This is a genomic window from Pseudoxanthomonas sp. (genome assembly GCF_051953815.1).
Lineage (GTDB): Bacteria > Pseudomonadota > Gammaproteobacteria > Xanthomonadales > Xanthomonadaceae > Pseudoxanthomonas_A.
In genome coordinates, this window is record NZ_JBQCIJ010000064.1 from 55,095 (window position 1) to 98,614 (window position 43,520).

Here is a 43,520-nt window from a genome sequence, read left to right on the forward strand (position 1 = left end):
GCCGACCCGCCAGGCGCCACGCAGCACCGGGGCGCCGCCGATGCGCGCGGCGAGGCCGCCGGAGATCAGCAGACCGACCAGGGTGACCGCGGTGGTCACGGCGGCGACCCGGTCCACCGGCGCGAGGATCGAGGCCACGATCGGCAGCGCCGCGCCCACGGTGAAGGCGGCCGCCGAGGCCAGCGCCGCCTGCAACGGACGCGCGCGCAGTTCCTCGGTGAGACCGAGTTCGTCGCGCGCGTGCGCGGCGAGGGCGTCGTGGGCGGTGAGTTGTTCGGCGACCTGGCGCGCCAGGGCCGGTTCGAGGCCGCGTTGCACGTAGATCTGGGTGAGCTCGGCGAGTTCCAGGCCCGGCTCGGCGCGCAGTTCGCGCTTCTCGATCGCCAGATCGGCGGCTTCGGTATCGGCCTGTGACTGGACTGACACATATTCGCCGGCGGCCATCGACATCGCGCCGGCGACCACGCCGGCCACGCCGGTCATCAGGATGGTCTCGGCACTCGCGCCGCTGGCGGCCACGCCGACCACGATGCCGGCCACCGAGACGATGCCGTCGTTGGCGCCCAGCACCGCCGCGCGCAGCCAGCCGACCCGGTTGCTGCGGTGGAGTTCGGGATGGCGGCCGGCGGGAAGTGGGCGATGACGTGGCATGGCGGCAGGGTAGCGTTCGCGCCACGCGGGGTCGAGCCCGGGGCGGCCAGCACAGGCGCGGAACACTGCGATGTGGGCGGTGGCGATGATGCCTGGACGGGCGGCACGCTATATTGCCGCCCTTGTGGCGCCCGCGCCGCAGCCCCACATCGTCGTTCCCCTGCCGTGCGAGCCCGCCTTTGTCCAGCCCCAGCCACGTCGCCGATACGCTCGTCACCGATCGCACGCAGCTCGTGCAGTACATCGCGGGCGGAGAGAAGCCGCTGGCCGACTGGCGCATCGGCACCGAGCACGAGAAGTTCGGTTTCCGCCTGGACGATCTGCGTCCGCCGGAGTTCGATGGCGAGCGCGGCATCGAAGCGCTGCTGAAGGGACTGATCCGTTTCGGCTGGGAAGCGGTCGAGGAAAAAGGCCGGGTGATCGCGCTGACCCGCGATGGCGCCTCGGTGACGCTGGAACCGGCCGGACAACTGGAGCTTTCCGGCGCCGCGCTGGAAACCATCCACCAGACCTGCGTCGAAGTCGGCACCCATCTCAAGGAAGTCAAGGAAGTCGCCGACGAACTGCGGCTGGGTTTCCTGGGCATGGGCTTCCAGCCCAAGTGGCGCCGCGACGAGATGCCGTGGATGCCCAAGGGCCGCTACAAGATCATGAAGTCGTACATGCCCAAGGTCGGCTCGCTCGGCCTGGACATGATGACGCGCACCTGCACCGTCCAGGTCAACCTGGACTACGCCAGCGAAGCGGACATGGTGAAGAAGTTCCGCGTGTCGCTGGCCCTGCAGCCCATCGCCACCGCGCTGTTCGCCGATTCTCCGTTCACCGAAGGCAAGCCGAACGGTTACCAGAGCTATCGCTCGCACATCTGGACCGACACCGATCCGGATCGCACCGGCATGCTCGACTTCGTGTTCGAGGAGGGTTTCGGCTACGAGCGCTACGTCGACTACCTACTCGACGTGCCGATGTATTTCAGCTACCGCGACGGCATCTATCACGACGCCAGCGGGCAGAGCTTCCGCGACTTCCTCAAGGGCGAGTTGCCGGTGCTGCCGGGCGAACTTCCGACGTTGCGCGACTGGTCGGATCACATGACCACCGCATTCCCGGAAGTACGGCTGAAGAAGTTCCTGGAAATGCGCGGCGCCGACGGCGGTCCGTGGAATCGCCTGTGCGCGCTGCCGGCGTTCTGGGTCGGCCTGCTGTACGACGACACGGCGCTGGACGCGGCCTGGGACCTGGTCAAGGACTTCAGCCTGGAAGAGCGCCACGCCCTCCGCGATGGCGTGCCGAAGCACGCGTTGAAATTGCCGTTCCGCGGCGGCACGGTGCGCGATGTCGCCGCCGAGGCGCTGAAGATCGCGGTGGCCGGCCTGCGCCGCCGCGCGCGCCTGAACAGCAAGGGCGTCGATGAAAGCGGCTTTCTCGACGCACTGATCGAAATCGTCGAATCCAACGAGACCCCGGCCGAGCGCAAGCTCACGCTGTTCGCCACGGAATGGAACGGCAGCGTCGATCCGGTGTTCCGCGAGTTCGCCTACTGAGGCGCCGCCGGCCTGCCGGATCCGCCGGCGACATCGAATCGACGCGGCTCAGCGGTCGGCGGTCCGCTCGAACACGATGTTTTCCGCGACCGGACCGGACAGCAGGAAGCCGGTCACGCGGCCGCTGCCGTCGCGCTGGAACGCGATCTTCTGCAGGAACCACGCCGAACTGCGGAACAGATCGCGCTGGTAGGGCCGCAGCGTGGCGGTCGGCCAGCGCGGGTGATGGAGGTGCAGTTGGCCGTCCTCGCCCGTCAGCACATAGTCCGTGTCCAGTTCATCGCTGTGGTAGCGTCCGGCGAATTCGTCGGCGCGCACGCCGGCGGGATCGAAGTCCGCCAGTTTTACCCGCTGCGCATCGATGCGGCCGTATTGGCCGATGACGAAATGCAGCCGCGCAGGCGGGCCCGCGCCTTCGTCCGGAAATTCCAGCACCTGGTTGAACTTCCCGCTCAGCAGGAAGCGCCGCGCCGACAACGCGGGCAGCGCCTCCGGCTTGGCGTCGTCGAGGGTGGACAGCAGCAGGCGGCGGCCATCGCTGCCGATGCGGAAGAAGTAGCCGGGAAACAGTTCGTAGTCCCCCGCGTACGACGCCAGCTGCCGGCGGTCGGGCCGGCTGTCGTCCCGGGGCGGTGCGCGGTAGGCGGGACGACGGGACAGGTAGCGCTCGGCGATGCCGTAGGCGATTTCGGAAGTGTCGACGTCGTTGGCGTTGGCCACCACCGCCACGCTGAAGCGCTCGCCGGGAATGCGCAGCAGGAAACTGCGATAACCCGCGTCGCGGCCGCCGTGGCTCCAGGTGTCCAGCCCCCGCCAGGCGTGGCGCTCCTGGCCGAGCGCGTAGAAGTTGATCGTGCCGTGGGCCAGCCGGCCCTGCTCCTGCATGCGCGCGAACAGCGCGGCGTTGCCGACGGTGTGGGTCTCGAAGTTCAGCGCCCAGCGGCTGAGATCCGCGGCGGTGGTGAGCAGGCCGGTCGAGCCGGTGGTGGTGGCGCTGAGCACCGCGCGGACGTAGCCGCTTCCGGAGGATTGCCAGGACGGCACCCGGTGCGGAACGCGATCGCCGAGGTCGTCCGCGAAGCGGGTGTCGCGCATGCCCAGTGGCCGGAAGATGCGTTCGTCGCAGAATGCCCGCAGTGTCTTCCCGGACACCCGCCGCACCACTTCGCCGAGCAGGGCGTAGTCGGTGTTGTTGTACTGATACGCCGCGCCGGGCGCGAAGTTGCCGCCGCGCTGGCGCAGCACCATCCGCAGGACCTGATCGTCGGTGAGCAGATCCTCGTCGCGCCAGCCGGCGGCGGGCATGAGGGTGCCGAAGTCGCGCACGCCGGCGGTGTGGTTCAGCAGTTGCCGCAGCGTCATCGGCGGCCAGCGCGCGGCTTCGGGCAGGTAGTCGGAAAGCGGGGCGTCGATGGACAGCTTGCCGTCCTGTTCCAGCAGCAGGATCGCGAAGGCGGTGAACTGCTTGGATACCGAGGCGATCTGGAAGACCGACGCCGGCGTGATGGGCGTGCCCTGCTCCAGGTCGGCGGCGCCGGCTTCCTCGTGCTGCACGACCTGTCCGTCCAGCGTGATCGAGACCGCCGCGCCGGGCATGCCGGGACGATCCCACGGCGCCAGCAATGCCCGCACCGCGGCGGCGGGGGACGATGGCTCCGGCGCGGATTGCGCCTGCGCGGCGGGCCAGGCCAGTCCCAGCGCGAGCAGCACCGGCAGCGGAAAAAGAGGTCGCATCGAACGCTCCTGCCAATGGGGGGAGCCGCACGATGCGGGTGTCCGGACGCTGGAATCGACCGACTTCGCCAAGTCGGTCGGCGATTGTCCGCCTAGGCGAGGGGACTGGCGTCTTCCTGTCGTCGATAGGCGCTGGGGGTGGTGCCCTGGTGGCGGTGGAAGGCGGTATTGAAGGAGGACTTGGTGTTGAAACCGGAGCGGTGGGCGATTTCCAGCACGGTCAGATCGCCCAGGGCCGGGTCGCGCAGCAGGGCGGCCGCCTTCCGCACCCGGTAGCGGTTCACGAAGTCGAAGAAGTGCATGCCCAACGCCTGGTTGATGAGCTGCGAAAGCTCGCGTTGGCCCCAACCCAGCCGGCGGGACAGGCCGCGGATGGTCAGGGACGGATCGAGGAAGGGTTCGTGTTCGCTCATGAACGCGGCGAGCCGGGCGAGCGCGGCCGGGTCGTGCGCCAGCGGCGCTTCCTCGGGGACCGGACCCGGCGCCTGGGCCGCGACGACCGGCGTGGTGGCGGGTGGTGTCGCGTCTTCCGGCGACGGCGTGTCAGCCTCGGTGAGGACGCCCAGGAACAGGTGCTGGCGGGTCAGCGCGGTCAGGGTCAGGGCCGTGGTGATGAGCGCGGCGATCGCCGCCACCAGCGGATCCAGTGTCCGGTAGAGCGTGGCCTGCCCGCTCCACCAGGCCAGCGATTTCAGCAGCACGAAGGTGCTGGCGAACAGCGAGACCGACAACAGCGTGACCAGCCAACCGAAGGTGGCGCTGTCGGGATTGGAGCAATGGTCGCGATAGGCGCGCCGATAGACCAGCAGCACGCGCGCCATCAGCGCCATGTAGGCGTAGTACTGCAGGTGGAGCAGCGTGCTTTCAACACGCCGGAAAGCCGTGAAGGCGGCGCCACCCGCCGCCTGCGTCGCGGCGTGCGCGATCAATGCCGCCAGGGTGGCGAGCACGCCCGCCAGCAGATGGCCTCGGGGTCGTCGCGCGGGGAAACACAGGGCGACCACGTAAGCGTGCAAAAACGGCATCTGCAGGAATGCCAGCGGTGTCCGCCAACGCAGCAGGGCCGGCAGCGGGTCGGGCAGCAGCGGGGATGCCCAGCCGATCACATCCACCGCGGTCAGCAGCAGGAAACCGGCCAGATAGCGGTTGGCCCGCGCCAGCGGCCCCGGAGTGAACCACAGAAACGCCGCCATCAGCGCGCACAGGCAGGTGGTCAACAGGCCAAGCGCGGGAAGGAACGGCGACTCCATCGGGGCGTGGGAACGGTGCGGAAACGGACGCGCATAGACAAGCACGGCAGACCCCGCGGATGGAAGCGGCGACCGTCATGGGCGCGTCATCCGCCGCCTCATCCGGCACCGCAGGGAACCCGCTTCATTCGCGCCAGCGCAGCGCGTCGGCGGCCGATTCGGCGGCGCGGTAGTCGGCCGAGTCCGCGCCGTGCGCCAGGAACGCGCGCAGCAGGCGGGTGGCATGCCCCTGCCGGTTCATCGCCTCGAACACATGGGTGTCGTCGGCGATGAACAGGTATCCCCGCGGGTAGAGGGCGGACAGCGCGATCGACGCACGGTAGTCGGCGGTGTGATCGTGCCGGCCCGCGAGCACGAATACCTCGGCATCGAGACGATGCAGGGGGGCGGGATCGAACGCGACGGGCGCGATGAGGCCCTGCTCTTCCAGCCGTTGCAGGGGACGCACCTGGTCGCGGAAAGTCTCCTCCCCCGGGTGGATGCCGTCGTCCGGCGGCCGCGCACGCGCGATGAACGGCGCCTCGAACTCGTACAGCCGGACCAGGATCGCCACGCCTTCCGGCGCGGCCATCATCCGCGCGACCTCGTCCACCTGGTAGGCCTTGCCGGCCGCTTCGATGACGGCGGTGTCACCGGCGGCCATCGCGCGGATCAGCCGGGCGCGTTCCTCGTCGCGCCGTGCCAGCGGCACGAAGAAATTCTGCCGCTGCAGGATCCGCAGCCATCGCGCGCGTTCGCCGGGCGCCCGCGCCAGGGCCTGCCGGAGCAGCCCCTGCGATGCCGGATCGTAGGCGCCGATCTCGTCCCAGAAATGATCCGCGCGCAGGCCCAGTCCGGCGGCGATGTACGGGTTGAGCGGCGCCTGGGTCCAGGCGCGTTCCACATGCTCGCCGTGGAGCGCCAGGTACTGATGGATCAGGAATGCGCCGCCGGAGCGTCCATACAGCAACACCTTGCCGTGTTCGCCGAGCAACTGCCGCCGCACGGCTTCGATGTCCTCCACCCATTGCGCGCTGTTGAAGACACGCCAGGCGGCGCGCCAGTCCGTGCGCCCGTCGGCATCCCGGCTGGCGTGGAGGAACGCGGGGGTCGTGGCCCGTCCCGGGATCCCCACGACGTTGAAACCGTCGCCGAACAGCGACGCCTGCAAGGCCGGCATCGCGTCGGCGCGCACGTAGAACTGCTGGGCGTCGGCGATGACGAACACGGTCGGCTTGGCGGCGTCGAACGCCGCGCCCAGTTCATAGCGCAGGGATGCGGAAGGCCCCGTGGGCGCCTGGTGATCCAGCGGCACCGTCACTTCGCCGCCAATGGAGATGGCAGGTGAATCCTGCGCGCGGGACACGCCGAACGGTGTGGACGACAGGCAGGCGATGATCGCGATGCAGGACAGCACGCGGTGCATGGCGATTGAAGCGGTGGTGCGGGATGGCATGGGCGGGCCTTTCATCGTCGCGGGCCACGGCGGCGCTTCCTGACGATCAAGGATGCGGTGACGGGAGAAATCGTCGCGTGGAGGGTGGGTTCGACCGCGGCAGAAGTCCGACGAGGCTAAATCGCGTCCGCGGACGACGGCCACGCCCACCAACCGAGATGAGGCTGTGCGCAGGATTGAACGGAAAAGCATAGTTGAGACATGGTGTCGAGGCATAGTGTGAACCGTTGTCGCGAAATCTGCAGCAACTATGCTTCCGGAAATCACCAAAGTTTGTACGGCGAGCGGAAACCTGGTCAATTGAATCGTCGGCACAAACCAAAAGAAACGGCCTCGATAGGGCCTACTATAGGCGTACGCTGAATTGGCGGAGATCGCTTTGAGTAGCTACAAACAAGTGCTCCTATACGAGCTCGCTCGCGATCTCATTCATGGGAAAATAGCTCAACTTTCCTGTGAAATTGGGGAAGAGGAGCGTCAACCATTGCCCAATTTTGATCGCATCCTTGACCTGGAGGAACAATCTCTAGTGCTCTCGCGCGAGATGGACGAAGTGGAACCATCGAATGAAGTAGGCGTCCTTGCTTTAATTCACAGAAATTTTGGGGCTGAGTGTGTCGAACGACTTCTCAGTGGCCTTGACGAATTCGATTCGGACTCAGGGTAACTACTACTTCATATTAGCCGTCGAGCCCACCCAAGAGTCGTTACAGCTAGGCCCAGAGATGGCCATCAGACGCCGTCGACCTACTTGGGACGTTCTCATTCACTCCGACCAGAGTGTTTCAGACAGCAGCGACGACTAGAGTCGTTTTCATCGCGAGCAGGGCTATGGATGCTTCCGACCCATAGCGGACGCTGATGCGCTCGCCGCGACGTGGACTGACAACCCGAGGAGCAATGCCTGAAGAGGCGTCTTACCCCCAGAGGCAATCTCAGGGTCGGTGCCGTGGAAAGGCTTGAAGCCTCCTTAAGCCAAGCTAGACTCATGATCCTGCGAGACTTTGAGGGCCCTGATGAGTGCATTGCCTCCGCATCTTGAGCTCAACCGAAACGCTGCTCTTGCCGCCTTAGGTGACATCAAACCGGCTGGTCCACCTCAGGGAGACGACGAGGCGCATGCGCTCATGATGGCGTCGCGAACCCAGGGGGGACGCGACCTGCCGCCTTACTACCTAGTCTATTTTCTGCTCGTCGATCTTCTTGGATTCGCGAATCTCGGCCAATGGGAAAAGGTCGCGTGGATCGTGCCGATTCGATACTCGGGCCAGTTGTACTCGATAGAGCATCGAAAGATGGGGTTCGGGATATTTGCTCCAACTTATAACAAGGATCTGCGAAACATCGGGCGAGCAATCGCTAGTGGTACACCGAGCAACGAAGCCGAGCAGCACGCCGCAGAGATTTGTGAGCTCATTAAGAAGGCGGTTGCGAAGGCGGAACCTTACTTTGAGTGGATAGCCGAACAAGCGGTCGGCGGCAGCAAACTCAACGTCACCAACAACAGTGATTGGCTGTTCGAGCGATATGAGTATCTTCGCGATGAGCACAAGCGACTCGAAGGCGAACTTGAATGGAGGAAGGACGAACGCAATATCACGGAGTTTCCGGACGGTGGCTTCGTGTCCGCTTGGCCGGCCTACGCAATCCGGCGACAGGCCGAGTGGACAGGTCAAGCGGCAATTGATGCCTTCTTTAGCTGGACAGAGCATGCTTTTATCCACATCGCCATTCTGAAAGGAGTCTTGAGAACCGGTGATGAAGTCGCGGCACTAGCCGAAGGGGATTGGAAAGCCAAGTTCAAGGCCGCCCTTCCTATCGACGATGTAGCTATGAAGAGGCGCTATGAGGTGCTCTTGGACTTGCGCGCTCAGATTCGCAACTACATGGCTCACGGCGCTTTCGGAAAACGCGGTCAAGCGTTCCGGTTTCACTCGGGCGCGGGTGCAGTACCGGTGCTACTTACCCGGCGTCAGCAACACCGCTACACGCTGTCGGGAAACCCGAGCTTCGGAGAGAAAGCCGCTTTGAACGAGATTGACGATTTCATTCGCTACCTGTACACGACTGACGTCGCTATCGCTTTGGAGCACGTGCAAAGTGGCTTAGCAAGCATTCTCACGTATGCCGCGGATGGCACTTACGGCAGGGCGATGAACACCATGGAAAACATGAAGGAGTTCATCGAGTACATGAGCCATGAAGTGGACAGATCGGCCAACATGGATTGGTAGTTTCAGCGGCGTTTCGGTCGCTTGTGTCCCGTTGAAGAGAATCAAATTCAAGCTGACTTCCGATAGGGGGCCTTACGCCCAAATTTTACGGTGCCAGGCACCGGATCCGGTTTCGCTGGCCGAAGCGACTATGGAATCCGCGCACGACACGGTGTCTGCTCTTGGCCGATAGCTTCCCTTGGGGTATGTCCACCTATGACCCGTAGCGGACTCCAGGGCTGGCTACCTGTTGATCTCAAGTGGCGCCAGCCCTGCTCTCGCGAACGCTGTCATGCATGGCTGTGAAAGCGTTGTGTTGATGGGAGCCCGTGTCGTCTGCATTCAACCCGAAGCAGATAGCACTACACGTGAGATTCACTTCCAGCTTCAAGGGTGGCGAAGTCCAAGGTTAGATAGGTCGCCCGCACGGCTGCTGCGTAAGCCGTCGCGGCCAGCAGGGTCATAAGGAAAAGTATGGCGCCAAGCAGCGAATTAGATAGGCCATCCTTTACGACCTCCGCACTAAGATTGGGAGCAAGTACGTGGCTTGCGAAGTACCAGAAAAGAGCGGCCCACACTAAGCCGGCCACATAGTTGAATCGAGTTAAGCGCTCGAAGGCCTGGCTCCTGAACAACGCAACGCCTTCTTTCAATGACTTCAGGCGTTCGCTGGAAAGCCGCATCTCGGCGATTGTCTGGCTTAACTCACGCACGCGATCCGGGCCGACGCCTTTCATCGACACCCGACTTGGCATGGCGAAGTAGGTCAGGCAGACGCCAAGAAGGAAGGCGGGAAGGAAGAAGCTCTGGTCCGTTGCATTGCTGAATACGGAAAGGTAGCCATAGGCCAGGCCGACCATCACCGCAAAGACACATAGACGCTTAAATACGATCTCTACGCCCGAGATCCAAAAGAATGGACCACCGACCATTTGGGTCCAGACAATCGCAAGACGGCCCTGCGGTAGCTTCGGCACGAGACTGCCGATCTGCAGTCTCTCGGCCATGGCTACGATTTCCCGAACGCACTCAAAGTTCGAAAGCGTTTGACCTCTAACCACGTCTCTCATGCGGGCCTCTCCATGTGAAGTGTCTCTTCCTCGTGGACGCGCCTGCGCTGACCGCCCGAAGGGTGCGTTGCAGGCGCCTAGCTAGTCGCTCAACTTACGAAACCAATTGCGTAGCCGACGCAGGATGCCATCGCCGCGTTGAGTGACAAGGTGGGGCTCTACAAGCACCTGGGGCTCAATCGGTGCTTCTTCAGCAGGCTGGACAGCCTCCTTGTCTTGATAGAACTTCGACTTTGCTTGTCGATCACGATCCCACTCGGCATCGATGCGTTCCTTCGACCAGCTACCCGCCTCGATCACTTTTCCTCGGCGTATGAAGTAGTGTGACCTGCAGTGCAGATACCAGTTTCCTATAGAAGGACTGAGAGACACGCTTTCGCCATCGAAGCTCATGGACCAGTCCGTTGGCGTGAATGGGGTCACGACTTCTTCACCGCATCCACAGCAGCAAAGGTGTGAGGCGGTGGCATATTGCATCGAGATATACAGGATCCCGGGCTCAAGATCGGGGGGGATGAACTGTGAGAACTCTGGTCTTAGTTCGTTGACTTTGATCACAGGAAATCACTGTTGGTTAGCTGGTTGCCGTCGGTAGTGAACGTGGTGTGGTGCTCTCGCTCTAGGTCGCGATAGAAACCTCGAAGCTTCTTCCATCGATGCACCGCGAGGGCGGCATTCAGCATGTTCAGGTCTGCGACTTGGATGTTTGATGCGTAGATGTCCTGCTCTGCACCTGCAAACGACACCCGCCCCTGGTGGACGTGGTCGCGCATCTCGGGAGTGCTGGTGGTCACCCGGAGGATACCTGCCAAGGATCCGTTGTCGACATCCAGCCCCATTCCGACATCAATGAAAAACAATCCCTTCTGCTCCAGATAGCCGATAACTGCCGCTTTCTCGGGGCCTGCGTCCATGCTAAGGAACGCGAACGTAATGCCATCGAGCAAGTGCAAGTTGTCGGCCGTTATCTTGACCGAGTAGGGCACGATGTTGCGATGCATCCGGGAGTAGATGCCGGTTAGGTAGTCCACTTTTTTTGGGATATCACGCAGCTCTTCGATGCTGGGTGCGCCGGGTGATCGAAAGGCATTGTGCTGTTTGAACTCGTCGGGATCGAAGACACGGATCTCTTTTACCGGAGTCTTCGCAACGAGATCGAGGATGTACGCGCCGCTACCACCAGTTCCAATAATGCCGATCACTTCCGGTTTCAAACGTGCACTCAGATTAACGATTCCCGCCAGGGAAGATGCGTTGTCCACATAGTGGAAGACGCTCTCCTCCTCATCCTCGATGATGCGATGCACGCGAGGGGTGCGTTCGCTGTCCAAGGCATGTGCCGGCGCACTGATGATGGCCGCGTAGGTACTCATCTTCTCGTAGTGGCTCGGGTAGCCCTCATCGGGTTTGCACGAGAACTTGTGATTGGTGCTTAGACCCTCGTCGATGTAGGTCGGCACTGATTGATGACGGATGGCTTCGATCGGCCTGCCATCTTCGCCAATGGGATAGTCCCCTTCGAACATGACGACATGCGTGTCGGGCGGGCCGGCTTGGTCACCGTTTAGTGTGAGGGCAGACACGAGCTTCCCGTAGGAAATCTGATTCGCAGCTGACAGATATGGCACATCGTGCAAGATCAGGAATCCATTCCTGATCTCGACGGCGTAACCATCATCACGCAAGCGCTGCAGGTCGGGACTACGACTGAACACAGCGCGTGACATTGAAGATGCTCCCGGTGGGTTTGACGTCTACGCCTTGGCCCGCGCTCAACTCTCCTGCGTGGGGTACAGAAGCAGCGTTGCGATAGGTCATCGTGAAGCGCACATTCGGGGCTTGCGGGCCGGGAAAGGCCAGTGCCACCACCTGTTCGAAGGTGACGCGCTTGTCACCGACCACGTACGGCTGACCCTTGATGATGATCTCGTAGGTCGTTGGCGGCTTACGAGCGATGAGGAAACGCTCGACACCACGCTCAGACAGGTCGATGTGCTCGTCAGGTTCAATCAGACGGTCGGTTCCGCCGGGGACATCGAGGAAAACGGCTTGATCATCCTCGGCGTTCGCCAGGTCATACAACACTTGGCCATGGATGGAAGCGTGGCCCCAGACAATCTGGCTGCCGTTGAGGACCAGTCGGTAGAGCGGATCGGCGGGAAAGACGATGAAGCGTTCGGCGCCCTTGCCCCGGACATCAAACGGCTCGTCGAGACGGACATCCTCGAAGTCGCCGCTCTGCAGGATCGCGAACAGGCTCAGGTCGGTGGAAGCCGGCAGGCCTGCTGCGGTCAGGATCTGGCGACCCAGAGGAACCGGATCACTGATCACTGCGGGTTCGAAGTTAAGGCTATCCTGGGCCACCAAGATGCGATAACCGGTTGCGGGACGGAGCGGGCGATCCTCACGGATGGCCGAGCCGATGTCTTCACAATCAATCAAATCTTCGTTCATGGGGGTTACTCCCGCCTGAGAACCGCTCAGGCCCGACGCCGGAACTGCCCGACGACGGCGTTAGATTTACCTATACGACCCGTTAGGTCAACTCTTGATCTAACGGAATGTGCGCTTTAGTATGTACAGCCCCCTGCGCCGCCCCGGAGCCTCTATGAGTGACGTCCCGCAGACCTTTGCAGCTCGCTTGAAGCAGCTACGAATGAAGAAGGGGGAGTCACTTCAACAGGCGGCAGATGCGGTTGGGATTAGCAAACCGCACTTTTGGCAACTTGAGCAGGGTGAGGGTGGCAATCCCACTCGTGAATTACTCGAGCGCTTAGCCAGACACTATCAACGCACAGTGTCTTATTTGATAGGCGAACTTCCTGAAAAGGAAGGTGAGATTGGTGCGCTTTTCAGAGATCTGGGCGAGCTGTCTGATCCGCAGCGGGAGCAAGTCATGGCCCTCATTCAAGTGATGAAGAAGACTGGCTAGGAATACGCATGGAAAAGCTTGACCGCATGGAGTTAGCGGACATTGGCCATCCTCGCCTCATGGCCGAAGCAGTGATCAAGCAAATACCAGCTATTGCGTATCCACTTCCTATAGAGGAAGTCGCATTGGCGTTGAACATCGTGCGAATCGAGGATATCGATACCGATGCGTTTGAGGGCGCGCTGTTAGCAGACGACACAAAATCAAGCTGTGCGATTCTGCTTAAAGCAGGGGTTATCGAGACACGCCGTCGATTCACGATCGGTCACGAGCTCGGACATGCATTGATGCCATTGCATTTCCCAAGTGCTGGAAGGTTCCAATGCACGAAGTCGGACATGCGAGGAAATGATTCCTCTGGACTTAAAGGGCGCCCGTTGTGGGAAGCACAAGCGAACGAGTTTTCGTCCGAGCTGCTTATGCCTCGGAGCGAATTTAAAAGGCGACTTCGTGCCAAGCGAGGGGCTTCTATTGAAGCGCTTGTCGAGCTCTCTGATGAGTTTGGTGTCAGCAGGACCGCAGCGGGTAGGAGGCTGATCAACCTATCCGATGATCCAACGTCGATGATCATCGCGCGCCACGGAAAGATTGAACAGGTGTATAGGGGCGCCGACTTTCCCTTCTTGTCGGTGGCTAGAGGCCGCGCGCTGCCACGAGGCGCGACCGCCCTAGCTATCGCGAATGCGCAAGATGCGGACGTATCTGAGGCTGACGAGGCCGATCCGCATGACTGGATGGCCCGTCCACCCAAAGATGTGGAGCTGTTTGAGCAGACACTTTTTCAGGCAAAAGGATGGACGCTAACGCTGTTGATGGCAGACGTTCCTGATGAAGACGATTGATGCTGCAAATGCGTAGCCTGGCGACTTAGATTCCGGGCGCGAGATTGAAGCTCTTAGCAGGAACGAGGTCGTTAGAGTGATCGCCAGTAGTCAACAAGAGAATCCGTTGCATCCAATAGATTGTTGGGGTGGTTACGGTGTTCTATAGGGTGCGAATGACAGCTTCGCTGCTGGTAATTCTGCTTGGTCTTGCGCTAGGGGTACACCAACTCTTCCAACAGCAGTGGATTGCCGGTGCAGCGTACTTATCGTCTGCTTCTTTAACTGCCGGGCTACTGCTTCTCGGGACCCGATTTATCAAGGAAAGCTGGATAGGCGCCACACTAGCGCTGGCGACGACGTCTTTCGGATTCTACGGATTCTTCGTGGAAAACCGGGGCTTGGACCCAAAGCTGGATCTTGCAAGGTATGAAGCTGGGTTGGCGCTCTTCCAGGCGGGAAATTCGTGCCCTAGCGCCGTGCAAAGGGACCTATTTCAGCGGGCAGCTATGGCCTGTTCCCTTCAGTCAAGTAAGGACAAGCTGGCTGCCATCGCTGATGGAGCTAAGGAGGCCTATCTTCCTCCGCAGCTCGACTTCACGGACAAGGTGCTAGCTACGGCAGCCGGTGATAGAGCGGACCCATGTGGCCGCCTTTTCGCTCAGGCATACGAAGAGTGTCCTGCTGCGTTCTCTTCGATGAGCCATGAGGCGGTCGGCAGATTGCTGTCGGACCAATAGATCCTACGGCGTGGGTTGTCCGATTGGTTCATCCCATGAGGGTAGGTTCCGTGGGTTCAAGCGGACCGCATATCATCGCCAACTTCATCCACGGGCCGGTTGTACGTCGGCTTGTTAGTCGGACCCAGCCACCCTAGGATCGGATGGCATTAAGCGGAAGGCCCCCATGCGGTAGGCTTTGGATATGTCGTATAACCGGACGCAAAGGTCCGGATATGAGGTAGTTGGCCCTATGAACATTGCGGAAGAGCCTGCCCAATTTCGTGAGCTCTGCGAGAAAGTTGGTCTCGCACTACTGATGGGGCAGAAGGTTCAATATGCGCTTGCGCACTACTATGGAACCTACCAAGCAGTTCGTAACGGTTGGTCTTTCGAGCAGGCTACGAATAGCGTTCAAGAACATCTATCGCGGGCCATGGGCAATGTTGTTGGCGCTATAGAGCGGGATGCCCCAATGGACGCGGAGCTGTTTGGCAAGGTCCGTGCCTTCAAAGACCGTCGTAATTGGCTTGCCCATGACTTCGACGAGGAGGCCACGCCGTTCTTGTCCCGAGGGCAAAGAATCCCTGAGTACATCGGGAAGATGGAGGACATCTCCATTGCAGCCCGCGCTCTCATGCAGGAGCTCGATGCAGTAGGTGCCCGGCTTGTGCCGGCAGCGGGCTAACAGTGTGTTCAAGCTCGGTCATGAAGCGCGCGACGGATCGACTCGGATGCACCTTGAGCAACGGCCAGCGGGTCACTAAGGTGAGGGGATAGCAATAAAGTTCCCGCCCATCATGAGCGAAGCAGAAGACCACAACGACGACCATTACGGCCCCGGCTATCAAGGCTGGGACGAGCTCGACTTCAGCGTCATCACGTCGCGCCTGCGCCAGCTACCGCTCTTTGACGACGACATGTGGCTTGGCATGCAGGCCATGAACGTCGGCCTGGTAGATATGGTCGTGACCCAGCATGAACTCGAACTGCTAGCTGAGTACATGGAGATCGAAAGGACACCGATGCAGTCGGCATTGACAGTTTCGGCGCTGTCTCAGATGTGGGTGTACGGTCTTTATGAAGTGCTGCGCCTTTGGCGAGACCGTCGATATCAGCTTAAGAAGCTCTACGACAACGGCGGTATCGATCTAAAGCTTGCTAGCATGCCATCAGAGGACGAGGTGAATCTCGCTGCACATTTCCGCCGCAAGCAGCTAGAGCAATATAAGATCGACGCAGATTATCGGAATTTGATCGATCGCGCATGGGAGCGATTGGAGCCTATTTTCCGGATGGTCGAACTCTTCCGGATGAATCTCGCGAAACACAGCGTGCCCGGAACGGGAACTGCGATTCCGCGTGCTCCTGGCTACGGCCGGATTAATATGATGTGCGGCTCAATGATCTACGAGTTGCTCGACAAAGAAGGTTTCACCCATTTCTTGAATCGGCGGGATATCGCAGACCAACTACGCAAAGCGCTCGCAGACGTTTGATGCCTGATCGCAGCGTCAAAGAGTCGCCAGCCACAAGGCGCGGGCCCGCTGGACGCGTCGTGCTGTCTTTGCGAAAAGGATTTTCGACAGTAGAAGTTCTTTTCTATGTGCTCGATACCTTTAGAAAAGGTGTAGCGTTAGCGGCATGAATTCAGTACCTGACAGCTACGTCGACTCGATGCCCACAGATCCTGACCTTCTCGTGGAGCTTGGGCGCGTTGCATGGGCTGCAGCACGGCTTCATGCTGGGGTTCGCGACTCAATTGACAGGCACGCTGGAGCACCGTCGATGGCGCCCTTCGAGAGAACGCTTGGGCAGGCCATTGCTGACCTTGAGAGACAAGCGAGCAGCAGTGGTCGTACGGATCAAGTGGATTGGGTTCGAAATTATGGAAGGCCTGCAAACCGTCTTCGAAATGAGGTTATTCACGCAGTGACATTCACCGCGGTTGATGGAAAGCAAGCTATAGGGAAGGTGGAGCAAACTGAGGCGACCAGGTTCTTGGCGCCTGAGTTGAGAGCTGTAACGCTCGCATTGATTGAAGCAAGCATGAGGTTGCCGGTTTGAGTGATATTCCGCCGTTAACGCGTCCTCATAGCTCCGCTCGGCACTAAGGCATGCGCTTTGTCCATGATGCGTAAAGTGACCGAGCGTGCGCGCGTTCGTTGCCCGAAGGCATCACTTGGTTGGTTCAGCTAAAGTCGAGATAGACGCGGCCAAAGCAGCGTCGCCTGCTCAGCCGGGCAGGCCTGGACCGAGTAGTGAACAAGCGGATCAATGGAACGGTCTCTGTAAGCTTCGCCAGAGCGAATTAGTTCACGCACGTTGTGTCGATCGATCCTCACCGGGACACAAGGGTGTGGAAGCAGCGATAGGATGCGCATCGTGAGAACAATAAGCGTGCGCGCATGCGGCCTAATCGCAGTGTGAAGACACGCGCCGGCGATGGAGCGAACTAGGTATCGCGCGGTGATCCATTGCGTAGTGGTATCGCCTTGAAGAAGCGACAGTCGAAACTGCGTTAGCAGTGCCAAGTATCCATACAGATCTCCTCTGCGAAGTAGCGTATCCGGCGCTCGGTCGGGGAAGAAGATCACATGTCCGTCGCTGGCGGCGGGCAGCTCGATCCTCCGAATGGGCAAGAAACATGCGGGATCAAGCTCGTATGTCTCGATTAGTGCTCGTAACCGTGAGTGCCTCACGGTTCTTACTTCGAGCAGCTGGAATGGCCATCTGCAAGCCGCATGAAACACTGGGTGGCACTCAGAGATACGCTGCTCACGAGCTTGAGAAAGCGCGCCGCCCTTCAGGACAGCTTCCTGGTCGAAGCGGCACTGAGGTGCATCACGAGGCAGCTGCGCAATCATTGTCCGCAGTATCCGTTCTCGAAATATATCGACCCTGGACTTGGGTGGACGACCGCGCCTAACCGGGGGTGTCCATGCACGCTTCGAATTCACCGTATTCATCGAATAAATGCACCTGAACAGGTGAATTTATTCTGCGTGCGGCAGCGAAAGCTTTGCAACTAGGCTGGAACCGACGGCAGGAAAAGCGAAAAGCGTGACGCTCACGACTGCTGGCGTGGCACGAATCCACACCCAAGCCACCACCGTGGTTAAACCAGCTACCGGAACAGAAAGCCCAGCGAAAACAGGAGGATAGAATGAATACGAGCTGAGATTCCCCGTCGGCGGGGAAAAAGAAAGCCCGCACGGGGCCAACCGAGCGGGCTCTCTGATTTCGTACACATTCGCTAAGCCCGAAATCTCCCCCTTATTGAACGCCCTGTCAAGCGCTTCTGGCGCTTGGCACGGGCTCCCTATGCCCTAAGCCGGCTAGGCCGGCGGGAGGTGTGTTGTGGACAAGATGGAGATTGGTGGACCAGATGAGCAGACGCGCCGTGGCATCTACGCCGCTGCAGGGCTTACGCATGAGAACGTCCGAAGCGTGGAGAAAGCAATCAAGGGGGCGGGCCAGAAGCGTGTAGGCACCGGCGCGTTGACCAACGTCGTAACCAGGTTTGACTCCTTAAAGAACAGCAGTCCGAGAACGGTCGAAAGCCACACGTGTGAGCTCCCGTGTGCGTATGAACTCGAGCTAGACCCAGAGGTCGTCGGCTACTACGCACAGGTGCCGTGTATAGAAATAACTAGGAAGAGGTCTGACGGACGGTTACACGTAAGCTCAGCGCACATCGACTTCCTGGTGCTCAGAAAGTCATCAGTCGAGCTAGTTGAGTGCAAGCAGGAAGAATGGCTTCGTAAGAAGATCGGCGAGGAGCATCCCGATTGGTCCGAAGTAGAGGGAGGATGGACGTGCAAGCCCTACGAAGAGTGGGCGAAAGCACGAGGTATCGCGTTCAAAGTCTGGGTGGGGCCGAAGCATCCAGCCATCTATCTGCAGAACTTGACAGCAATCTACGATGCCAAACGCTTGACTTGTACCGACTACGAGATGCGAGCTTGTGAGGCGGCAGCCCGTCTCATTGAGAAGCGGCCCCAAAGTATTTCTGAGCTCCAAAACACATTGGCTGGCTTCACCAGCAGGGTTGCGCTCCTGATGTTGGCGCAGGCCTATGCATTCGGGCCGTGCAGGTCAGTGTCCATTGGTCAGCAATCGAAATTCTATCTCTTTCCAACGCAATGCCAAGCCGAGGTATACGCAACCGCAGTCGCCGCCGAAGTATCGGACCGGATCAAACCGCTTGGCGAACTTGGAGATGAAACTCTGACTGCGTCAAAGACTGATCTGGAGAAAGCTAGGCTCCGCTTGGAGAGGGTTGATCGGTACCTCAATGGGCTGGATCTTGTGCCGACCAAGCTTGTGAAGCGGCTTGCGAAGGTAGTTCGGCAGGCGAGGAGCGCGGGCAAGTCAGCCCTCGCTGCATGCCTAACCAAGTTTCACGCCTCTGGCAACAAGACATCGAGGCTGTCCGACCAGTACGTTGTGCTCAGGGTGAAGATTGTCGAAGAGTATTGGAACAGAGGGCGGGTCAGTTGCCAAAGAGACGCTTGCCACATCTACGCCACCGAGTGTGAGCGACTTGGCATCCCGGTTGCCGGCCTCACGGCGCTAAAGAAAGCAATAAGGGAGCAGAGCCCTCAGCGGCATGCGCTTGCGTCTGGGGGCGTGCGGGCATACCAGCGCGTCCGAATGAACACGGACCCTAGATACACGTCCGCGCCACCGCTGGGCTACGGTGAGATCGCCCATATCGATTCCACGCCGATCGGACTGGGATCACGAAACTTCGTATGAGATGTTGGCATGGCATTTTCATCTTGTGCTTCGCTGTCCATTACATGACTGCATTCTTCTTGGGAAATGCCAGAAGTGCGGCCGGTCGCAAGGTAGAAGGACTTCGTATGCGTCAAGACGACATTGTGTTAACTGCGGAGCGTCGCTAGGCGGGAAAGGAGAATGGGCAAGGTTGTCGTCAGAGCAAGCCTGGGTGCATTCGCAAATGCTCGACATCTTGGAGTTTTGTGGCGATCCGGACTCAAAGAGATTGGACGTCTCGTCATTCACGACGCTCGCCTCGACAGTCCTGACGGGAATTCTGCTGACTGATGATGCCTCTGAGAAAGCGAGGCAAGTTGTTTCCACGGTAGCGGCTTCAAGCAATGCACCTTCGCTCGACTTTGAGCTCCTACTTAATCTGTGCGCCCTGCAGGGTGTCGGGTTGCGCGAAGCTCTTCATGATCCGCTAGGAGGTTCATCTAGGCCTTTCCCGTCGATGTGGGAGACCTTTCAGCCTATTGATCTAAGGATAGAGAGTAGGAAGGTTCGCTCGCAGGTGTTCGAAACCCTCCTCACCGAACTAATAGAGACCCCTAATAGTCGGCCGTTGCCCTCTCTGTGGCTTCTAGCCCAGGAGCTTGGGTTGAGCGAGCATACCGAAGCGCGCTATCGAACGGCGAACTGGCGACGCTATGGTCTTTCCTGCCTTGCGAGGTCTGGGAACAAGGAAGTACAGCAGCGTGTCGATGCGGCTTTTGCAAAGGTCTCGAGGTTGGCTGGCCTGGGCGGGCGTTTGACGGCCGACTCGATGACGCGCCAAAGGTCTGCACACCAAGCCATTGAAGATAGGAAGCTCAGTGGGGAACTGAAGCTCGCGATCGTGGACTCCTACTGGAAGATTAGGGAGCGATGCCGTGCAATGTTGGAGGTAGATACCCCTCCTGCCCGCGGGAAACCCTAGTGCGGCATGCTGTCCAAACGGGATCCTAAAGCTTGCAGGCCCATGCTAAGGCGCTGAGCCTGTCTGGTCGTGTTCAAAGCTGGTATCACGGCTTCGACCCAAACCGGCCATCCGAGACTTGTTGATACTGAGCGGAAAAGCCTGAGTTGAGTCACTCAAGGCATGTGCCACAGGACCATTGCGAGACCACGCCACCAGGTCAACTTTAGCCAGCAGAATCTTCTTTCTTCAGTTCATCAAACTTGGCCGTCATTGTCGGATTTCCGCGTATCAGCTTCTTGACGGTGAGGTCCTCGGCCTTGTCGTTGGCTAAACGCAGATTATTGGCTGACTTGTAGAGCGCATCCTTCGTCTTCTCCAGATCTCTAATAGCTTCGTCGATGCGCTTGATGGCGTCCTCGAAGCCGTCCGAGGCGAGACGCCAGTTGCGGCCGAACGCGGTCTTGAAGTCGTCCAACTGGGTCTCGAAACGCGTAATGTCCACGTTCTGCGCTTTTACCAGAGCCAGCTCGGACTTGTAATGCAAGGAGTTCATAGCCGCATTGCGTAAGAGAGTGATCATAGGAATAAAAAACTGCGGTCGCACCACGTACATCTTGGGGTAGCGGTGTGAGACATCGACGATCCCACTGTTGTAGAGCTCGCTATCGGGTTCTAGCAGCGAGACCAGAACCGCGTATTCACAGCCCGTCTCTATGCGATCCTTGTCCAGTTCCTTGAAGAAGTCCTCATTCTTTCTCTTTGTGGCTGTCTGGTCATTCTCGTTCTTCATCTCGAACATGATGGAGACGATCTCGGTCTGCGCATCGTCAATATCGCGAAAAATGAAGTCGCCTTTGCTGCCGCTGCTTGCATCGTTGTCCTTCTCGAAATAGGCGCGCGGGAATGCGCTGGCGCGAACTCGATTGAACTCGATATCGCAATGCTGCTCCAGCGTCTCGCCCAGCATCTTGGTGGATAGCCTAGCCTTCATGTCGCGCAAACGATCAATCGCTTCGTCGCGATCCTTTAGTTGGGTTTCATACTTGTCCTTAAGCGATTTCTCGGCTAACTCCTTCTCTAGCGCGGCGCGTTCTAGTTGGCTTTTGAACGTGTCGCGCTCTTGCTGCACCTTACCCACGGCCTCGGCAATCGCCAATTGATGGCTGACAGACGTCGCATCCAATTGAGATTGCAAAGCTTGTAATGCCAGTTCTTTGCCTGTGGCGACTTTTTGCAGCTCGCCTTCCAGCCGAGCCTGCGCGAGATCGGCTTGGGCCTTTTGTTCAAGCCGGATCTGGCGTAGCTGCTGCGTCAGCTCGTCACGCTCTTTTTCGAGTCCGCTCAGAGCCTGCGCCACGGCGAGCTGACTGGCCATGGCTGCAGCCTCCAGCTGGCTCTTTAGGCGTTGGATTTCAGCATCTTTGTGGGCGGCGCTGCTTATGAGTTGTCCAGACATCCTGGACTGTTCAAGTGCGACAGCATTGCGCTTCTCTTGCTCGGCTAGTTGAAGCCGCTCGTGCAGCTTTTTTCAAGCTCCTCGCGCTGCTTGTCAAACTCACTGTCACGGACTTGCTTTTGAATGTCCGCGTAACCAGCTTCATCGATCTTGAATGCCTTCTTACAGTGAGGGCAAATGATCTCGTGCATGGAGTCTTGGGCCTTGAAGAGCGTTGAAGTCCCGAGGTGTTACCAAGCCAAACTGAGGCAGCGGTCGAGGATTATTTGACACGGCATCCGGCCGGCAAAGGGACATCTGGGGCTGCGGACGCAATGACAAGGTGCGCATCTACATCCATGTCGCCAAGGAGATTGATGCGCAGCTCTCTTAGCCAATGCGGGAGTACGGGTAGGAATTCTTGATCTGATAAGCCAAAAACTGCCCTTTTGAGCCTGCCTGCATGAACTGTTCGAAGATCGCTTGCGTCACGTTGTAGTACTGGTAGATGGCACCATTGGTGAACTCCACTTCCAGCGTCTGGGACGGTTCGTCGTACCCAACTGCGGCAATATTGGACGACGCTACTGGCTCCCGGTTCACTATTCACCTCCGTCTGATTTTGGTGTGTCTTCGACCGGAAGCCGGACGATGCCAAGGTCTCGTGTAACTGCGAATGTCCTTTGAGCGCGCCAGGATGCCACGACTCGGTCATACCCTTCTGCGATCCGCTTGGTGGCCCAAGCTTCGGAGACCTTGGGATCGGAACTCTTAGGACGATGCTCAGGTGCGGGCAACGTGACACGGCATCGTACTGGAAGTCTGGCGGCCTCTCCGGCAACAATTGCCTCCCCAGTCCTAAGTACCGGCAGCAACTCCACCAGTCCGCCGAGGTTGTCGGGCAGTGCACCTTTCACACGGGCGCGATCTTCTGGGTTCGACAGACGCAAGGCCAAGATTGTGCCGCACTGCGACAAGATCGTCTCATCGACCTCGGCGGGACGCTGTGAAACCACCATCGCGCCAATCCCGTACTTGCGCCCCTCCTTTGCAATGCGCTTCACTACATCAGCAGCCGATCCATCTGCCTTAGTGCCGGATAGGTAGCGGTGCGCCTCTTCCATCACGACCAGCAGCGGGCGATGTATTCCGCCTTCGGTCTTTTCACGACTCCAATAGAGTGCTTCGTAGACGATCCGTAAGATTGAGCCGACAAGAGTTGTCAAGACGGAACTTGGTACTCCAGAAAGGTCCAGGATAGTAACCGGCCTCTCGTGTCCCACCCAATCATCAAGAAGCTTGTCCAAGTCGAGCTGAACAGTTCCATCCAGCGCAGGTTCCCAAGGACCTGGATGAAGGATGAAATCGAATCTATGGTCGAGAAGCCGAGACCGCATCAAATTCAACTGTCGGCGAATACCTCTTGCCTGCGAATTCAAGAATGGACCCGCAGAGCCCAATGCCGCAGGCGTGTACTTAGGAGGCGTCAGGGACACGGGGTCGCCTGCCTGTTCCAGTGCTGGCTGGTCTCGCTGTGGTCCGTTGAGGGTCCGAACCTCGAAGTCGACGAGATCGTACCAGCATTGCTTGAGGCTGAACGGTACGGGGCTATCTACGGTGAGCGACTGTGGATCCAGTCCGGGAAAGTTTGACGCCGCCAGCACCGAAGCTTTCATTTCCTGAATCTTGTCGGAGAACGCAATCTCTTGATTCTCGTTCAGGCCTCCTGCGACGAAGTCGAGAAGGTCTTTGGCTTGGAGCGCCCAGTAGGGTACGAACAGTGGATGTTCACCTGGTTGTGGTGTGGCGCTGTACACGCGGGAAAAATCCGCCAGAGCGTGGGTGTACTCGCCGTGCACATCGAGGAGAAGGATCCTTGACGCTGGTGCGCCCCCCGCCTCATTTGGCCGAACAATTGACCGCAAAAGGCTGGCGACCGTTGTCGATTTCCCGGAGCCCGTTGATCCCAAAATAGCGGAGTGCCGAGTGACCAATGCGTCAAGTGAGAGTTTGACCGCGATGCTTTCGGAGCTGGATAGCGTACCTATCGCGATCTGATCCAAGCCCTGGCTTCCATAGATGCGCTTGAGGTCTGTTTCGCTAACGATGTGCACCGCGTCGTTGATCGACGGCAGTTGGCTTAGGCCGCGTTCGAAACTCTGGCCTAGGGCCTCTCCAGCGAGCTCCACTGTCATCCAGCGTCCACCGTTGCCTCCTTTAGAATCTGCCGATGCACCAACCGCGCTCACAATGCCGAATAGGTCTTGGTATCCCTGCGGTATCCGCACGAACCCTCCCACTTGGGCTACCCGATACATGTGCCCTTCAATCATGGCAATGCCTGAAGCAAGGGACTCAGCAAGTGACACCGTTACGGTAGGACCCGAAACCGATGTCACCAAGCCGAGAAAGGTTGGATCCTTAGCACTCACGCTTTAGCCTCCCCCGCATTCACTACAGCAACTGCGATCGCTGCGGGAGTCCCTACTCCGAGCGCCGTGGTCGCCGTGTCGGGTACCGTAGTCTGTGAACTCATATCGGTTGCTTGTGCGAGAGCGCAGAAGCGGGTAAGAAACGCAAAGTCACCCAACAAGAACTGACTCGGTTCTCCTTGCTTCCGTGGCCCCCAAAAGGTCGCACGGATGTCTTCCCAGTTCTTTGGAGGGTCCCCAAGTCGCCATGTTCCTTTGACACCACCGATCACAGCGCCGTCGGACGCATACACAGAAAGGTTGGGGCGTTCGTATGCCAGCTTGCAGGCCGCTTCTTCAGATGCCAGTGGCATGTACTGAAAAGCCATTACCGAGGCGTTTGCATTCATGGCAAGCGCTTCATCTAATACGGCGCAGATGTGTGCGTCACGAAACGAGAAACCTGAGGTGAGCAAGATGCTGTCTGGCGTCAGAAGAAACTGGCGCAACCGCTCGAACAGGGCCGAGTAGGGTTGTTTCTGGGTCAACTCGTACTTCAAATGGTCGGGATAGACGAGTTGCGATGCAGCCCGTCCGCGTCCGCGAACCACGGAGTCGCCTTCTAGTGCCCAGCCTAAAGATCCGTGCAATTTCCAAAGGCGAGACCACCTTGGCGGCAAGTCGTCGCTGGCGACGCTAACGGGGTCGAAGAAGGGTAGGTTCCCTCCGGTGAAGCCATCGAAGTAAGAGGCCCGGGATCGCTCGAAGGCTTCTTCGAACAGCAAATCGTAGTTGGTGGTGAAGATTTCGAGCGCATGCGCCCGAAGCGTCCCGCTTACCCAGGAGACCAACTCTGTATAGGCATTTCGCCCCTTTGGCAGGGCGGCACCCACCACTTCGCCAATCTTCTTGCACATTTCTGCGCCTAGCGCTTTGTAGCCCGCGGAGTTCAGTTCATGAACCTTTGCAGACCCAAGGGCCTGTTGCAGAAGTCGAATGCGCGTAAGGATAGATTCAATGTTTGCGCTAGCACCGAGCTCCGCTCGAATGGCCTCAGCGGCAACTTTCTGCTGTCCGGCCAATGCTCCAATAGCCTGAGCGGTAAGCGCTTCAACACCCGGCATCAATGGGTGTCCGCCCTCTGAGACAAGTACCCCCGCCTCATTGACTCGAAGCGACATTGGTGCACCAGCGCCCACCAGTAGGCCAATGCGCTTCCGGCCTTGAGACAGGATCTGCCGAAGATCCGACATGAAGCGATCAGGGTTGTGGAAAGTGTTCAAGCGAGTTCCCTCTCTGAATCCCCTAGTAGCACTATTCTGCACCCGATCTACTGGATAGGGTCAGGCTAACAAGCCGACCTGTAACCATACCTCCAGAGGCCGGGATTAGGGTGCGTTGTCTGGGTTTGCCCGCCCTGGGGAGCCACGTCAATTGCCCAGCTGCCGCCACCCGGCATGCCCTATAAACCGACCGACCGAGGACCATAGGTTGGTCCCCCTGAATTGACCATAGTTAGGCCCCTCGGTCGCAACTATGGTCTTCCGTCCAGGATCCGGACCCGCGGTTTCAATGAACGCGCCAGCTCGGATACCATACCCCAGTATTGGATAGGAGGCGCCATGCCCCACACCGAGATCGAGAAGAAGCGGGTGCTGGCCCGGGTGCGACGCGTCCGCGGGCAGACCGAGGCGCTGGAGCGGGCGCTGGAGGCCGGCGTCGACTGCGGCGCGGTGCTCCAGCAGATCGCCGCCATCCGTGGCGCGGTCAACGGCCTGATGTCAGAAGTGATGGAAGCCCATATCCGCGAGGAGTTCGGCCAGCCGGCCCAGTCCGACGCACAGCGCCAGGCCCGGGTTCGCGAGATGGCCGGGCTCGTGCGTTCCTATCTGAAATAGCCGCCCTCGCGGCACCCCTTGTCGCGGCCGCTTTCGCGCCGCCTTGTCGTCATCCCAGGAATCACGCAGGAGAACCCCCATGAAAAGCCGTGCCGCCGTCGCCTTCGCTCCCGGCAAGCCACTGGAAATCGTCGAGATCGACGTCGCTCCGCCGCAGAAGGGCGAAGTGCTGATCAGGATCACCCACACCGGCGTCTGCCACACCGATGCGTTCACCCTCAGCGGCGACGATCCGGAAGGCCTGTTCCCGGTGGTGCTGGGCCATGAAGGCGCCGGCATCGTGGTGGAAGTGGGCGAGGGCGTGACCAGCGTCAAGCCGGGCGATCACGTGATTCCGCTGTACACCGCCGAGTGCGGAGAATGCCTGTTCTGCAAGAGCGGCAAGACCAACCTGTGCGTGTCCGTGCGCGCCACCCAGGGCAAGGGCGTGATGCCCGACGGCACCAGCCGCTTCAGCTACAACGGCGAGCCGATCCATCACTACATGGGCTGCTCGACCTTCAGCGAGTACACCGTGGTGGCCGAGGTGTCGCTGGCGAAGATCAATCCGGAGGCGAACCCGGAGCACGTCTGCCTGCTCGGCTGCGGCGTCACCACCGGGATAGGCGCGGTGCACAACACCGCCAAGGTGCAGCCCGGCGATTCGGTCGCGGTGTTCGGACTCGGCGGCATCGGTCTGGCCGTGATCCAGGGCGCCCGCCAGGCCAAGGCCGGGCGCATCATCGCGATCGACACCAACCCGTCCAAGTTCGAGCTGGCGCGCGGGTTTGGCGCCACCGACTGCGTCAATCCGAAGGATTTCGACAAGCCGATCCAGCAGGTGATCGTCGAGATGACCGGCTGGGGCGTCGATCATTCCTTTGAATGCATCGGCAACGTCAACGTGATGCGCGCCGCGCTGGAATGCGCACACCGCGGCTGGGGCCAGTCGGTGATCATCGGCGTGGCCGGCGCCGGACAGGAGATCTCCACCCGCCCGTTCCAGTTGGTGACGGGCCGCAAGTGGATGGGCACCGCTTTTGGCGGCGTGAAGGGACGCAGCCAGCTGCCGGGCATGGTGGAGGACGCGATGAAGGGCGACATCGAACTCGCGCCGTTCGTCACCCATACCATGGCACTGGACAGGATCAACGAAGCATTCGATTTGATGCACGAAGGCAAGTCGATTCGTTCGGTGGTCCACTACTGACCGTGCCGGGATCACCACACATGCAACGCATCGAACAACACGCCTGCTTCGGCGGAACGCAGGAAGTCTGGACCCATCGTTCGACCGTACTGGACTGCGACATGCGGTTCGCCGTGTACCTGCCGCCGCAGGCGGATACGCAGAAGCTGCCGGTGCTGTACTGGCTGAGCGGCCTGACCTGCAACGAGCAGAACTTCATCACCAAGGCCGGCGCGCAGCGGTACGCGGCGGAGCACGGGGTGATCCTCGTGGCGCCGGACACCAGTCCGCGCGGGGACGATGTGGCCGATGCGGAAGGTTACGACCTGGGCAAAGGCGCGGGTTTCTACCTCAATGCCACGCAGTCGCCGTGGTCGTCGCACTACCGCATGCACGACTACGTGGCCGATGAACTGCCCGCGTTGATCGAAGCGCATTTCCCCGCCAACGGCGCGCGCGCCGTCAGCGGTCATTCGATGGGCGGACATGGCGCCCTCGTCGTGGCGTTGAGGAATCCCGGCCGCTACCGCAGCGTGTCGGCGTTCTCGCCGATCGTCGCGCCGGCGCGGGTACCGTGGGGCGAGAAGGCATTCACCGCCTACCTGGGGGAAGACCGCGAGGCGTGGAAGGCGTGGGACGCGAGCGAACTGATCGCCACCGCCGCCGAGCGCCTGCCGCTGCTGATCGATCAGGGCGAGGCGGACGAGTTCCTGGAGAGCCAGCTGAAACCGCAGTGGCTGCGCGAGGCATGCGAGCGGACCGGTCATCCGCTTAGCCTGCGCATGCGGCCGGGTTACGACCACAGCTATTACTTCATCGCCAGCTTCATCGGCGAGCACATCGCCCATCATGCGGCGGCATTGCGGGGGTGAGCCTCGTGGGCGGGCGGGCAGGCCCGCCTTGCCCCGGACCCCGGCCGCGATCAGGCGGCGGAGACGTCGCGCAGTTCCCAGGCGCTGCCGGACAGCAGGCGCAGGCGGTGCTTCAGGACCTGGCCGGGAATCGAAGTGGTCGCCACCAGCACGATCCTCAGATCGTCCTGCTGGCCGGAAACGCGGGCGCCGGGGTCGGTCAATCCCAGCCCGGGATCGACGTCGTCCGGATCGTCCTGCTGCGACCGCCAGCGCTGGAACAGGCCATCACTCTGCAGGGCGGCCTGCAGCTGCGCGGCGAATTCCTCGGCGCCATGGGCGGTGAAACTGAGTGCGGGATCGCCGCCGCGGGCGCGGTCGGGATCCGGCAGGCTGATGTAGTAACGCACGGCCATACAAGCCTCTCGTCCTTGGGTGGCTAAGGTTAGCGATCCCGAGCGTTAGCTGTCCGTTACGGCGGGCCGCGCTGGCTTAAGCCGGCTTGAACACATGCGGCTCGGAGGCGAATCCCACCACCATCGCGCCCTTGCCGACGTTGACCATGCCGGTCAGGCTCATCACGCTCTCGAACACCTCGACGTTGTGGTTGGCGCAGACGTCGCGCAGGCGCTGGTAGCCGGGCAACGCGCGCATCTCGGACAGTTCGCCGCCATAGCCCAGGCAGACGGTCGGGGTCATCAGGCCGTCCATCACCCGGTGGCTGGTGAAGCGGAACAACTGTTCCACCGCATTCTCGAAGCCCTTGATCTTGGCGACCGGCTCGGTGTTGCCGGCATGGCCGTGCAGGACCGGCTTGATGTCCAGGGCGCTGCCGAGCGCGGCGCTGAGCAGGCCGACGCTGCGATCGCCCTTGGTCCGCGCGCGGGCGCGCAGGTAATAGAGATCGCGGGGAATCATGTAGCCATGGGTGTGGTTGGCCAGTTCCTCCAGGCGTACCCGGATCTGCTGCACGCTGGCGCCGGCCGCGCGCATGCGCACCGCCTCCACCGCGGTGACGCCCTGGGCGGCGAACAGGTTCTGGGTGTCGATCACCCGCAGCGCGAACGGCGAGTTGAACCCGGCGGCCTGGCGCACCGCCTTGTAGTCGTTGAGGATGGCGAAGCTGGCCTGCATCGCGTTGTCGTGGATCGGACTGCGGGTGCGGGTGATGGTCAGGCAGAACACGTGGTCGTAGTCCATCACCAGCTTGCCCAGGAACAGATCCCGGATCTGGGCGACCGAGAACGGCGTGGTCTCGGCCTCGTGGCCGCGCGTGGCCACGTGCGCGTGGAGGAAGCTCAGGGTGGCTTCCTCGTCGCGGTGATCGGTCAATACCGCATCGCCGATGCGCACGGTGATGGGCAGCAGGATGATGTTGTTGTTCTGGAGAAAATCCTGTGGCAGATCACAGGCGGAGTCGACGACGATTCCAATGCGCATCTTTGCCCCTCCCGGCAGCGGTCGCATTTGTCTGTTGACGCACGCTATCGCAAGCCGTCGGCGGCGTCGCGTCCCGCGAGCGGGATTGTGCGAGGGATCACTATATAGCGCGCCTGGTCACGATAGAAACGGGATTACGGACAGGGATTCCGGGCGACTTATGACTAAATATTAGTGTGATGAGCATCACAAAGTAGCCGCATTTCCTCTTGTGGCGCGAGGAATCCGGCCCCCACACTTCCGCCCGCAGGAAGGGAGTGGCATGAAACTGGGGTGGTGGTGGATTCTGCTGGGGATGGTGCTGACGCAATCGGTGATGGCGCAGGAGAGCGGCATCGCGCGCGTCGATCGGATCCTGCCCGTGGTCGCCGCGCAGCAAGCGGACCAGACCGCCGGCCTGTTTTCCGAACGGGAATTTGAAAGCCGCGCCGACGCCGACGCATCCGCGCGTGCGCTGCCGGTGCTCGGCAACGGTGAATGGCGACTGCAACCCAAGGGTGGGATGGAATCGCCCCTGCTGGTGGTCTATCACCCCTACAGCGCGCGGGTCACCGTGTTGACCCGGCCCGGCGGCGTCCCGGTGAGCCATCGCCTGTTCGATCCGGATCTGGATCCGCGCTATTCGCGGCATGCCCTGGTGTTTCCGTTGCCGGGCGACGAGCCGATCTACGTGAAGGTGGAAGACGCGCGTTATCCGCTGCACGTGCGGGTCGAGTCGCGCGCCGAACACGCCGCCTCCGATCTCCACCACACCCGGATGCTGATGATGGCGATGGGCGTGGCGCTGGGCGTTTCGCTGAGCGTGCTGCTGTTCTGGCTGGTGCTGCGCGACCGGGTCTACCTGCTCTACGCCGGCAGCATGCTGGCGCAGATGCTGTACGTGCTGTGCTCCTACGGCGAGGCCTATGCCCTGCCGGGCGTGCGCGTGCTCGCGCATTTCGGCGCGACCGGCATCTGGTACATCGCCACCCTGGCGACGATGCTGACCACCACCCTGATGATCGAATACGCGGACCTGCGCCAGCAGACCCCGCGACTGACCCGCTGGCTGCGCTGGTCGGGCATCCGCCTGCCGGCGGTAGCGCTGCTGTTCCTGTCGCTGCCATGGCCGGCGCGCAAGGAATGGTTTCCCGATATCGGCAACGTGCTGTTCCTGCTGACCCATGCGCTGAGCCTGCTCAGCCTCGCGCTGGCGTGGCGCAAGGGCAGCCGCCACGCCGCCTATTTCCTTGCCGCGTGGGTGCCGCTGATGGTGTTCGGCACCTGGCGCGCGGTGCAGATCAGCGTGGGCATGCCGGTGCGGGACTGGCTCGACTACGGTTACCCCTTCGTCCTGGGCTATGCCTCGGTGGTGATGGCGCTGGGCCTGGCCGACCGCATGCTGACCTTCCGCCGTGAACGCGACACCGCCAAGGAACACGCCGAGCGCGATGCGCTCACCGGCGTGCTCAATCGCGGCGGCATCGAGTACCGATTGGACTGGGCCATCCTCGAACGGCGGCGCGAGCATATTCCGTTGTCGTTGCTGTTCATCGATCTGGACGTGTTCAAGCAGATCAACGACCGCCACGGCCACGCCTTCGGCGATCACTGCCTGCGCGCGGTCACCCGGGTGATCAGCGAGGAGTTCCAGTACGGCGATCAGTTGGGCCGGCTGGGCGGCGAGGAATTCGTGCTGGTGCTGACCGGCGTGGACGGGCCGGCCGCGACCGCCCTGGCCGAGCGGGTGCGCGTGAAAATCGAGCGGCGCTGCATGCGCGTGGACGAGATCGACGTCGGCCTGACGGTCAGCATCGGCGTGGCCGAATGCACCGCCGAGGACACCGTCGCCAGCCTGATCAAGCGCGCCGACGAGGCGATGTACCGCGCCAAGCGCGCGGGCGGCAACCAGGTGGTGGTCGATGACGGCGGAGCCACCGCCGCGCCGGTCGCGGTGGGCACGCGCTGGGTCGCCGATACCGACACCTGAGCCGGCGCCGGCCCGGTTCCGGCGCTCAGTGCCAGAAGCCCAGGATCACGCCGTACAGGGCGAACTGCAGGGTGTGGTAGCCGCCATCGATCAGCCACAGCTTCAGCGAGCGGCCGGCGAACAGGTAGTTGATGCCGAAGCTGGCGGCGACCCAGCACAGGCCGGTGAGCGCGCCGGTGGCCATCGCCTTCGCCGGCGCCGGCGAGGGGCCCAGAAAGTACGCGAAGGCCGCCGCCGCGATCAGGCTCAACACGAAGGCGCCGCCGAAGATCCGCGCCGGATGGCCGTTGGACGCGTTCGGATCCACTCCCGCCTCGCGGCACCAGGCCTGCTTGAACAGGGGGCCGTACCAGAGACCTCCCAGCAGGAAAGCCGATGCCGCGGCAGCCAGCACCGCCAGAAAATTGATCTGCTCCATTCGCCGCTCCCCCGGGCTGGATGACGCGCCAGTGTAGGCGCGTCCCGGGTGCGGGGACAGGCCCGGCCGGCGGTTCGCCGACCGGGAGGGTGCTCAACGGCTGTAGGCGCGCGGCAAGGCGCCGCTGTCGCGCAGGTAGCGATCCCGCAGTTCGGTCTGGCGCGAGCGCATCGGCATCGACTTGCCGCCCAGCCAGATCCGCTCGGCGGTGTTGATCACGTCCAGCGGATCGCCGCTCCACAACACCAGATCGGCGAGTTTGCCCGGCGCGATGCTGCCCAGTCTGTCGTCCACGCCCAGCGCCTGCGCCGGCACCCGGGTCAGGCCCGCCAGGCCCTGTTCCCAGGGCAGGCCGTTGGCGACCGCGTTGCCGGCGTGCTGGCGGATCTTGCGCGCGTTGTGCGAGGCGTCGCCGGACTGGGTGAAACCGACGCTGACGCCGGCTGCATCCAGGCGTTTCGCGTTTTCCAGCGTGGCGCCCACCTGATCGAAATCCGACGGCAGCGCGGCCAGCCCGTCGACGAACACCGGCACCCGCGCCTGCGCCAGTTCCGTGGCCACCTTCCAGGCTTCGGCGCCGCCGCTGATCGCGATGCGCACGTTTTCCTTCTTCGCCCAGCGCAGCAGCTGGCGGATGTCCGCGGCGCGATGCACGCCGACCACCAGGCGACCGTTGCCCGCCAGGTACTTCGCCAGGGTGGCGCGGCCGGCCGGCGTCAACAACGCGTGCGGCGAATCGGCGGGAATCCGGCCGCGGGCTTCGGCGACCAGCTGATCCAGCAGCATCCACTGGGCCGCGCGCGAGTTGCCGCTGAGGCCGGAAGCGCCGCCGCCCAGGCGGATGAACAATGCGCGCGGCCCGATCGGATCCGCGCCGCCATCCAGGCGCATCACCCCGCCTTGTCCGGCGATGAAGGATGCGCCGGTGCCGGCGCCCAGCAAGGTGAAGCCCAGGCCTTCCACCCGCGCCACCGGCACCAGCACCGAAGCCGGGTTGTAGGCTAGGGTGACGTCGAATTCGGGGCGCATCGGCTGCAGGTTGCTCAGCGACACCGAACTGTCGTCGGTGGCCTGCTCGCCGGAGACTTCCTCCACGCCGATCTCGGTGATGCCGGCGAAGAAGGCCGGCGTGAGCGGCTTGCCGGCGGCATCGACCACGTCCACGCCCGCGGGCGCGGCCAGGCCGCTGCCGACCGCCTGGATCACCCCGTTGCGGATCAGCACGTCGGCGTTCTTCAGCGTGCCCTGCGTGGCGGCGGTGTGCACGGTGGCGTTGCGGATCAGCACGTCCTGCGCGAAGGCCGGCGCCGCCGCGACGGCGGCGGCCAGCAGGCACAGGCGGCCCAGCAGACGGCGGCTCATCGCGACACCTCCTGGCCGAGCAGGAAGTCCGAGACCGGCTGGCGGCTCCGGTCGTGGCGGTCATACACGCGCGCGCCGTCGATGTAGACCTGTTCGGCCTGCGCGTAGACGCTGAAGGGATTCTGGTTCCAGATCACCACATCGCCCATCTTGCCGGTCTCCAGGGTGCCGGTCTGCGCGGCCACGCCCAGCGCCCTGGCCGGGTTGGCGGTGAGCCAGCGGATCGCGTGCTCGGGTGTGATGTCGCCCATGCCGGCGCGGCGCGCGCTGGCGATCACCTTCGCCGCCTCCTGGTTGAGGCGCTGGATGCCCTCGTCGGAATCCGAATGCACGATCGCGCAGCTGTTGGCGGGACGATCCACCAGCGCGATGTTTTCCTGGATGCCGTCGAAGGCCTCCATCTTGAAGCCCCACCAGTCGGCCCACAGCGCGCCGCACACGCCCTCGGCGGCGAGCCGATCGGCCAGCTTGTAGGCTTCCACGCCGTGGTGGAAAGCGGCGACCTTGAAACCGAACTCCTTGGCGAGATCGAGCATGGTGGCCATCTCGTCGGCGCGATAGCAGTGGATGTGCACCAGGATGTCGCCATGGATGGCGCCGGCCAGCGTGTCCAGCTTCAGATCGCGCTTGCCGCCGCTGTCGCCGCTGCTGTCCTGGCCCTCGCCCGAACCGCGCTGCCACCAGCGCTTCTTCTTCGGTTCGGAGTCCTTCGGCGCGTTCTTCTTCAGGTATTCGGCCGCGTCGATGAAGGCGGCGCGGTAGCCGGCGACGTTGCCCATGCGGGTCATCGGCGGCACGCCCTTGCCGCCATACACGCGCTTGGGATTCTCGCCACAGGCCATCTTCAGGCCCCACGGCGCGCCCGGGAACTTCATGCCCTGGTAGGTGGTGGCGGAAACATTCTTGAGGGTGACGCCGCGGCCGCCGACCAGGTTGGCCGAACCCGGCAGCACCTGCAGGGTGGTGACGCCGCCGGCCAGCGCGGTGTGGAAGCCGGGATCCTGCGGCCACACCGAATGTTCGGCCCAGACATTGGCGGTGACCGAACCGGTCATCTCGTTGCCGTCCTGGTGCGCGCGCGCGCCGGGGCTGGGATAGACGCCCAGATGCGAATGCACGTCGATGATGCCGGGGGTGACCCACTTGCCGCGCGCGTCCACCCGGGTGGCGTCGGCCGGCGCCTGCAGGCCGCGGCCGACCGCCGCGATGCGGCCGTCCTGGACCAGCACGTCGGCGTCGTCCAGCCGTTCGCCGGTGCCGGTCAGCACGGTGGCATGTTCGATCAGCACCGGGCCGGAAGCGATCGGGCGGTAGGTGCTGGGATAGGGATCCTGGATGAAACGCGAGGCCGGCGTCGCCGCCTGGGCCGTGGTGCAGAGCAAAGCCAGGCCGAGCCCGGCCATCAAGGTCAGTCGCATGGATTTTCCCCCGGAAGGTGGCTGGACCCTAACCGCCCCGTGCCGGCTTGCCAAGTGCAGGAGGCCGTGCGTGCGAGAATGACCTGATAACAACGAGAAAAGAGGACGCCCATGAAAGACAAGAACGAGATCGTCGACAACTGGTTGCCGCGCTACACCGGCGTGCCGCTGGACCAGTTCGGGGAACACATCCTGCTGACCAATTTCGGCGGCTACCTCAACACGTTCTCGCAGCTGACCGGCGCGCCCATCGTCGGCCTGGACCGGCCGATGGCCAGCGCCACCGCCGACGGCATCACCATGATCAATTTCGGCATGGGCAGTCCCAACGCGGCGACGATGATGGATCTGCTCTCCGCGATCATGCCCAAGGCGGTGCTGTTCCTGGGCAAATGCGGGGGGCTGAAGAAGAAGAACCAGCTGGGCGACCTGGTGTTGCCGATCGCCGCCATCCGCGGCGAGGGCACCAGCAACGACTACCTGCCGCCGGAAGTCCCGGCGCTGCCGGCGTTCGCGTTGCAGCGCGCGGTGTCCACGATGATCCGCGACCTTGGCCACGACTATTGGACCGGCACGGTCTACACCACCAACCGGCGCGTGTGGGAACACGACGACGCGTTCAAGGAACGCCTGCGGGTGATGCGCTGCATGGCCATCGACATGGAGACCGCCACCGTGTTCGCCGCCGGTTTCGCCAACCGCATTCCGTGCGGCGCGCTGTTGCTGGTCTCGGATCAGCCGATGATCCCGGAAGGGGTCAAGACCGAAGCGTCCGACGCCAAGGTCAGTTCCGCGTTCGTACAGAACCACATCAACGTCGGCATCGAGGCGCTCAAGCTGATCCGCCGCAACGGCAAGTCGGTCCGGCACCTGAGATTCGACGAATGAGCGGCGACAACGGCTCGTTCGACATCGGCATCCGGCGCGCCGGGCCGGGCGACGAGCACGCCCTGGCCGCGGTCGGCGCGGCCAGTTTCCTGGAAACCTTCGCCGGCGTGCTGGAGGGTGCGGACATCCTGCGCCACTGCCACGAGCAGCACGCGGCGGCGTTGTACGCGCGATGGCTGGCCGATCCCGCCTACCGGATCTGGTTGGCGGAAGTCTCCCCCGGCGCCGCGCCGGTGGGCTACCTGGTGCTGTCGCCGGCGAACTTGCCGGTGTCCGATCCGCGCGCTGAGGATCGCGAGGTCAAGCGCATCTACCTGCTGCATCGCTTCCAGGGCCACGGCATCGGCGCGGCGCTGATGCGCGCGGCCATCGACGAGGCGGCCGCGCAGGGCGCGCCCCGCCTGTTGCTGGGCGTCTACGCGCACAACCACGCGGCGATCGCGTTCTATCGCAAGGCCGGCTACGAAACGGTGGGCCAGCGCCGCTTCCAGGTCGGTGGGCGCGAATACGACGATCAGGTGCTGGCGTTGTCCCTGCCGGCCTAGGCGCCGGCGCCATGGACGGAACGCTGCGTGCAGAGGCCGATGCGCCGTCGCCACGCCGCAGCGGTTAGCCTTGCGACCGGACAGGCATGGAGATTCCGACATGAGCGACGCACGCCGCGTGATCGAGTTCTGGCAGGACGCGGGCTACGAGAAATGGTTCGCGCGCGATCCGGTATTCGACGACCGTTTCCACGATGCGTTCCGCGAGCTGCATTTCCTGGCCGCGCGCCGCGAGCGGGAAGACTGGCTGGCCGATGCGCAGGGCGCGCTGGCGCTGATCCTGTTGCTGGATCAGTTCCCGCGCAACTGCTTCCGGGGCAGCGCGCATTCCTACGCCACCGACGGATTGGCGCGGCACTACGCCGCGCGCGCGGTCGACGCGGGCTTCGACCGGCAGGTGGACCCGGCGCTGCGGATCTTCTTCTACATGCCGTTCGAGCATTCGGAGGCGCTGGCCGATCAGCAACGCTCGCTGGATCTGTTCAACGCCACCGGCGACGCCAACTACATCCGCTACGCGCAGCTGCATTACGACATCATCGCCCGCTTCGGACGCTTCCCGCACCGCAATCCGGCGCTGGGACGCGATTCCACCGATGAGGAACGGGCCTATCTGGCCGAGGGCGGTTTCAGCGGCTAGGGTCGACGGTTGCCGGAAAAAGAAGCGGTTTGTTCGTACCCAGGCCTGCCCCCGTTCGCCCCCGGATCACGTCCAGGGCAGGCTCTTCGGGCACCTTCCCCGCATACGGGGAAGGGAGCTCGGCGGAATCCGGATCGGGGGCGTCGGTCGACACTCGCGGAAAAAAGAAACGGCGCCGCAAGGCGCCGTTTCCCGTTTCGATCGCGGAGCGGATCAGTACTTGCTGAGCGTGCCATCGACTTCGTCGGCCCAGGCGTTGATGCCGCCGGTGACGTTGTGGACGCGGGTGAAGCCGAGCGCGCGGAATTCCTCGGCGGCCTGCTGGCTGCGGCCGCCGCTGCGGCACAGGAACGCCAGCGCGGTGTCCTTCGGCAGCGCCTCCAGATCGGCGCGACCGTTGCCGTCGAAGGTCTTGAACGGCACGGCGACCGAAGCGATGGCGCGCTCGTCGGCCGGGCGCACGTCCACCAGCAGCACTTCGCCGGCGCGGACCTTGGCGTCGGCCTCCATCGGCGACAGCGCCTGCACCGGCTTGGGCGCGTTCGGGTTGTCGATCGCCAGGCCCTTGCCGCGGATGTCGTCCACCCAGTCGATGGTGATGCCGTCGGCGCGGCGCGCGCTGCCCAGATCGAACTGCACGCGCACGCCGTTGGATTCCGCGGCGATGGCGTTGGCGTCGAACTGCGCCAGCTGGAAGTTGGGCTGGAACTGGGCGTTGATCGACAGCGCCAGCGCGGCGCCCGGGCCGGCGTCGGCGACCGCGTTCCGCAGCATCTCGGCGGCGGCCGGGGTGATGGTGATCGCGGGCGGGGTGCGATCCGGCGCGTCCAGGCCGAGCAGGCTGGCCAGCTCGCCGGAGTTGGTCATCTGTTCGATGATGTCGCTGCCGCCGACCAGTTCGCCGTCGATGTACAGCTGCGGGATGGTCGGCCAGTCGCCGTAGACCTTGATGCCTTCGCGGATTTCCTGATCGGCCAGCACGTTGACGTGCGCGTAGTCCACGCCGAGCGCGCCGAGCGCGCCGACCGCCTTGGCCGAGAAACCGCACTGCGGCATATTGGGCTGGCCCTTCATGAACAGCACCACGCGGTTGGACTGCAGGAGGGATTCGATACGGGCGCGCAGGGCGGGGTCGAGGGACATGGACGGCTACCGGGGGACGGAAAGGGAATTCTACGCCCCGTGGCATCATGGGGCATGACCCGCGCAAGAACACTGCATCGCGTCCCGCGCCGGCCCGGATGGATATTGGGCCTGTTGGCGTTGTCGCAAGTGGCGGTCGCGGTGCTGTGGTGGCGCCTGGGCTGGACCTGGGGCCTGCCGCTGATGGTGCTGACCCACCTGGTCCTGGTCGCGGCGACCCTGTACCCGCGCGCGGGGCTGTTCTGCCCGGCGCTGTCGCGCCTGCCCACCGACCGGCGCGAAGTCTGGCTGACCATCGACGACGGACCGTCCGCCGATACCCGGCCGATGCTGGATCTGCTGGAGCGCCACGGCGCCCTCGCGACCTTTTTCCTGGTCGGGGAGCGTGCGGTGGCGCGGCCGGAACTGACGCAGGAAATCCTCCGTCGCGGACACGGCATCGGCAACCACAGCGCCAGCCATCCGGATACCCGCTTCTGGCGGCTGGGGCCGCGCGCGATGGAAGACGAAATTGGCCGCAACCAGTCGTTGCTGACGGTGATCTCCGGGCAGACGCCGCGCTGGTTCCGCTCGGTGGTCGGGATGACCAATCCCTTCGTGGGCCTCTCGCTCAAGCGCCACCAGCTGGCGCGGGTGGCCTGGAGCGCGCGCGGCTTCGACGGGGTGGACTGCGAGCCCGGCCAGGTCCTGGCCCGCCTGCGCCGCGACATCCGGCCGGGCGCGATCGTGCTGCTGCATGAGGGCGCCGCGCACGGGCACAACGTCGAGATCCTCGCGCGCCTGCTCGATTGGCTGGCCGAAGAGGGTTACACCACGGTGCTGCCCGCGTCCAAGTAGGAATCTGTTGAGGCGGGCGCCGGATCGCGCGGCGCCGCCGGAAGCTCAGGCGTGGGCGAGCAGGCGGTGCGCGACCGGCAGCGCCAGACGCGTCCATTCGGTATACAGGGAGGCGGAGGGATGCAGGCCGTCGTTGGCCAGCATTGCCGCTTCCGCGCCGCGCGCGCGACTGACCGCGGTGATATCCACGAACGCGACGCCGCGCTGGGCGCAGGCCTGCCGCGCGGTGTCGTTGTAGGCATCCAGTTCGCGCGCGATGCGGGCGCCGTCGCGGCCTTCCTTCACGGCGAACGGCGTCACTCCCCAATCGGGGATCGACAGCACCATCACCCGCTCCGGCCGATTGCCGGCAAACCCGATCGCACGCCACAGCAATGCCGAGAACTGCACGCGGTACTCGTCCACGTCGCGGCCACGATACTGGTTGTTGACGCCGATCAGCAGGCTGACGAAGTCATGCGTGCCGAGTGGTTCCCGGGCGGTGATGACCGCGTCCAGCTCGTCGGTCGTCCAGCCGGTGGCGGCGATGATGCGGGGATCCGCCAGCGGAACGCCTTCGTTGCGCAGCGCCTGCGCAAGCTGCACCGGCCAGCGCCCGGACTCGGGCACGGCTTCGCCGATGGTGTAGGAATCGCCCAGCGCCAGATAGCTCAACTCGGGCAGCAGGGCGGTGGTGTGGGTCGTGGCCATGCTGTCACTCTTCAGCGTGAACGGAGCCATTCGAGAACGTCATCCAGCGCGTCATCTTGGACTTCCAGAATCAGGTCCGCAACGCGCTGGCTTCCACTGGCGGCCGCGATCAACGCCAACGCGGCCGCGCGCGTATCCGGTTCATCGCCGTTCCGGAGGTACGCGAGCGCGGAGTGGGTCAGATGATCCAGCGCGGTCCGATACAGGGGAGCAAGCTCGCCGGGCACCACCAGGCCCTGGTTCTCGCGGGCGATCTCGATGCATGCCGGAAGCGCGAAAAAACTGCATGTGGCCCGTTCCGGCGCGCTGGCCAGTATCGGCGACATCATCACCACCGCGGCAAAGGACGCGGAATACACGTCGCCTTGATGGCAAAGCGCACTCCACAGGCCAAACCAGGGCTCGCGCTCTGCCTCCGCCTCGGCCGGAAAATTCTCGAGTTGCTGAATCAGCGCCGGAATCCCGGCCGCATCGCCATAGGCGTGACGCAGCCGGCTCCAGTCGATTTCGACCATTAGCGACTCAGGCCGCGGCCGGCCGGCGTCCCTTGAGCGGCACCACCTTGGTGGCGGCCTCGGCGCGGCGATCCAGGGTGCGGCCGATGCGGGTGAACACTTCGCGCATCACCGCGGGCTCGGGCAGGAAGGTCACCCGGAAGTGGTTGCGGAAAGGCACGTTGAAGCTCGAGCCCGGCACCACCAGCACGCCTTCGGTTTCCAGCAGCTCCAGGGCGAAGGCGTGATCGTCGAAGCCCTTGGCGGCATCGCCGATCACGGCCGGGAACGCATACAGCGCCGCATCCGGACGCACCAGTTCCAGGTGCTCGCTGGCCTCGCAGGCCTCGATGATCGCGCGGCGGGTCTCGTACAGGCGTCCGCCCGGCGAGCATAGTTCGGTGATGGTGTCCGGGCCGTTGACCGCGGCTTCCACCGCGTACTGGCCGGGCACGTTGGCGCACAGGCGCAGCGCGCTCAGCAGATCCATCGCCTGCAGGTACTCGCGCACCCGCTCGGTGCTGCCGGACACGACCGCCCAGCCCACCCGCCAGCCGCAGGCGCGGTGCACCTTGCTCAGGCCGCTGAAGGTGATGCAGGGATGATCGCCGGCCAGCGGCGCGACCGGCTCGAAGCGCGCGCCGTCGTAGAGCACCTGGTCGTAGATCTCGTCGACCATCAGCAGCAGCTTGTGCTTGGCGGCGATGGCGACGATCCGCTCCAGCAGTTCGCGTGGATAGATGGCGCCGGTCGGATTGTTGGGGTTGATCAGCACGATGGCGCGCGTGCGCGAGGACACCAGCTGTTCGATCTCGCCGGGATCCGGCAGGAAGTCGTTTTCCGGCGTGCAGCGGTAGTAGACCGGGCGACCGTCGTTGAGGATGGTGGCGGCCGACCACAGCGGATAGTCGGGCGAGGGCACCAGCACTTCGTCGCCGGGATTGAGCAGCGCGCGCAGCGAGACGTCGATCAACTCGCTGACGCCGTTGCCCATGAACACGCGATCAGCGCTGGCATGCGGGGTACCGCGACGGGCATAGGCGGCGGCGACGGCTTCGCGCGCGGCCGGCAGGCCCTGCTGGTGGGTGTACGGATCGGTGTGGTCGATGTCGCCGACGATCGACTTCTGCAGATGCGCCGGGGCGCGGAAACCGAAGGCGCCCGGGTTGCCGATGTTCAGCTTGATCAGCTTGCGTCCCTGGCCCTCCAGCTCACGAGCTCGCCGAGCCAGCTCGCCACGGATTTCGTAACGGACTTCGGAGAGGCGCTCGCGCACGGGCAGCTGGAAGGAGGACGGGGCAGACATGGCAATGGTTTTGGGGAGTCGGACGGCCAGCTTAACGGAAATTTATGCAGGCGCGCGCCGCCCGGTTTAACAGGCGTCTAGAATCCCGCCATGCCCGCAAATTCCGTACATCCCCCCCTCGACTTCGCCCCCTTGCGCGTCATCGGCTGGCCCTGGCCGGGGACGCCGGATGATCCGGCCTGGGCCGCCCTGCTGGCGGCCCATCCGGCGGCGCGGCCGGCACGGGTCACCGAGCAGCACCGTTCGGGCTATGTGGTCGCCGACGGCCCGGACGCCGCCATCAAGGCCGAGTCCCTGCCGGAGTGGCAGCGCCGGCCCGGGTTCCGCAAGGCCGGCTCGCCGGCCCACGAGCGCCCGGCGGTCGGGGACTGGGTGCTGCTGGAAGGCAGGAAGCGCATCGTCGCGCTGCTGCCGCGGCATACCGGCATCAAGCGCGGGGCCGCCGGCGAGCACTACCAGCAGCAGGTCATCGCGGCCAACATCGACACCGTGTTCATCGTTTCGGGCCTGGACGCGGACTTCAACCCGCGCCGGATCGAACGCTACCTGCTGCTGGTCGGCAGCGGCGGGGCGCAGCCGGTGGTGGTGCTGACCAAGGCCGACCGGCACGAGCACGCGGGCGACGCCATCGAGGCGTTGGCCGACGTGACCGCGCAGGACGTGCCGGTATTCGCGCTCAACGCCAAGGATGCCGACAGCGTCGCGGTGCTGGCGCCGTGGCTGCAGCCGGGACGCACGGTGGTGCTGGTCGGATCGTCGGGCGCCGGCAAGTCCACCCTCACCAACACCCTGCTGGGCGATGACCGGATGAAGACCGGCGAAGTGCGCGAGAACGATTCGCGCGGCCGCCACACCACCACCCATCGTGCGCTGATGCCGCTGCCTTCCGGCGCCTGCCTGATCGACACCCCCGGCATGCGCGAGCTCAAGCCGACCGGCGAGGAGGATCTGGTCGAAGGCGGTTTCGCCGACATCGAGGCCCTGGCCGAGCAATGCCGCTTCCGCGACTGTTCGCACCAGCGCGAGCCCGGCTGCGCCGTGCGCGCGGCGATCGAGCGCGGCGAGCTGGACGAGGAGCGTTTCCTCAACTACCTCAAGCTGCGCGACGAGGTGGCCAACGCCGCCGGCAAGCTGGCCACCCGGCTGGCGCAGAAGGCGGAGGCGCGCGTGCAGGGCAAGGCGCTCAACAAGCGCCTGGACGAGAAATACGGGCGGCATTGATGCAGGATCATCTCTTCTGCAGGAGCGGCGTGAGTCGCGAGTTCTTGGTGGGGACCTTGAAGACGTCCGCCCTGGTCGCCTTCGCGACTGACGTCGCTCCTACAGGGGAGGCATGCGCGGGAAATATGCGCGGGGCATCGGCATGGACGCGATGAATCTCTCCCCCGACATCACCCATCACGCCGCTCTGGACGCCCGTCTGGTCAAGGCGGTGCGCGGCATCAAGCTGCTGAGTCTGGCGAGCTGGCCGGCCGCGTTGCAGGCGCCCTTCCTGGAAGGCATGGAACGCGGCAATCCGCGCCTGCCGAAAGTGGAGTATCCGAAACTGGATTTCAGCGAGGCGCGCCGCGAACTGGAGGCGATCGCCCAGGCCGCCGACGACGCGCATCCGCTGGGACGTTACCTGCGCGAGTCGGTGGCCAGCTGGTCGACCGCCGCGCGACTGCTGGAATGCCTGGGAACGCCGGCGGTGACCACGCATTCGATCACCCTGTTCGGCACGCCCGAGGCGCCCCTGCCCGGCAACGGACCGACCACCCGCGACGCGGCCCGCCACTTCATCGCCATCGCCCAGGATCTGGATCGCGAACTGCTGGCGCCGGAGGAGCAGATTCCGGTCTCGGCCACCGCGTTGCAGTTGCAGCTGCAGGGCGACCTGGACGATTTCTTCGACGCCCGCGTGATCACGGTGGAGCTGGATCCGGATCTGATCGCCAAGGCGGCCGCCGGCGCCACCCGCATCCGCCTGCGCCACGGCGCGGCCTTCAGCGACTACGACCGCCGGCAACTGCTCCAGCACGAGGCGCTGGTGCACTCGCTGACCGCGCTCAACGGCCGCGAACAGCCGCTGTTTCCCAGCCTGGCGCTGTCGTCGCCGCGCATCACCGAGACCCAGGAAGGGTTGGCGACCTTCGCCGAGCAGATCACCGGCAGCATCGACATTGAGCGGATGAAGCGGGTCAGCCTGCGCATCGAGGCGGTGGCGATGGCGCTGGAGGGCGCGGACTTCCTGCAGGTGTTCCGCTATTTCCTGGAATCCGGGCAGAGCGAGGTGGAGAGTTTCACCTCGGCGCAGCGCGTGTTCCGCGGCGTGCCGACCACCGGCGGCGCGGCCTTCACCAAGGACACCGTGTACCTGCGTGGCCTGATCGGCGTGCACACCTTCTTCCGCTGGGCGCTCAAGCACCGCAAGCTGCGGCTGTGCCGGCTGCTGTTCGCCGGCAAGATGACCCTGGCCGACGTGCAGCGCTTCGAGCCGCTGTTCGACAGCGGCGACCTCAGGGAACCGCGCTGGCTGCCGGCCTGGGTGGCCCGCGCGAACGGGCTGGCCG

At 63.1% G+C, this 43,520-nt stretch carries 39 protein-coding genes (1 of these 39 only partly in view); 18 read left to right on the forward strand and 21 right to left on the reverse strand.

Features of this window, described 5'->3' with window-relative positions; genetic code table 11:
- Positions 1-651: the 5' portion of a VIT1/CCC1 transporter family protein gene (locus ACTHN1_RS19000; protein ID WP_440472479.1), read on the reverse strand. 66 nt of this gene lie to the left of the window's left edge; 651 of the gene's 717 nt are visible here — the first part of the coding sequence; it begins with the start codon at positions 649-651; the stop codon falls past the left edge of the window.
- Between the two features lie 179 nt (positions 652-830).
- Between ACTHN1_RS19000 and ACTHN1_RS19005 the strand changes: the two genes are divergently transcribed.
- The gene (locus tag ACTHN1_RS19005; RefSeq protein WP_440472480.1) at positions 831-2,195 is read left to right on the forward strand and encodes a glutamate--cysteine ligase; all 1,365 of its coding nucleotides are present in this window, start codon (positions 831-833) and stop codon (positions 2,193-2,195) included.
- A 48-nt stretch (positions 2,196-2,243) separates the two neighbouring features.
- On the opposite strand, the gene ACTHN1_RS19010 is transcribed toward ACTHN1_RS19005, so the two are convergent.
- The 3 genes from ACTHN1_RS19010 to ACTHN1_RS19020 all read right to left on the reverse strand — a co-directional run bounded on the left by ACTHN1_RS19010 (position 2,244) and on the right by ACTHN1_RS19020 (position 6,614).
- Positions 2,244-3,929, reverse strand: coding sequence for a serine hydrolase domain-containing protein (locus ACTHN1_RS19010; protein ID WP_440472481.1), 1,686 nt, complete (start codon positions 3,927-3,929; stop codon positions 2,244-2,246).
- 92 nt (positions 3,930-4,021) lie between these two features.
- Complete coding sequence (locus ACTHN1_RS19015; protein ID WP_440472482.1) at positions 4,022-5,179, reverse strand: helix-turn-helix domain-containing protein; 1,158 nt, start codon at positions 5,177-5,179, stop codon at positions 4,022-4,024.
- Positions 5,180-5,303: 124 nt separating this feature from the next.
- Entirely contained in the window at positions 5,304-6,614 is a 1,311-nt protein-coding gene (locus ACTHN1_RS19020) for a hypothetical protein (protein ID WP_440472483.1), read from the reverse strand.
- 1,016 nt (positions 6,615-7,630) lie between these two features.
- Between ACTHN1_RS19020 and ACTHN1_RS19025 the strand changes: the two genes are divergently transcribed.
- Complete coding sequence (locus ACTHN1_RS19025) at positions 7,631-8,848, forward strand: hypothetical protein (protein WP_440472484.1); 1,218 nt, start codon at positions 7,631-7,633, stop codon at positions 8,846-8,848.
- 341 nt (positions 8,849-9,189) lie between these two features.
- Here the strand turns inward: ACTHN1_RS19025 and ACTHN1_RS19030 are convergent, their stop codons facing one another.
- The 4 genes from ACTHN1_RS19030 to ACTHN1_RS19045 form a co-directional block, all read right to left on the reverse strand.
- Entirely contained in the window at positions 9,190-9,834 is a 645-nt protein-coding gene (locus ACTHN1_RS19030) for a hypothetical protein (protein ID WP_440472485.1), read from the reverse strand.
- A 144-nt stretch (positions 9,835-9,978) separates the two neighbouring features.
- A complete protein-coding gene (locus ACTHN1_RS19035; protein ID WP_440472519.1) occupies positions 9,979-10,374 on the reverse strand; it encodes a DUF6527 family protein in 396 nt (131 codons plus the stop codon).
- Positions 10,375-10,451: 77 nt separating this feature from the next.
- Positions 10,452-11,624 (reverse strand): ThiF family adenylyltransferase, encoded by a 1,173-nt coding sequence (locus tag ACTHN1_RS19040; protein WP_440472486.1) that lies wholly within the window; start codon positions 11,622-11,624, stop codon positions 10,452-10,454.
- On the reverse strand, positions 11,599-12,351 hold the full coding sequence (locus tag ACTHN1_RS19045) for a multiubiquitin domain-containing protein (protein ID WP_440472487.1): 753 nt from the start codon (positions 12,349-12,351) through the stop codon (positions 11,599-11,601). The genes ACTHN1_RS19040 and ACTHN1_RS19045 overlap by 26 nt, the downstream gene beginning before the upstream one ends.
- Positions 12,352-12,505: 154 nt before the next feature.
- Here ACTHN1_RS19045 and ACTHN1_RS19050 point away from each other — a divergent pair, with 154 nt between their 5' ends.
- The 6 genes from ACTHN1_RS19050 (at position 12,506) to ACTHN1_RS19075 (ending at position 20,073) form a co-directional block, all read left to right on the forward strand.
- Positions 12,506-12,829, forward strand: coding sequence for a helix-turn-helix domain-containing protein (locus tag ACTHN1_RS19050; protein WP_440472488.1), 324 nt, complete (start codon positions 12,506-12,508; stop codon positions 12,827-12,829).
- A gap of 8 nt (positions 12,830-12,837) precedes the next feature.
- Positions 12,838-13,671, forward strand: coding sequence for an ImmA/IrrE family metallo-endopeptidase (locus ACTHN1_RS19055; protein ID WP_440472489.1), 834 nt, complete (start codon positions 12,838-12,840; stop codon positions 13,669-13,671).
- Positions 13,672-14,622: 951 nt separating this feature from the next.
- Positions 14,623-15,057: a hypothetical protein gene (locus ACTHN1_RS19060; protein ID WP_440472490.1), complete on the forward strand. Its 435-nt coding sequence runs from the start codon at positions 14,623-14,625 to the stop codon at positions 15,055-15,057.
- Between the two features lie 112 nt (positions 15,058-15,169).
- Positions 15,170-15,868 carry a hypothetical protein gene (locus tag ACTHN1_RS19065; RefSeq protein ID WP_440472491.1) on the forward strand — a complete coding sequence of 233 codons (699 nt, stop codon included), beginning with the start codon at positions 15,170-15,172 and terminating at the stop codon, positions 15,866-15,868.
- A gap of 1,861 nt (positions 15,869-17,729) precedes the next feature.
- The gene (locus ACTHN1_RS19070) at positions 17,730-19,130 is read left to right on the forward strand and encodes a hypothetical protein (protein ID WP_440472492.1); all 1,401 of its coding nucleotides are present in this window, start codon (positions 17,730-17,732) and stop codon (positions 19,128-19,130) included.
- 205 nt (positions 19,131-19,335) lie between these two features.
- The gene (locus ACTHN1_RS19075; protein ID WP_440472493.1) at positions 19,336-20,073 is read left to right on the forward strand and encodes a hypothetical protein; all 738 of its coding nucleotides are present in this window, start codon (positions 19,336-19,338) and stop codon (positions 20,071-20,073) included.
- 205 nt (positions 20,074-20,278) lie between these two features.
- Here ACTHN1_RS19075 and ACTHN1_RS19080 read toward each other — a convergent pair whose 3' ends face one another.
- From ACTHN1_RS19080 to ACTHN1_RS19095, 4 genes are all read right to left on the reverse strand, one after another.
- Positions 20,279-21,511: a DUF2130 domain-containing protein gene (locus ACTHN1_RS19080; protein ID WP_440472494.1), complete on the reverse strand. Its 1,233-nt coding sequence runs from the start codon at positions 21,509-21,511 to the stop codon at positions 20,279-20,281.
- A gap of 369 nt (positions 21,512-21,880) precedes the next feature.
- Positions 21,881-22,093 carry a KTSC domain-containing protein gene (locus ACTHN1_RS19085; RefSeq protein ID WP_440472495.1) on the reverse strand — a complete coding sequence of 71 codons (213 nt, stop codon included), beginning with the start codon at positions 22,091-22,093 and terminating at the stop codon, positions 21,881-21,883.
- A complete protein-coding gene (locus tag ACTHN1_RS19090) occupies positions 22,093-23,823 on the reverse strand; it encodes an ATP-binding protein (protein ID WP_440472496.1) in 1,731 nt (576 codons plus the stop codon). Before ACTHN1_RS19090 ends, ACTHN1_RS19085 begins: the two co-directional genes overlap by 1 nt.
- Positions 23,824-23,918: 95 nt before the next feature.
- Positions 23,919-25,184 (reverse strand): SIR2 family NAD-dependent protein deacylase, encoded by a 1,266-nt coding sequence (locus ACTHN1_RS19095; protein WP_440472497.1) that lies wholly within the window; start codon positions 25,182-25,184, stop codon positions 23,919-23,921.
- Positions 25,185-25,523: 339 nt separating this feature from the next.
- Between ACTHN1_RS19095 and ACTHN1_RS19100 the strand changes: the two genes are divergently transcribed.
- The 3 genes from ACTHN1_RS19100 (at position 25,524) to fghA (ending at position 27,839) form a co-directional block, all read left to right on the forward strand.
- Complete coding sequence (locus ACTHN1_RS19100) at positions 25,524-25,799, forward strand: metal/formaldehyde-sensitive transcriptional repressor (RefSeq protein ID WP_440472498.1); 276 nt, start codon at positions 25,524-25,526, stop codon at positions 25,797-25,799.
- 79 nt (positions 25,800-25,878) lie between these two features.
- A complete protein-coding gene (locus ACTHN1_RS19105) occupies positions 25,879-26,988 on the forward strand; it encodes an S-(hydroxymethyl)glutathione dehydrogenase/class III alcohol dehydrogenase (protein ID WP_440472499.1) in 1,110 nt (369 codons plus the stop codon).
- Between the two features lie 20 nt (positions 26,989-27,008).
- Entirely contained in the window at positions 27,009-27,839 is an 831-nt protein-coding gene (gene fghA, locus ACTHN1_RS19110) for an S-formylglutathione hydrolase (RefSeq protein ID WP_440472500.1), read from the forward strand.
- A 50-nt stretch (positions 27,840-27,889) separates the two neighbouring features.
- On the opposite strand, the gene ACTHN1_RS19115 is transcribed toward fghA, so the two are convergent.
- Positions 27,890-28,234, reverse strand: coding sequence for a hypothetical protein (locus ACTHN1_RS19115; RefSeq protein ID WP_440472501.1), 345 nt, complete (start codon positions 28,232-28,234; stop codon positions 27,890-27,892).
- 76 nt (positions 28,235-28,310) lie between these two features.
- Positions 28,311-29,258 carry a DegV family protein gene (locus ACTHN1_RS19120; RefSeq protein WP_440472502.1) on the reverse strand — a complete coding sequence of 316 codons (948 nt, stop codon included), beginning with the start codon at positions 29,256-29,258 and terminating at the stop codon, positions 28,311-28,313.
- Positions 29,259-29,520: 262 nt separating this feature from the next.
- Here ACTHN1_RS19120 and ACTHN1_RS19125 point away from each other — a divergent pair, with 262 nt between their 5' ends.
- Positions 29,521-31,227, forward strand: coding sequence for a sensor domain-containing diguanylate cyclase (locus ACTHN1_RS19125; RefSeq protein ID WP_440472503.1), 1,707 nt, complete (start codon positions 29,521-29,523; stop codon positions 31,225-31,227).
- Positions 31,228-31,252: 25 nt separating this feature from the next.
- Here the strand turns inward: ACTHN1_RS19125 and ACTHN1_RS19130 are convergent, their stop codons facing one another.
- From ACTHN1_RS19130 to ACTHN1_RS19140, 3 genes are all read right to left on the reverse strand, one after another.
- On the reverse strand, positions 31,253-31,645 hold the full coding sequence (locus ACTHN1_RS19130) for a DUF1761 domain-containing protein (protein ID WP_440472504.1): 393 nt from the start codon (positions 31,643-31,645) through the stop codon (positions 31,253-31,255).
- Between the two features lie 93 nt (positions 31,646-31,738).
- A complete protein-coding gene (locus ACTHN1_RS19135) occupies positions 31,739-33,007 on the reverse strand; it encodes an amidohydrolase family protein (RefSeq protein ID WP_440472505.1) in 1,269 nt (422 codons plus the stop codon).
- A complete protein-coding gene (locus ACTHN1_RS19140; RefSeq protein WP_440472506.1) occupies positions 33,004-34,425 on the reverse strand; it encodes an amidohydrolase in 1,422 nt (473 codons plus the stop codon). The genes ACTHN1_RS19135 and ACTHN1_RS19140 overlap by 4 nt, the downstream gene beginning before the upstream one ends.
- A 111-nt stretch (positions 34,426-34,536) precedes the next feature.
- On the opposite strand from ACTHN1_RS19140, the gene ACTHN1_RS19145 reads away from it, so the two are divergent.
- The 3 genes from ACTHN1_RS19145 (at position 34,537) to ACTHN1_RS19155 (ending at position 36,498) form a co-directional block, all read left to right on the forward strand.
- Positions 34,537-35,313, forward strand: coding sequence for an AMP nucleosidase (locus ACTHN1_RS19145; protein ID WP_249889406.1), 777 nt, complete (start codon positions 34,537-34,539; stop codon positions 35,311-35,313).
- Entirely contained in the window at positions 35,310-35,858 is a 549-nt protein-coding gene (locus ACTHN1_RS19150) for an N-acetyltransferase family protein (RefSeq protein ID WP_440472507.1), read from the forward strand. Before ACTHN1_RS19145 ends, ACTHN1_RS19150 begins: the two co-directional genes overlap by 4 nt.
- Positions 35,859-35,958: 100 nt before the next feature.
- Positions 35,959-36,498 carry a DUF924 family protein gene (locus ACTHN1_RS19155; protein WP_440472508.1) on the forward strand — a complete coding sequence of 180 codons (540 nt, stop codon included), beginning with the start codon at positions 35,959-35,961 and terminating at the stop codon, positions 36,496-36,498.
- Between the two features lie 213 nt (positions 36,499-36,711).
- On the opposite strand, the gene grxD is transcribed toward ACTHN1_RS19155, so the two are convergent.
- Positions 36,712-37,641, reverse strand: coding sequence for a Grx4 family monothiol glutaredoxin (gene grxD / locus ACTHN1_RS19160; RefSeq protein ID WP_440472509.1), 930 nt, complete (start codon positions 37,639-37,641; stop codon positions 36,712-36,714).
- Between the two features lie 54 nt (positions 37,642-37,695).
- Here grxD and ACTHN1_RS19165 point away from each other — a divergent pair, with 54 nt between their 5' ends.
- Complete coding sequence (locus tag ACTHN1_RS19165) at positions 37,696-38,478, forward strand: polysaccharide deacetylase family protein (protein ID WP_440472510.1); 783 nt, start codon at positions 37,696-37,698, stop codon at positions 38,476-38,478.
- 45 nt (positions 38,479-38,523) lie between these two features.
- On the opposite strand, the gene ACTHN1_RS19170 is transcribed toward ACTHN1_RS19165, so the two are convergent.
- The 3 genes from ACTHN1_RS19170 to ACTHN1_RS19180 are packed head-to-tail and all read right to left on the reverse strand — an operon-like array spanning position 38,524 to position 40,968.
- The gene (locus ACTHN1_RS19170; RefSeq protein ID WP_440472511.1) at positions 38,524-39,168 is read right to left on the reverse strand and encodes an SGNH/GDSL hydrolase family protein; all 645 of its coding nucleotides are present in this window, start codon (positions 39,166-39,168) and stop codon (positions 38,524-38,526) included.
- 11 nt (positions 39,169-39,179) lie between these two features.
- Positions 39,180-39,683 (reverse strand): hypothetical protein, encoded by a 504-nt coding sequence (locus ACTHN1_RS19175; protein ID WP_440472512.1) that lies wholly within the window; start codon positions 39,681-39,683, stop codon positions 39,180-39,182.
- A 7-nt stretch (positions 39,684-39,690) separates the two neighbouring features.
- Positions 39,691-40,968, reverse strand: coding sequence for an aminotransferase class I/II-fold pyridoxal phosphate-dependent enzyme (locus ACTHN1_RS19180; RefSeq protein WP_440472513.1), 1,278 nt, complete (start codon positions 40,966-40,968; stop codon positions 39,691-39,693).
- Between the two features lie 90 nt (positions 40,969-41,058).
- Between ACTHN1_RS19180 and rsgA the strand changes: the two genes are divergently transcribed.
- A complete protein-coding gene (rsgA, locus tag ACTHN1_RS19185; RefSeq protein ID WP_440472514.1) occupies positions 41,059-42,189 on the forward strand; it encodes a ribosome small subunit-dependent GTPase A in 1,131 nt (376 codons plus the stop codon).
- Between the two features lie 151 nt (positions 42,190-42,340).
- A partial coding sequence (locus ACTHN1_RS19190) for a flavohemoglobin expression-modulating QEGLA motif protein (RefSeq protein WP_440472515.1) occupies positions 42,341-43,520 on the forward strand: 1,180 nt, incomplete at its 3' end.

What these genes read in the sequence shown, in the direction of transcription:
- ACTHN1_RS19010 (WP_440472481.1), bottom strand. Translation starts at nt 3,929, where the DNA reads ATGCGACCTCTTTTTCCGCTGCCGGTGCTGCTCGCGCTGGGACTGGCC.
- ACTHN1_RS19015 (WP_440472482.1), bottom strand. Translation starts at nt 5,179, where the DNA reads ATGGAGTCGCCGTTCCTTCCCGCGCTTGGCCTGTTGACCACCTGCCTG.
- ACTHN1_RS19020 (WP_440472483.1), bottom strand. Translation starts at nt 6,614, where the DNA reads ATGCCATCCCGCACCACCGCTTCAATCGCCATGCACCGCGTGCTGTCC.
- ACTHN1_RS19025 (WP_440472484.1), top strand. Translation starts at nt 7,631, where the DNA reads ATGAGTGCATTGCCTCCGCATCTTGAGCTCAACCGAAACGCTGCTCTT.
- ACTHN1_RS19030 (WP_440472485.1), bottom strand. Translation starts at nt 9,834, where the DNA reads ATGGCCGAGAGACTGCAGATCGGCAGTCTCGTGCCGAAGCTACCGCAG.
- ACTHN1_RS19035 (WP_440472519.1), bottom strand. Translation starts at nt 10,374, where the DNA reads ATGCAATATGCCACCGCCTCACACCTTTGCTGCTGTGGATGCGGTGAA.
- ACTHN1_RS19040 (WP_440472486.1), bottom strand. Translation starts at nt 11,624, where the DNA reads ATGTCACGCGCTGTGTTCAGTCGTAGTCCCGACCTGCAGCGCTTGCGT.
- ACTHN1_RS19045 (WP_440472487.1), bottom strand. Translation starts at nt 12,351, where the DNA reads ATGAACGAAGATTTGATTGATTGTGAAGACATCGGCTCGGCCATCCGT.
- ACTHN1_RS19050 (WP_440472488.1), top strand. Translation starts at nt 12,506, where the DNA reads ATGAGTGACGTCCCGCAGACCTTTGCAGCTCGCTTGAAGCAGCTACGA.
- ACTHN1_RS19055 (WP_440472489.1), top strand. Translation starts at nt 12,838, where the DNA reads ATGGAAAAGCTTGACCGCATGGAGTTAGCGGACATTGGCCATCCTCGC.
- ACTHN1_RS19060 (WP_440472490.1), top strand. Translation starts at nt 14,623, where the DNA reads ATGAACATTGCGGAAGAGCCTGCCCAATTTCGTGAGCTCTGCGAGAAA.
- ACTHN1_RS19065 (WP_440472491.1), top strand. Translation starts at nt 15,170, where the DNA reads ATGAGCGAAGCAGAAGACCACAACGACGACCATTACGGCCCCGGCTAT.
- ACTHN1_RS19075 (WP_440472493.1), top strand. Translation starts at nt 19,336, where the DNA reads ATGCTCGACATCTTGGAGTTTTGTGGCGATCCGGACTCAAAGAGATTG.
- ACTHN1_RS19080 (WP_440472494.1), bottom strand. Translation starts at nt 21,511, where the DNA reads ATGTCTGGACAACTCATAAGCAGCGCCGCCCACAAAGATGCTGAAATC.
- ACTHN1_RS19090 (WP_440472496.1), bottom strand. Translation starts at nt 23,823, where the DNA reads ATGATTGAAGGGCACATGTATCGGGTAGCCCAAGTGGGAGGGTTCGTG.
- ACTHN1_RS19100 (WP_440472498.1), top strand. Translation starts at nt 25,524, where the DNA reads ATGCCCCACACCGAGATCGAGAAGAAGCGGGTGCTGGCCCGGGTGCGA.
- ACTHN1_RS19105 (WP_440472499.1), top strand. Translation starts at nt 25,879, where the DNA reads ATGAAAAGCCGTGCCGCCGTCGCCTTCGCTCCCGGCAAGCCACTGGAA.
- fghA (WP_440472500.1), top strand. Translation starts at nt 27,009, where the DNA reads ATGCAACGCATCGAACAACACGCCTGCTTCGGCGGAACGCAGGAAGTC.
- ACTHN1_RS19115 (WP_440472501.1), bottom strand. Translation starts at nt 28,234, where the DNA reads ATGGCCGTGCGTTACTACATCAGCCTGCCGGATCCCGACCGCGCCCGC.
- ACTHN1_RS19120 (WP_440472502.1), bottom strand. Translation starts at nt 29,258, where the DNA reads ATGCGCATTGGAATCGTCGTCGACTCCGCCTGTGATCTGCCACAGGAT.
- ACTHN1_RS19125 (WP_440472503.1), top strand. Translation starts at nt 29,521, where the DNA reads ATGAAACTGGGGTGGTGGTGGATTCTGCTGGGGATGGTGCTGACGCAA.
- ACTHN1_RS19130 (WP_440472504.1), bottom strand. Translation starts at nt 31,645, where the DNA reads ATGGAGCAGATCAATTTTCTGGCGGTGCTGGCTGCCGCGGCATCGGCT.
- ACTHN1_RS19135 (WP_440472505.1), bottom strand. Translation starts at nt 33,007, where the DNA reads ATGAGCCGCCGTCTGCTGGGCCGCCTGTGCCTGCTGGCCGCCGCCGTC.
- ACTHN1_RS19140 (WP_440472506.1), bottom strand. Translation starts at nt 34,425, where the DNA reads ATGCGACTGACCTTGATGGCCGGGCTCGGCCTGGCTTTGCTCTGCACC.
- ACTHN1_RS19145 (WP_249889406.1), top strand. Translation starts at nt 34,537, where the DNA reads ATGAAAGACAAGAACGAGATCGTCGACAACTGGTTGCCGCGCTACACC.
- ACTHN1_RS19150 (WP_440472507.1), top strand. Translation starts at nt 35,310, where the DNA reads ATGAGCGGCGACAACGGCTCGTTCGACATCGGCATCCGGCGCGCCGGG.
- ACTHN1_RS19155 (WP_440472508.1), top strand. Translation starts at nt 35,959, where the DNA reads ATGAGCGACGCACGCCGCGTGATCGAGTTCTGGCAGGACGCGGGCTAC.
- grxD (WP_440472509.1), bottom strand. Translation starts at nt 37,641, where the DNA reads ATGTCCCTCGACCCCGCCCTGCGCGCCCGTATCGAATCCCTCCTGCAG.
- ACTHN1_RS19165 (WP_440472510.1), top strand. Translation starts at nt 37,696, where the DNA reads ATGACCCGCGCAAGAACACTGCATCGCGTCCCGCGCCGGCCCGGATGG.
- ACTHN1_RS19170 (WP_440472511.1), bottom strand. Translation starts at nt 39,168, where the DNA reads ATGGCCACGACCCACACCACCGCCCTGCTGCCCGAGTTGAGCTATCTG.
- ACTHN1_RS19175 (WP_440472512.1), bottom strand. Translation starts at nt 39,683, where the DNA reads ATGGTCGAAATCGACTGGAGCCGGCTGCGTCACGCCTATGGCGATGCG.
- ACTHN1_RS19180 (WP_440472513.1), bottom strand. Translation starts at nt 40,968, where the DNA reads ATGTCTGCCCCGTCCTCCTTCCAGCTGCCCGTGCGCGAGCGCCTCTCC.
- rsgA (WP_440472514.1), top strand. Translation starts at nt 41,059, where the DNA reads ATGCCCGCAAATTCCGTACATCCCCCCCTCGACTTCGCCCCCTTGCGC.